The sequence below is a fragment of the Dysgonomonas sp. UBA7630 genome, assembly GCF_002483985.1.
Classification (GTDB): domain Bacteria; phylum Bacteroidota; class Bacteroidia; order Bacteroidales; family Dysgonomonadaceae; genus Dysgonomonas.
In genome coordinates, this window is the sequence record NZ_DLIY01000029.1 from 1 (window position 1) to 49,190 (window position 49,190).

The following is a 49,190-nucleotide window of genomic DNA, read 5'->3' on the forward strand; positions in this document are numbered from 1 at the left end:
ATTAACACTGGATTTTCCAAGAATTTTCGGAGTCCATAAAAAAGAAGCAGGAAATAATTATTCTGAGTTTTTGGACTCCATAAAAAAAAGGGGATAAAACAACGGTCAAACAACAGACTAAAGATTTTTTCACTATCATTACGCATATGTGTGCTAGTCCTCTTAAAATCTAAGAAAACCTCAAATTCAGAATAAATATAATATAATTGACTTCAATGGTAACAACCCAAAGGTTACCGCAAGGGTGAGTGTAAACAACACCAAGATTGCACTAAGGAGGGGGAGTTTTTTGAGTCCATAAAAAAAGGAAGAACGATGTTGAGGGTGTAGATTGGGAACACCCTTTTTGATTTCCATAATTTCGGGTATTTGGTCGAGATTTTTTTTTCGATAATATCATATGCTTCTGAAAATTATTAGATTTGCATTCTTTAATAATCTATACATTATGGGAAAAACATTTAATATTTACTGTGATGAAAGCTGTCATGTTGAATCCGATCACAAAGACTATATGTTTCTCGCTTCAATAAAGTCGGCATACAACGAACTAAGTATCCACACTGAGAATATAAAAGAAATCAAGAAAAAACATAATTTCTATGGAGAGATAAAGTGGACCTCAGTGTCAAAGTCTAAATTACATTTCTATAATGAACTTATTGATTACTTCTTTACTACAGATCTTTCGTTTCGGTGTGTTGGTGTAAGGAAATCGAAAATAAGGAATGATGATTTTGGCCAAAGTTATGATGAATTTTATTATAAAATGTACTACATATTACTTAACCATGATATAAATAGTGCCTTTAAATATAATGTATATTTGGATATAAAAGACACGCTTAGTGCAAACAAGGTCAAAAAATTAAGAGAAATCTTAAATACAAAATATGGTGTATTTAGAAATGTACAAAATATACGATCGAATGAGAGTCTGTTGCTTCAAATAACTGATCTTTTAATGGGTGCAGTTTCATATGAAAATAATAACTCAGAGAAAGAGAATCTAGCTAAAGTTGAATTAATAAAAAAAATTGAGCGAAACATTAATACTGATATAAAACATACCAACTATTCTACAAAATTTAACATTTTCTTCATAAACCTTCAATAAATATGACATTAAATCTAACAAAATCTTATAACGATATATTAGATCTTATTGGAATGAGTGAAAAGCAAGCAGAAAACTCATTAAGAAGAATTTTTATTAGGGACATATTATTAAATAAGAATTTCTGCTTTAAGGGTAAACCGATATATCCTACTCCAGATAAAGACGGGGATATCAAAATGGAAGAACTATTTTTTCACTTAAGGACAGTCATAGTTGACAAAACTTTAAGAAAAAGATCTTATGACATAATCAGATCTGAACGATTACATTGGTTAAAATTTCATATAGATGAGAAAAAGAGCAACAATATGCTTATATTTTCTGTAGATGAACTCGAAGGCATTAGAACTTATATTTACGATGAAACGGAGAAATATGTCATAGTATTGGAGCCTCTAAGAAATCAATCCTCATATTATCTCCTTTCTGCTTATAAAGTCTTAGGGAAAGACGCACAAAGAGATAAATTTAGAAAAAAATACAAAAGAAGATTACCAGATTTATATTAAAAGCAAAAAACGCATAACTTCTGGGCTATGCGTTTTCCGATTTCCTTCCTTCGAATGAAGGATGAACTTCATTACAAAGTTACAAATAAATATTTATAAGCAATATAACCTATAATTAATTAATTATAAAATATATTATTTGTCACTTTTCATATAATAACAATTGCAATTGCTAACTGTTCATTTATAGATAAATTCAAAAATTTAAAATGCAGATTTACAGCTTAGGTATCCTATAAATTGCACACTGGTGATTATTTTCTTTTACGTTTATTTTCTTTCAAAAAATCGTCCTGATCGAAAAGTATAATTCTACCTATTTCCTTATACTTAAGTAGACCTTTCTTTTTCCAATTGTAAACTGTTTGCCGATGAACTCCGAGATATTCAGCTAACCCGCCTAGTCCCTTAATTGGTTTTTTTGTTGCTTGTGATTCCATGATTAAAAGTTTTGAAGTCTTTATCTGTTAATTCGAAATATAAATATACAGTAGAAGTAAGTGTAACAGGTGTTACACATATTTACGCTGTTACAGGTGTTACACTTTGTAAATTGCTTATAATATATCGATTAGGCAATATATTACCGTAACAGGGTGTTACACTTCTATATTAATAGAGATAGCTTAGATAAATGAATCCTGTCTCAATGGATCACTTTCTTTTGCGTTTGTCTTCTATGAATAGATTTTCAGGATCATAGAAAATAACAGCTCCTATCTGAATAAAGTTCAGCTTACCTAGTCGCTTCCATTTACCGATTGTTACATCAGAAACGCCCAAATAAGCAGCTAAGGCTTTATTCCCTTTTATTAGATTCGATTTTCTAGCTTCCATAGTATCTTATTAAACATCCTTTCTACCTTCTATCGTTATTACTCACTTTAGTGATAGAGACGATCGCTATTGTTTCTTGCGTTTCATATTCTCCCACATCTCTATACCTGTAATAATATCGGATAGTAGGTATTGGGCTTTATAGTCACTCTTACTTGTGTCTTTCAAAAGACCGTTAGCAATAAGTAAATCTATTTTCGGTTGCCCAAACTGAGCGTACGCCTCTCTTTTTGAAAGGGCGTATCTTCCAGTTTCGATAAATCCCTTTAATGTTGAGTTCACTATCTTTTGTATTAGCTTAACGTCTGCTGTTATGTCTATTGTAAAGTTCATATTAAAATAATCTTAATTGGATATTCCCACGAAGTAGTTACCTCTACTCCTTTTCAACTTTTATTCTGCCATTACAATGAGGACACGTGATAACATTCTGTTTAGGTTGCTCGAATAGGTCCGTAAAGGGAACACCCAGAGCAACGGCGATGCGTTCATATGTATCTATTGATGGCTTAGTCTTTTCATTAATCAACTTGCTCAAATTTTGAGGTGTTATTTCTATCAATACCGCAAGCTCTGCAACCTGCATACTTTTCTCTTTTAAAATCTCTTTAATTCTTAATCCCATATTTAGACTAATTAATGTTTAACGCTATGCAAATATAAACCATGTTTTAATGATATTCGTTATCTAAAATGTTAAAAGTAACGTTTTAGATTAAAAATATTTGATATAAGTATTGTCTACTTAATCTTTATCGTTATCTTTGAAGTGTAATTAAACGGTAAACATTAAATATTGCGATTATGACTACTTACAACCTATCATCGATAATGAAAGAAGCCCACAAAATAAAAAGAGGCTATAAAGTATCAATGTCGGATGCTTTAAAACAAGCTTGGAAGATTGCTAAAGTTGAGGTTCGCAATAATGCTATACTAGCAGCTAGAAAGGCAGCTTACGAGGCTAAATTAGCTAAAGAGGTTGCTGAATATAATGCTAACTATATCGCATCTCCTGCACGCTATTACGGCAACGGTGCATACAACGGAGATTAATAGAAAAAATACTTCTTTTTCTTGGATATGTACAAATATTCGGTGAGCTTGCGATCAACAAGAAAAATCCAATAATAATAACTATTTAAAAGGCAAAGTTACGCATCTAACCATCTTTAAATATAGTGTAGAAGCCATTTTTGAGAGAGCGTAACCGTAACAGCGTAACCATGTAACTAAATAAGAATAACTTAGATATAATACACATTTAAAAACTTATAATTATGGAAACAATACTAATCGATGAAAAAGAATTAAGAGACAAACTTGTAAAGAAAGCACGGGAAATGAACGCAAGTATACTAGAGTACCAGCGAAAAAAAGAAAGTGAATTTGGCATAAAACCTATCTCTTATGTGGGTGGGCTGACTGGTATCTTATGTAGTGAAAAATGGACATTAGAGAATAATATAAATAATCTACTCGCCATATTTCATAACAACTTTCTGGAAAGCATATTCTTTCAACTTAACACTATAAAGCAAGACAAAACGCTTGCTATCGTGCTAAGATATTTACAAAGTAGGGGGCTTGAAGAAGATTTTGCTCAATTCAAGAATCAAATAAAACATGCATCTACTGATCGGAAAAACTTTATAGCCATTCAAGAGGGAACAGAGCTATCCGACAAATAGAGTATTACTAACTTTGTATTGAAGCCGTCTTGCTTTGGAAAGTAGGGCGGTTTTGTTGTATAAAAATTTATTTCGTGACCTTATTCGTGACCACACCAAAACAAAGGCTGCATATCTATTTGACATACAGCCTATATTCCACTTTATTTTGTTGTCTCACTAGGATTCGAACCTAGACAGGCAGATCCAGAAACTGCAGTGCTACCATTACACCATGAGACAATATTACTTTTGCGAGTACAAAAGTAATAATTATTTTATTTTGCGATCAACAGGAAGTAATTTTTCTTCCCTTTTTGTGCTATTATATATTTTCCGGCTATAAGAGACGAAGCGTCAATAGCATCGTCAAAGTTTTCCAGCTTCTCTTTATTGATCATTACACCTCCCGCTTGCACAGTCTTACGCATTTCTCCCTTCGAAGGAAAAACAGCAGCTTGCTCTGTCAACAGATCAACAGCCTTGATTCCTCCTGCAAGCTCATCTTTCGAAATATCGAATGTGGGAACGCCTTCAAACACCTGAAGGAAAGTTTCCTCGTCCAGCTTCTTCAAAGCATCCGCAGTAGCATTGCCAAATAGAATATTTGATGCTTCCACTGCTTGATTGTAATCCTCCTCAGAGTGAACCATTATGGTTATTTCTTTAGCAAGACGCTTTTGCAATGCTCTGAGATGAGGCGCTGCTTTTTGCTCAACAACCAAGCCTTCTATCTCTTCTTTATCGAGTGCTGTAAATATCTTGATATATTTCTCTGCGTCTTCATCACTTACGTTCAACCAGAACTGGTAAAATTTATAAGGAGAAGTATATCTTCTGTCGAGCCATACATTGCCCGATTCTGTCTTACCGAATTTAGTACCATCGGCTTTAGTTATCAGAGGACACACAAGAGCAAAAGCCTCTCCTCCCGCTTTACGGCGAATAAGCTCTGTCCCTGTGGTGATATTTCCCCACTGATCGGAACCTCCCATCTGAATACGACAACCCAGTGTCTGATATAAGTGAAGAAAGTCGTAACCCTGCATCAACTGGTATGAGAACTCAGTAAAAGACATTCCTTCCGAAGACTCTCCGTTAAGACGTTTCTTAACAGAATCTTTAGACATCATATAGTTCACTGTGATATGCTTTCCTATGTCGCGGATAAAGTTCAGGAAAGAGAAATCTTTCATCCAGTCATAGTTGTTTACCAATAAGGCTGCATTGGGTTTGTCAGACTCGAAATCGAGAAACTTAGCAAGTTGCTTTTTCAACGATTCCTGATTATGGCGGAGAGTTGCTTCGTCCAATAGGTTACGTTCGGCTGACTTCATAGAAGGGTCACCGATCATACCTGTAGCTCCTCCGATGAGAGCTATCGGGCGATGTCCTGCACGTTGAAAATGCTTCAAAATCATTACGCCCACCAAGTGTCCGATGTGCAATGAGTCGGCTGTAGGGTCGATACCCACATAGCCCGAAGTTAATTCTTTTTGCAGTTGCTCTTCCGTACCCGGCATGATTTCATGGATCATACCTCTCCATCTTAATTCTTCAACAAAATTCATCGAATCAGTTTTATTAATGTACTATGTAACTAAATTTTAGTTAGTGTGCAAAAATACGACCTTATTCCGAATAGAAAAAAAGTTATTACAAATAATTTAGTATCCATACTTTACTTCTTTTTATTTAATAATCATATTTCTAAGATCAGTGAGGAACAAAAGGTGACAATTCCCAAAAACAACATTACCCTATACAACAACACCTTAACCCTAAAAAGGTGACAAAAGTGACACTTTTTATCTCATTTATTTCTGTCACCTTTTTATTGAACCTCTGTTCTTATATAGATAATTTTTTAGGGCTCTTGATAATAATGAACTCCAATAAAAAAGAAGGCTCACAAATAATTTGTGAACCCCCTTCCATGAAATAGTTGCCTAAAACCTATTTACTTCCTTTTAGCTTTTCTTCCAGCATTTTGATATAATAGCCTCCGACTACCGAACGGGCTTTAAATCCTCTGTAGTTTGGCTTATCTGTAAATACCCAGTCCGACATTGGTATTCTGTCTACTGTTTCGTTCATAAACAAATGCAGCGGGTCGATAAACTTCTCGAATGTCGCTTTATCATCAGCAAGCGTAGCAGTCCATATTATCCAGTCTGTCTTGGTATATGTTTCACGATTGTCGAGAGGCAGTCCGTATTTGTTTTGTTTGCCTAAATAGTAAGCGATTTCTTTCTGAGCCACTTCGTCAGGGAATATATTCATCTTTAGAAGCTTATTCCATACCAAATTATACTTCTGGCTCCATGTTCCCGGTTTGTCGAATGTAAGGCGATAATGATCTCCATCATCAGCCATCTTCATCCACTCTTGCGCCATTTCCTTAGCCTTAGCAGTGTACTTTTCGGCAACATCTTTTTTCCCGAGCATATCGGCAAGCTTGCCATACGAAGCAACACCCATAATAGCCTTCACCGACAAATTCACATTGTGAGCAAAGTGACCGGCAAAGTCGTCTGTACACAACTGGTTCTCAGGATCGAGACCATATTCCACTAGATAATCCGTCCATGTAGTCAGTACATCCCAATGTTTTTCCGCATATTTGGCGTTGCCTTCCATGGCTGCAATAGCAGCTGTAAGAGCGAGCATATTACCTCCTTCTTCTATTGGCATGTCACCCCCGTAGGTTTGTCCGTTAGCCAATGGATAAGTACCTACATCATGAGCAGGGAATGGTTTTGTCCATTTACCACTTTCGCTATAATAGAATATATGGTTCAATAGACCTTTAGCTAGTTCAGGATTGTAATACAAGAATAACGGTGCTGACGGATATGTTACATCCACTGTACCAATAGAGCCATTACTGTTGTTTTCTTTCGACAAGAATAGTAAATCACCATTCGGTGCTTTCACCAATTTATGAGCTGTAATAGCTTGACGATATGCCAAAGCACAAAGCTCCGCATATTTCTTTCCTCCCGCCAGAGATGCTTTATCCATTAGCTCCTTGTCAAACGCATAGCATTTCTCTATCAGCTTGTTGTATTCTTTATTTGCCGCATGAAATTGTCCTGCGATAGTCTGATTGCCGTCCTGATTCCAATATGGGCGAAGGTTATCTCCAAAATATTGTATCGAATAAATATCATCATAACCAATCATTACTTTTCCTGAAAAGCTTTCGACAGAGCCCAGATTATGAGTCAAAGACATTTTCGACTTTTCATTTTCTCCTGTGGTTGCTTGCCCGTCCTGAACGTTGTTGACGAAATTAGTTCTCAAAGTATTACTCTCTCCAATATTAACCGATACATTTTTTTTCTCGGCTACGAGGTAGAAATATCCCCAGTCGATGCGCAGATCGTCGCCTTTTTTAGCGAGTATATTCTGTTCCTTGCTTCCCGATTTAAGGAATAACAGGCCGTTGTCTTCAAAGCTCTGGCTTACCGACTCCTGATAAGGTTGATCTAGTGCCCAACGTGGAGAAGCCTCGAAGTATACTTGTACATCATGAGCCTTTCCATCATTAGCCACAACCTGATAGGTAATGTAATTTACAGGGCGAGTCAGTAGGTTCAAATCATCCATAAACAGAGGAGCAGAGAAAGTCAATTTCAGATCAACCTCGCCACAAGCAAATGTGTAATGCGTTTGCGTGGCTTGCACATCTACAGACTTTTGCACAGCAGTTTTTTCGAGAGCTGTATGCATCTCTTTCTGTACCAGCAAACCAAAATCCAACAGTCCATTACCCACAGGGTTCTTACAATGAGCGGCTATCAGGTTATCCCCTTTCTTTAGTGCATTCACAACATCTGCCGACAATTTAATCATTGCATTTTTGTTGCATGTCGAACCTGTATTATGGACTTCAATACCATTGATGTAGAAAACGGCATCGTCATCGTTCGAAAACTCCAAATAGATTTGTTTTCCTTGTACATCCTCATCTAAAACGATGTGTCTTCTGACCCAGATATTTTCGGTTGTCCAATCTGTTTTAGCTGTAGGCTCATTTATCTTTGTACCGAATGCACCTTTATCTTTTTTCCAAGACGAATCGTTGAAATTATTATCCTTCCAGTTTGCTGCCGGCTGCGTAGTCGTATAGCTGCCATACCATTCGCCTTGCTCCGATGTTGGCACAAGGGGATCCAACTCTACATCTTCAGTACCCATAAAACGATAGGCAACGCCATCCACCTTTATGGCTCCTATAAGCGGAAAGTCTTTCCCTGTCCAGTGCTTTACAGCACCATCGTACAGATTGTCTGTCATAGACCACGCACTGGTGTATGGGTCTATTGTGACCAAAGGGTACGCAGGGGCTCTTAATTCATTTTTAACCACTTCATAATCTTTCACACCACTGCTTTTACAGGCGAGTAAGCCAAACAGCGGAAGAAGATATAACACAATGCTCTTCATGCGATTTTCTTTTTGTTTTGTATATAATTTACCATTTAATATTAACAGATACTCCCTCAGGATTATTCTCAAATTCTAATAAATAAGTCTTCGTCTGCTGATCCCATGCGTTAGCCAAGAATTCTTCTTTGCCGTTTACCGATACGCTCACAGGTTTTCGGGGTAGTAAAACACGAGATGCGTTCGTGGTATTTATAGGACTTTTTGCAACAAACGAATAAGAACCCTTCCCTACCTTTTCTTCGTATACCCGACATGCAGCGGCAAGCACCTGCGGACGTTGTTTATTTGCCACTCTGTCTATATTCAGCAAGAACGCTTGTTCTCCCGGATTTACAGTCTTAGATTGGTATACAGGTAGCTTGGGGTCAAATAAGTCAATGAAATTCCCTTTTATTATATAAGGCTCATTACTCACGCTTTCGTCAAGCACAGCAACCAGATCATACGCTCCTCTTTGGAGATAAAAATTATTTTTAAAGAGCAGCTTCCCTGCATTTGCCTTTTGTTCGTACATTCTTTTCACTACATCGAGCAATTGCTTATCGTTATCGGCTTTTAGAACAAAGTCTTTTGGATCAGTTCTGATAATATAAACAGTTCCTTTGCCATAGCTGTATTCTCCTTCTTTGGGAGATGAAGATATATTCATCTGCTCGAACAGATGGTTAGACGGAGCAGTGTATTTATTGCTTCCTGTATTCCACCACTCTTGCACAGTCTGAAACGGATCACTATCGAGCCCGCTATAAACCAACACACCTCCGGCTTTCACCCACTGAGCTATATATGTATGAGCTTCGGGAGACAAAGGTTTCATATTTGAATAAGACATAAGCAATACTTTCGTATCGGCTAGTGCTTCTTTATAACCTAAGTTTTCTATATGGGCTGTTTTTACAGGTACTCCTCGTTTAAGGAAAGGCAGCGCCTGTCCGTAGAAATTTGCCAACTGAGGGTCTTCATATCCTGCGTGTGTTGGAAATCGCTGAAACATCAGTGAGTTTGCCATCAGCACGCTTATACCTCGAGAGCCTGTCACCTTATTATCAGACAGAGGCATACTGTTCAGCGAGTTTACCATTATTTGCATTTGTGTAGAATAGTGTCTTGGTATTTTTTCCTTTTTGTCACTATTCGCACTTGTTCTGTAAAGCCCTTCATAGATACGTTCGGGCCAAGGCATTATTTCATAATCTGCTATATTGGGGTATAGCAATTGAGCCGTAAAGGTTGCCTGATAGTTCTTTTTGTAATCTGCCCAGTCTCTCGGCCAGTCTTCGATCGGATCGGTGAGGAAGAACATTTTTCTGCCTGTGGGAGCAGTCATCGACTCCATCGAGCCATACTCGAGAAACGCTGTTTCGAAGACTCTCTCTTTTACTTTTCCATCAAAGTAGTTTGGTTCTCTTGACGTACCCGTCCATACTTGGGCTATATATCCGTCTACACAATCAAGAGACGCCAAACTTGCTTCAGGGCTAACTATCATCCATTGCGAATAATTAACCAGTGAGTGTGTGGGCACATAACACTTCACATCTATCCCGCGACTCTTACCATATTCTTTAGCGTATGTAAACACTTCTTTGAGTGCATTGTAATACAATTGATATTTTAGTTTATTGGCTAAATATGTGTTTTCGGGAGACTCGTGTTGTGGTCTCCAGTCAAAACCATAATAGCTTTTCCATTCTCTCTTGAAGGCTTCACTATAGCCTGCACGAGCCCAAAATTCGGGTTCTTCCATAAATATGGCGTCGATGCCTGCATCGATCACCCGCTTTACATGTCTTTCTTTTATATATTTCAGGTAGTTCTGTGTAGGAACGATATAAGGAACCATATGTCCATGCCATATCGTGTCTCCATTTTGTTGCACCTGACCTTCGTCCAGATGCATTTTGCCATCCCATTGTCCTGTAAAGTAGTCTTGGTATTCGCCCCAAGCTATGCCTGTCATGAAGTGAGCAATATAACCTCTGTCGCGCCACGATTGCACACGTTCTTCAAACGGTATTCTTTTCGATTTATCAGAAGGGTTTCCACCTACTCCATATACCATCACCGCATCGGCTCGGGTATCTATTGTTGGTCTCCACTCTCGTGAAGTCTGGAATGTGGTTTTAACATTGTCTTTGGTTTGAGCCCCCAGCTGAAGACCAAGCCCCAAAAGGCATAAGATTAATACATTCTTTTTCATAATAAGGTAATAGCCAAGTTAATTTAATTTGTTTAAGATCAGTATCAAGTTACATAGAAGATAACTTTTTGCATAGAGAGCAAAGGCTTGTCAAAGGGCATTTTCTTTATATATTACAAACCTCATTAGTATACATCTGCAAATATAACCTGATTTAGGATAATAAATAAAAATTTAAGGTTTAAAGCCTAACCGGCAGGTCAATTACTTTAAACCTTAAATCTGATTTACTTCTCTACATTATGGAATCATCACCTCCATTGGCTCATTGTAATTCCATCTGCGGGTTCCACTACCTAGCGGAGTATCGTAATTGATACGTGCTGCTGCACGAATAAACACTGTACGTCCGGCAGGTATAGTGCCTTTAGATTCGATCGTAATCGTTTGACCAAACAAAGAGTTAAAAGCTGAACCTGTATATTCTATCTGGTTCGACCATCTCTCGTCACGGGCACGGTATCCTACCGTTGACGAATAGCTGACGAACAATTGAATATCAGTCATATTCAAAAAGCTATTGTTATAACTTCCCATCGGTTCTATCTTTGCACGGAAGTCTTCTTCCGACACGCCACGAGTTACACGTACCTTTGCTTTTATCTTCCCGTTGGTAACAGTAGGCTCTTCTACCCATTCTACTTTTAAGAAAGGCTGTACTTCAAACTTCACCTTGGTTGTTCCTTTTATATCAATCGTTTTTGTTTCGTCAGCCAAAAGTATGCCACTGGCTTCGCGAATGAGAGGAATAAAAGGACCGTCGATACGGATATTATAGTTTCCTTTAAACAACTTTGTATTTCTAAACGATCCGTCAGGCATACAATAGAAATCAGGATTGTGTGTAACATTATCACCCCAGCTAAGCTCGGTGAGACGTACACGAATACCTTCGCTACCTTGGTCGGTAAGCACACGCTCGCCGGTAGCCACGTCTACTACTTCACCTTCCAGTGTTTCGGCCGGCTCTTCGTAATTGTCCATCTTGAACAAATCGCAGGAACTGAAAGATAGCAGTGCACACATTAAAGAATAAAATACTATTTTTTTCATATTCTGTGTTTTATTATTGTTCATTATCTATTTGGTTGTTGATCAATTACAGGGCTCTTAGAAACCTCTCCGCCAGGGATTGCAAAATAATAATCGATCGGATTATACTCGAATGTTCTCAAACCTACCATTTGGAAATGGGCATCGAAGAAATATTTACCTGTTTGAGTAGAAAGGAACGGATACAATCCACGGAAACGATAACGAGAGTTATTGCTGTAAGCATCCTTATTCCGTGTTTCACCCCAGAAGCCATCACGTCCATCGTAATGTTGTACACGCCAGCGTCTCAAGTCCCATTTGGTCTTATGCTCAAAAGCAAGTTCTTTACGTCTCTCTTTGCGCACAGTATTGCGTCCTTCTACCGATGAAGTAAGATTAGAAGTAAGCTTGGTTGCTCCTGCACGTTCGCGAATCTCGTTTACTGCATCTGTTGCTACTTTCAACAAGTCTGATCCATCAGGAGACGGTTCGCCTGCCAATGACAATTCTACAGCAGCCTCAGCAGCATTGAGCAATACATCAGCATAGCGCATCAGGATAAAAGGTTGCTCCGATTTTCCTTCTGCTGCCACAAATGCAGGGTCAGGATTTAGCCATTTACGTCCATAAAGCCCTGCCATTGCAGATTCTCCCTGATCGTAGAACGGACCATTTGCTCCGGAAGCTGTTATTGTTTGTCCATTAAACTCCACTTTTTCAGGGTTCTCAAATTTTGGGCTCAAATATAATGTCTTAGGCTTCTGTGTATAAACATCCAAATGCTGGTAATAGGTTTCGGCATTAGCATACGAATAATCCTTGAACAAAGGCTTAACCGGTGTTGAGCCTGTGTATACTCCCGCACGAATTTCAATTTCCTTGCCCTTAAACATATCTCCCGGGAATATTACATAAGCACGTAATCTTGGCTCTGCATTTTTGAAAAAGTCCATTGGCTTATCATACAATATATAATCACCGTTTGTATTCGATGTTCCTGTTGTTACCTTAACTGTTCCATCAGCATAGCGAGCAAATCCGTCAAACAACTCAAGGAAGTCAAGAGTAGGACATGTTCCCGACGACAACGGCGCACGGAATATGAATGGTGCACTATAAGCATCATACCCGTGAGTTAGAGTTGGATACATATATTTTCTCACATAAATATTTTCTGGGCTTGAAAGGTCACTAAACATATCCACCATATTCTGGTATTGCGCTTCACGATCTGTAGCCGACCATTTTTTCTTATAGAGAGAATAGCCTCCGGTCTGCATTACTTCACGTGCGGCTTTATATGCTTCTTTGAAATATCTCTTGGATGCACTTTGCCATGTGTCTTCACCGAAACCGATTACACGAACACCGGTCTTCTGACCAAAGCCGGTAAGGCGTCCTGTTACAGTTTCGTTGTATTTAGCAACGCTCCCTGCATACAACATTGCTTCCGATTTGAAAGACAGAGCTACATATTTGTTAGCATATCCGGACTTTGGACTGGTTGGGCTCAACAATGAAGCTGCCTGGTCGAAGTCTGCTAGAATCTGATCCCATGTTTCCTCTTCGCTGGCACGTGGTACTTCTAGTGCCTCTTTATCATTCGGATACTGAATCACCTTTGTTACCAGTGGAATTCCTCCAAAACGACGAGCCATAGCATAAAATACAAAGGCACGTACAAAGTACCCTTCACCTAAATAATGATTGTATGTCTGTTCCTGAAATGAATCCTTATATTTAGGTAGTGTCTCGAGCAAATAATTGGCTTTGCGCAACAACGAGAATGCATTTCCCCAATAGGCAGTGCGTTCACCTGTGAAAGTCTTACATATACCGTCACGATTAAGGGCCTCTCCTGTTCCTTCTATACCCATAGATCCCAGCCATGAGTTGAATTCTACACCCCATTCGCCCATATATTTGAAATCCTCGAAAGGCATGTTGCTGTACATAGTCGCCATGTAAATATCCATACCCGACTCATTGGTAAGAAGGTCTTCGTCGGTTATCAGATTTTTTGGCGGAATATCTAGATCGTTGCAAGCAGCAAAGAATAACATGCTTAGCAAAGACAGTATTAATATTTTTTTCATATCTATCAAATTTATTATTTCGTTACTAATACAAGTTTTTAGAACGTAAGAGACATACCGACGGTGTACGTTTTATTAAGTGGATACAAACGTCCCAATTCATCATCCGGGTGCTCAGGGTCAACAAATTTCACTCCTGTTATAGTAAATAGGTTGTAAGCATTGGCAAACATGCGCAATCTCATAGACGACAATGCTTTTATCTTAGGCAATGTATACCCCAATTCGATACTCTTAAGACGCAGGTAAGCTGTGCTTACACGGTTGAATTCAGAGTCTGCATCAGGATAATGTCCTGTATAGCCATAGTAACCCGATACCCATTGTGTTGCCGGATCGTAAGGATCTGCAAACGGATCTACCGGATGCCAACGATCTAGGAACTGAGTAAGTGTACCACCACCATTGCTACCCCATATAGCGTACAATGGCTCTTGGTATTTCATAGAACCAAGTGCTGATCCTTGCAACAATATATTCAGGTCGAAATTCTTGTATTCGAAATCAAAGTTGAAACTATAATTCAACCACGGTGTTTGGTCATACGCATAAGGGTGTTTATCCAAATCGCTAATTTCGCCATCACCATTCCAATCTACATATTTATAGTCGCCCGGTAAAAGTCCACGATCTTTATAAATCGGATAAGACCAGATATCTTTCCAGTTCTGATAACGTCCGGCAGAAGTATAACCGAACTGTACTCCCTGATAACGATTAGTCAGGTTGTCGTTACGCCATCTGTCGTACGAGTTTCCCCAAGGTCCTTTTTCGGAAGCGATCATGTGTTTTTGACGGGTAATTGTACTAATCGCTTTTACACGATACGAAAAATCATTTATCTTGTTACGGTGCGATAGTTCAAGGTCTATACCGAAATGACGGTCACTGTCCAGGTTTTCATTTGGAGCCTCAGCACCTACTACGGTAGGCAAATCTCCTTTGCGACGGGCAAACATACCTTCGCGACGACGATCAAAATAATCGGCGGCAAAACCAAACAATCCGTTCCATCCTTCGAAGTCTACCCCAACATCGAATGTGCGAGACTCGTACCAAGAGATGCCTACATTAGGAAGCGGCTTGGTAGATGCGGCAGAAATATATTTATCTCCGATGATGAATCCCGGTGCATACTGATTGTAATATCCCGAAGCTGAGTTAGAGTTTGTAGCAGGATAGTTATATCCATTTGCCCACTCATAATTCCAATCGCCGGACAAGTCATCCCCTAATACCCCATAGCTGGCACGAAGTTTCAACTGATTTACAAATGACAAGGCAGAAACCGATTTGAAGAAAGGCTCTTCAGAGATACGCCATCCTGCCGATACAGAAGGGAAGAATCCCCATTGGTGTCCTTTTGCAAATTTAGAAGAACCATCGTAACGGAATTGGGCTTCGAGAATGTAGCGACTGCCATAAGCATAATTTATCCTACCGATCATTGCAGCATTAGCTTCTTCATAAAGGTCATTGTTGCCAATATTCATACCGCCCAACTGATTTTCGTCAACACCCGCAAAAAGGTAATCTGTAGAAAATGCAAGCTCACGCTGTGCATAGAAGTTATCTCCAGTACGCTTTTGTGTTTCCATACCAACTACTCCACCAAAAGTGTGCTCACCGAAAGTACGGTTGTAGTTCAATAATAGCTGGCTCAATATCTGTTGCTTATTATATGATTCGCGGCGAAGACGGCTTGGCGAACTGGCATTGAACAATGCCTGATCATAAGAACCGGTAACCTCATTGTATGCATACTGATAGTATTCTTTACGATATGCCTTATTGTTATCCATACGGTAATTGAAGCTCACTAACGCTTTTGCCGATAACCCTTTCAATACGGGAGCTACAACACCTAAATCGTAATTAAGCGATGCCGAAGATTGAAAATATTTTTGTTGATATTTTCTATATCCCGATATATCGGAAGTCATTTGTGCTACGGCATTCTCCTGCATTTCCAACCCTTGATAGTTTAGCATTGTATTTTCAGGGTCAGCATACGCCGGATTCAAAACACCTTGTCTCCAATAAGTACGAATGATATTTACAGCATCTGTATATGGATTGTTGCGCTCATCGGCAACACCGCTTAAATTAATATCAAAAGTTAACCCGTCAAGAATCTTAGTAGTAACGTTAGCACGAAGATTATATTTATTATAATTAAGGTCGCCCGATTTAAAGAATCCTTCCTGATAGAAGTAACCCATACCTACATAGAACTGAGTTTTGTCATTACCACCGGTGATGCTTAGGTCATGTTGCGTTTGCGGTGCATAATTAGAGAATAATAAGTCTGTCCAATTCGTTGTGCGGCGAGTGCCGTTGCGAAAAGCTTCAAAATCTTCCTCCTTATAGATGATACTTCCTCCATTGATATTGTTCATCGACCTTTCGTTGTACAATGTCATAGTTTGGTAAGGATCGGCAAGAACCGGCATACCCGATGGCTTTTGGAAAGTATATGTACCGTTATAAGAAACTGATGTTTTTCCGTCTTTCGATCCTTTTTTGGTAGTCACCAATACAACTCCATTTGCTGAACGAACCCCATATATAGCTGCCGAAGCATCTTTCAGAACAGAGATATCGTCAATATCATTTGCATTCAAACGTTGAAATTCTTCTGTAGTACTCGGAATACCATCGATAACGACCAATGGTGCACCTAGTCCGCGAATGTCAAAGTTGTTATTGAATGTACCCGGCTCAGCACTCTTTTGCCATACACGCACCCCGGCAATTTTACCGGTAAGCATATTCTGAGGGTTTTCGTTCTTAGTTTTCAACATCTCGTTCCCTTTGATGCCTGCCACAGCTCCGGTTAAAGTAACTTTCTTCTGTACGCCATAACCGACAACTACAACATCTTCGAGAGTGGTTTCGTCAACGGTCATTGCCACATTGATCAGGCTACGTCCGTTCACCTTCTCTTCTTTCGTTCCATATCCTAAGAACTTAAAGACCAAAGTCGCATTTGCAGGAGCATCGATAGTATATTTACCATCTATATCTGTGATTGTACCAACAGTCGTATTCTTAATTGCTACACTCGCTCCGGTTACAGGCTCATTGTTTTCATCTGTAACTATACCCGATATAGTCTTGTTTTGAGCCCATAGCGAAGGCGCAAAGACAAGAAAGAGCATCATTAAAATGCAGGAACACAAAAATTGCATCCTTCTGGCATGATGTGTTTTTATCATAACAATATAAATTTAAGTTAGTTAATTTTTCTCCAATTCGTATCGTGCTAAGGTTGCGTATTCGGCAGCAAAAGCGAATGTAAACATCCCTTCGAGTCTGTTATTTACATTTTCGCGACTCCAGCCAACCAGCAGATTTGCAGGAAGTAATCCTCTATAAAAGAAGTTATCGTACCCGTAATCCAAATTCTTCTGGAAAGTATCGATATATTGCGATGCGTTTTTGTAAGATGAGTATGCATCTACATATCCACGCATCAGTACGCCATTAAACCAGTTGTTGAACCCAATCAGGTCGTAGGTATAGTACCCCGGAACATTAAGACCAAGTTTTGCAAAATATTTGAAACTTGCATCCGATAATTTTTTTCCATCTTCCAGATATACATTTTCCCCTGTTGCACGATACAGATCGGCTGCACCTGAAATCATCGAACCGCAATTGTACGAATAAGGAGTCCCTGTACGATCGCGCAGATTGGTGTGCTTGCGATATTTTACCCCATTCACAGTTTCGTATGCCACATCACAGTTAGGGTCGCAACCACCCATCATATCATGGTATACACCATCTTCACGCAAGAGGTTTGTTTTTTGCCAGTCATAAACTGCTTTAGCAAATTTCAGATAGTATTCGCTCTTTTTCACAGTTGCCGATTTACGGCTATTATCTGCAGCAATATACTTATAGGTAATCTCATCATTCTTACCTTTATAGAGCTCTGACAGCCAAACTAACGGGCTAACTACAGGACCATTACTACACGAATGTTTTGTTACATAGCCCGGCCCCCAAGGAATACCTCCATACTCTTTACCGTTGCTGTCGAGAACACAGTCCCAACCATCGAGCACGTATTCTGTCAGATATTCGGCTTCTGTGAGATAAGTATTATTTCCGGTAAGCTTATATGCTTCCAGTAATTCACGTATCAGCCACTGCTGGTCGTCATATACGTTGTGTATACCCTCTACCAGTGCAGTTCCTTTGGCATTACCTCTATCTACGCCGTACACAGACCAGTCTTTAGTCTGCGTATATGAAGTAAGACTAAATGTTCCTTTATAATACGCGGCATTGGTATACAGCTTGTTCAACAATTCGCTATAGCGGTTGAAATTCTTATCATAAAGTTCGGCTTTGCCTTTCTCCTTGTGAGCTTTCAACCCGTGTAATATTGCGTTCACAGCCTCGATAGAGCTGGTGTACATCCATACACTTCCCTTTTCGTCAGAGCCGTCTCTATTCGCATTGGATTTAGTATAAGGATTATAAAATCTCGACATTGCCATTCCTTCGCCTTTGAAATGATAAAGCATGGCACTATCTACCATTTGCATAGCACGAAGGATGTTCTGCTCGGCAAGATTATCGGAAGTAATAGTTCCCGGTTTTTTGCCTCCTCCATTGTCTATTTCGGGATTATCGCTGCATGCAACGGTTATTACCAACAAAGAACAAAGAATAGTTGTTACTATTTTTTTCATTTTTTCTATTTTTCTTGTATCTCAGTGTACTCTCTGCATAGACAATACTTTTTATAGTACTGCCTTATGCAGAGGATTCACTAAGACCACAACATTTTTATTAATTTAGATTGATACTATAGAATACCAGTTTACTTTCATCACCGTTGCTTTCGCCTTTGTATACACCGAACACCAATACTACATTGTTGCCGTTAAACTGTGACAGAACGTATACAAATGAAGCATAAGCTTCAGGCTCACCGGCTCCACCCGCACCGTGTTTGAATTTCCAACAGCCATCTGCGGCAGCGGAAGCTTCTTGAGCGGTATTCGATTTTGGAGCAACATGCACAACTGTTCCGTCTTCTTTGATTGCAGTCAGCTTAAAGAATGTATAGTTACTTCCAAAGTTACGAGTCTTCAAAGTCAGCTGATTATTACCTGCTCCTATCGCAAACTTAGAATAGAAGTATGCTTCGGGCTCTTTGGTATTAACAGCAGTGCCTGAACCTCTGGTCTTAATCAAGTAACCTTCGGAAGGGAATACTTCAGGGTCTTTGTGAAGAGGGACAAAAGCCCATTCAAACGCTATATGAGAATTTTCGCGCCATGAACGATAAGCAGCTTTATAGTTATCTCTACCACCACTTACTTTACTTATTCCACTAAATGATTTCTTTGGATGTACCATCGTAGAGCGTACCATTTCCTGTGTAAGCTTCCATCCATCGACTACATCTGTTCCCGGTAACCAATCCCAGTTCTCTACTTTTTTATCAGCAAAACGGATAGCACGAAGAACTAATTGTTTCCAATAATCGCCTGTTTTTTGTCTATAGATACCAACAGCCACAATCACTTCTTTACCGACATATGCACTCAAATCGAAATCATAGTCAGCATAATTACCAGAGCCATGAGTCTTTGTGTCTCCTATCTTCACATTCGTAGGTTCTGCTGCCGAAAGATCGATAACCTGTACTCCAAAATAGGCCGGAGAAGCCTCATCAGCATCATGGGTACGTACTCTAAGGGAAAGTATTTTATTATCCTCTGTTATTTTTTTACTACCGTATACAAAAGAGTCAAAAACATCAAGATTAGCCGGATTGTTTCGTTCATCACCAGAATTACGGATTTGTAGTGTTGTCCCCTCATTCTGCTCATCCCAAGCACCTCTCAAGTCAAGGGCACACATGTAATCACCAGACCAATCCCAGTGAGGATATGCATCGCCATTACGTCCACCACGGTATTCATTGTAATACCACTTATCGGCAGTTGCCAAATCTTCAGCGGTTAAACCACGCAGTAATTCAACACCGCCCATTCTTAGATCTACAGTTGCAACACCATCAACGAAATCACTTTCGTTTACTGTTTTGGTTATTGTTACATAGTCGGTTTTGGTAAATGTTACTGTATAAGTTCCTTTTACCAAATCTTCGATAACAAACTTACCATCACTCCCCGATGTTGCAGAAACATCAGCACTTATGCTAACAACAACTCCGGCAAGAGGTGCACCACCATTTTTAGCATCGGTAAGCGTACCTACTATTTTAGAATCCGCATTTACCATTTTCACACTTGTAGATGCTACTTTGTTAGCATCGAATTTACCGGCAGTAATAGTTACACTAATTGTTTGAAATCCCTTCTTTGAGAATTTTACCGAATGGGAGTCAATAGATACGTTCTGGGCAGTATATTTGCCATCACTTCCTGTTGTCACTGTTTCGTCTACACCCGATATGGTAACAGTAACACCACTAATAGGAGCATCCATCTCATCTAATACAATCCCCGTAACAGTGCCGTAATCGACATGTTCCGATTCATCATCACTACATGAGGTTGCTATAGATACTATGCCGCCAAGCATAGCCACGAACAGAAATGTTCGCAAAATTTTCTTCATTAAAATCATGTTATAAAAGTTAAGAGTTAACATTAATTAGAAACATCAATGTACATAGGCTGATTTTTGGTTGGTTGATTAATAGATTTTGGTTATTAAATTATTTTTCTTTCATGATATGGCTCGACATACGTATTGCCCGTTATCATTTTTACCAAAGATTGGCGCTCGAAGGTTAATTATTGGGTTAAATTTGGGTTATTAAGTAAAAAAAAACATTAATCTTATGCTTATTACCTTATTATGTGCACATTATAAGAAACTATGAAAAACTAGTTAAAACGGTATTAAAAGCGAATCTCTTTCTATTAAAAAGATTTTAATATCTTTATATCTTGATAAGACACCTCTACCCCTTCTCCATTTATCACAAAACAGAGTATTATTATAGAGGTCACCCGGAAACAATCTTATTAACTTGAAAATTGTATTTTCTATCCCATGAAACTGTATCTATATATATTTTTAATACTTAGTTGTTTTTATTCACAAACAGCCTTATCTCAAGGTCTAAAATTTTGTGGAGGGGAACAATCTATAGATAAAAGAACTTCTTACGATGTTTTCAAAAATTCATCCGTTGCCTTTTCCAACTATTTCAATATTGACTTTAAGATAGCCCTTTATCCTGCAAAAGAAATTGGATACATTCTTCGTATAAAAAATGAGAAATCCGACAAAATCTATAATTTATTTTATGACGGACAAGGCAGTAGTTTTGTATTCAAATTCAATGAAGAAGGGCGCAGCAGCTTGATCACAGCCGAACTAAATAAAGAAGAACAGCTTGATAAGCATTGGCTCAGAATGATAATATCATTTGATCTAAAGAGTGATTCGATAAGATTAACCGTAAACGACAGGGTATTTAGAGCTGCAGCCTCAGGGCTTCCTGAAAAATACTATCCGGTTATTCTATTTGGTAAAAGCGACCACATTATCGACACTCCTTCTTTTGCAATAAAAGAGCTTTCGGTGGGGAATAATGAGAAATATACATTCCCATTAAGAGAGAATGAAGGAAATATAGTCCACGACTCGAAAGGGAAGGCATTGGGAGAAGTATTAAATCCACAATGGCTGATAAATGATGCTTATCACTGGAGCTTTAAGACTTCATTCAAATCTGAAACTGTAGCTGGAGCCAACTACAACGTAAAAAAGAAAGAAATATATTACTTCAACAGGGATGCTATATCTATATATAATGTAAGATCGGGTGAAACAAGGACAAAAGTATTTGATGAAAAATGTCCGGTAAACCTTGCTTTGGGTACAAACTTCATCGATACGAAAAACAATAGACTATATGCATATGAGGTGTATCACAATATAACGGATGAACAGCCCATGATTGCCAGTTTGAATCTGGATACCTATCAATGGACAACAGAAAGCACTGAGCGACTGCCTAAACAACTACATCATCATGGGGCTTACTACGATCCTTCAACGGATAAATACACCATCTTTGGAGGATTCGGCAATATGTACTATAGTAAAAACTTTTACTGTTTCGACCTAAACGAGAGAAAATGGTCAACACTGGACGGTTTTAGCGGAGATACAATACTTCCTCGTTACTTTTCGTCAGTAGGATATCTGAAGAAAACAAATTCCATATATGTATTCGGAGGGATGGGTAACGAATCCGGCGAACAGGTGGTAGGACGAAAATATTTCTATGATCTGCATAAAGTTGATTTAAATACAAAACATATAACAAAGCTCTGGGAAATTCCATGGGATAAAAACAATGTAGTACCTGTACGGGGAATGGTTATCCTTGATGATTCTTGTTTTTATACATTGTGCTATCCTGAGCATTTTTCGAAGTCATTTCTACAATTATACCGCTTCTCGCTGAAAGACGGAAGTTATGAAATACTAGGAGACTCGATTCCGATATATTCGGATAAGATTACAACAAACGCTAATTTATATTACGACCATCAGCTAAATAATCTGTATGCAATTGTACAGGAGTTTGCCGATGATGTATCTTCCGATCTTAAGGTTTATTCGTTAGCATTCCCGCCCATTACAGCAGACGATCTTACCAATTATCCGAAAGAAGAATCAGGTATTATTGTTTTAATAATTATCGGCCTAACTTGTATATGTATCTCTATTGTAGGGTATCTTCTATACAGGAGATTTGTCCAGAAAAATAAGAACAGCAGAAACACCAGTCAAACATTAAGAATGCTAAACAACGATAAAGAACGGATTGATAAACCTAATTCCATTTATCTATTCGGTGAGTTTACTGTGCGCGATAGAAACAATAAAGATATTACCTATATGTTTAGTACAAAGCTAAGGCAAATGTTTTTTCTTGTTCTGCAATATAGTATCGAAGACGGTATCACCTCCCAACGACTTAGCAACCTCATATGGCCCGACAAGCCTGAAGATAAAGTAAAAAACTCGAGAGGTGTTACGATCAATCATTTGAGGAAAGCTCTAGGTGAGCTGGACGGAATTGAATTTGTATATGACAAAGGCTATTTTAAAATAGTATTAACCGACGAATGTTATTGCGACTTTGTAAGATGCATTCAAATCATATCTACGGGTATAGAAGAAAACAGAGAAGAATTAATAGAGATACTGACACGTGGTAAATTCCTAAGATCTTCAGATCAGGCTCTTTTTGATACATTCAAGATAGACATGGAACATAAACTGGAACCTGTATTATTAATAGAAATCGAAAAAAGCTTTACCACAGAAGCTTATCAGACAACTATAAATCTAACAGAGGCATTGTTCAATATCGATCCGTTGAATGACGAGGCCTTAGTTTTCCAGACCAAAGCTTTACAAAGATTAAAGCTAAATGAAGAGGCTCGCATCCGCTATCAGGCATTTGTTGTAGAATATAAGAAAACAATGGGTAGTGACTATCCTCATCCTTATAAGGATTTGATTTAAGATATCTTACTTTCGGTTCTATCCCAAAAAATCAATCAAGTATATAAATAGAAAAAGATCCCCAAATGAGGATCTTTTTCTATTTTCGACTTATTATCTTTTTATAGCATGTCAATGCATTTCTCAAGTTGTACTCCCCTCGAGCCTTTAAGCAATATATAACTATCTTCAATCGGATCTTTTTTGAGATATTCTTTCAGGTCATCAAGATTTTTAAATCTTGGATACTTTGTTTTTACCCTGCTGAAATTATCTCCGATAAACATAACCCTTTCAAAATCATGATCGCTTATATAATCTGCAATCTTCTGATGTTCCATGTCTGTATCAGGCCCCAACTCCTTCATATCTCCAAGGATAAGAACTTTATGATTTACATCCATATGGTCAAAATTTTCGAGAGCGGCGTGCATACTTGTCGGATTGGCATTGTATGCATCTATTATAAGCATGTTTTTCTCTGTTTTCTTTAGTTGCGAACGGTTATTAGTCGGCACATACTCCTCTATGGCTTTACATATCAAAGAAGCTTTTACTCCGAGATACTTACCAATGGTTATTGCAGCCAATGCATTAGAGAGATTGTACTCCCCTATCATATTTGTTTGTACCTTATTACGTTTACTGCCAAATTTCCATTCCAATGCAAGGAAAGGACTGATAGATGTTACTTTTCCTGAAATAAATAAATCTTCCTCCAGTCCATAATATATAGACGTTATCCCTTCCGACATTTCGCGTAAGAGCAAATTGCTGTAGTCTATAAATATCTTCCCATCTTTGGTGCTGCGGATAAATTCATACAACTCCCCTTTCGCCTTCACCACATTTTCGAACGAACCAAACCCCTCGATATGTGCATGTCCCAGATTCGTAATCAGCCCATAGTTTGGTAAAGCCATCTCGGCAAGAAAGCGGATTTCACCTACATGGCTCGCTCCCATTTCCACGATCACAATCTCATGTTCTTTTTTTATCCTCAGTAAGGTTAGCGGAACTCCGATATGATTATTCAGGTTTCCCTGAGTTGCCAGCACATTATACTCCTGAGACAAAACAGAATAAATCAACTCTTTTGTAGTTGTTTTTCCGTTTGTTCCGGTGATAGCGATAATTGGCTTTTTTATAAATTGTTTCCGGTGATGGCGGGCTAATTCTTGTAGTGTTTCCAGACTGTCTTTTACTAATATTATATTCGGTCTGGTTGCGTATCTTTCTTCATCAACAACAGCATAGGCACAGCCCTGATCGATTGCTTTTTCAGCGTATTCATTTCCGTTAAAATTTGCACCTTTTAATGCAAAAAATATTGAATCTTTAGGACTATTACGTGTATCAGTTGAAATTTCTGGGTATTTCTTATATATATTATATAGATCTGATATCTCCATAGCGTTTATACAAATTTATTGTTTCCTTTCAAACGTTTATTAATGTATTACTTTTTAGATTTGTAAAGTTCCACAAGATTTGCTTAAAGCACTACGAATATACGTTAATAATTTCTATCAAACATTCTTCTTAACGTTTTTTACTTTATCAAATATCTCAGCAAAATATACCATAAACATGGTATCAAAATACCTTACTTTAGCGATTTTATATGTACCTCAAAGTATGTACCTTTGTATCAATAATTAAACAAACAAATCAACGGTTATGGGAAAAATTGCAAAAAAATTAACTGATCTTATCGGAAACACTCCGCTATTGGAGCTATCAAATTATAATAAGAAACATGGAGTAGATGCTCATGTAATTGCTAAATTGGAATACTTCAATCCGGCATCAAGCGTCAAAGACCGTATTGCCAATGCGATGATAGAAGAAGCAGAGGCATCGGGACTACTTCACCCCGACAGCGAACTGATAGAACCAACCAGTGGAAACACAGGGATAGGGCTTGCTTTCGTAGCTGCGGCAAAAGGCTATAAGCTTACATTAACAATGCCTGAAACCATGAGTATAGAGCGTAGAAATCTACTTAAAGCACTTGGTGCAAATATTGTTCTTACTCCGGGCCCCGATGGCATGAAAGGTGCGATAGCAAAAGCCGAAGAACTACAAAGACAAAACCCGAAGGGAGTTCTTCTTCAACAATTTGCGAATCCTGCAAACCCTGCAATACATAAAAAAACGACTGCTGAGGAAATCTGGCGTGACACCGATGGTAAAGTCGACATCTTTGTAGCAGGAGTTGGTACAGGCGGAACTGTAAGCGGTGTAGGCGAAGTTTTGAAAAAACACAACCCAAATGTGCAAATAGTGGCTGTAGAGCCAACAGACTCACCTGTATTATCAGGAGGCAAACCCGGCCCGCATAAAATACAAGGTATAGGAGCAGGCTTTGTGCCAAAAACATACAATAACTCTGTTGTAGATGAAATAATTCAGGTAAGCAATGACGATGCCATCCGCACAAGCCGTGAACTGGCTCGCGAAGAAGGTCTATTGGTAGGTATATCTTCGGGCGCAGCAGCGTATGCCGCTACATTGTTAGCAAAAAATCCTGAAAACAAAGGAAAGAATATCGTTGTAATCCTTCCCGATACAGGAGAGCGTTATCTGTCTACAGTATTGTATGCTTTCGAAGAATACCCACTTTAATCAACATAATACGATCTTAAAGGTTATCTTTATTTAGTTATGAGTAATTGATTTTAAAATCAATTACTCTCATTTTATAAAAACAAAAAAAATATGAGCAACTATAAATTTGAAACATTACAAGTACATGCCGGACAAGAGGTAGATCCGGTTACACGATCACGTGCTGTACCTATTTATCAAACAACGTCATACACTTTTGATGACGCACAACATGGAGCCGATTTGTTTGGACTTCGTAAATTTGGGAATATATACATTCGTCTGATGAATCCGACTACAGATGTATTTGAAAAACGTATAGCTGCTCTTGAAGGCGGAACATCTGCTCTGGCAACAGCATCAGGCCACTCCGCTCAATTTTTGGCACTTAACAATATACTGTCGCAGGGAGACAACTTTGTAACTACTTCGCATCTGTATGGTGGTACACACAATCAGTTCAAGTCACAGTTCAAACGTTTGGGAGTAGAAGCACGCTTTACACCGGATGACGAACCGGCTTCGTTCGAAAGGCTTATTGATGACAGGACAAAAGCCCTTTATCTGGAAACAATCGGAAATCCCGATCTGAATATCCCTGATTTTGAAGCTATCGCTGCTATAGCCGACAAATACGAAATACCTCTAATTGTAGATAATACGTTCGGTGCAGGAGGTGCACTCTTCCGCCCGATAGAACATGGGGCTACAATTGTAGTAGAAAGTGCTACCAAATGGATAGGCGGACATGGAACATCTCTTGGCGGGGTGATTGTAGATAGTGGTAAGTTTAACTGGGGCAATGGTAAGTTCCCTGAATTTACAGAGCCATCCGACAGCTATCACGGACTTGTATTCTGGGATGTATTTGGAGCAAATGGCCCATTCGGCAATATCGCATTTACGATACGTGCCCGCGTAGAAGGACTTAGAGACTGGGGTAGTACCATCAGCCCATTCAACTCATTCCTTCTCTTGCAAGGACTGGAAACACTTTCTCTTCGGGTAGAACGCCATGTGGAAAACACATTGGCTGTTGCTAAATGGTTGGAGAAACATCCTAAAGTAGAGTATGTAAACTATCCGGGACTAGAAAGCAGCCCATACCACGCATTGGCTAAAAAATACTTCAAAAAAGGAGCCGGTGGTGTACTTTCTTTCAAAGTAAAAGGATCGGGTGATAATGCCGACAAAGTGATAAATTCACTCCAACTAATAAGCCACTTAGCGAATGTAGGCGATGCCAAATCTCTCATAATCCATCCTGCAACTACAACTCACGAACAACTTTCGGACGAAGAAAGAGTTTTGGCAGGGGCTATACCAGGGTTGTTACGCTTATCTGTGGGTATCGAAAACATTGACGATATCATCGCTGATCTGGATCAGGCGCTGAACAACATATAAAATAAAGCCGTGATTATTTTTTTTATAAAAGAGGCTGTCTCACAAAATAGTTGAGACAGCCTCTTATCTTATAATAGAAGAATAATCATTTTTATTTCTTTGTTATTTTCACAACATAACCTCCACCCGGAGCCATTGATATTGGAAGCTTCCGATCGGCAGGAATATCTATTATTTCTTTTTTGTAGTCTTTAGCAACACGATCGGCATTTACACCGTCTTTAAAAACTTCTCCTTTGAAGTTGCCTTCGCCCAAGAATGACAAATTCAGTTCCATTGTACGGGCATCCCAGTTTGTCAATGCACCCACATACCATGCATCTCCCTTTTGACGGGCGATAGCTACATATTTTGCAATTTCGCCATTCAAAGCAACTGTATTGTCCCAAACGGTAGGCACAGCAGCGATAAACTCAGTACACTCCTGTTCTGCCATATAGTTTGACGGGCTGTCGCAAAGCATATTCAACGGTGATTCGAAAATAACATATTCAGCAAGCTGACGGCAACGTGTACCTTGGCTCATGGCTTCGTTATTCACGCTTCTGTAATTTCCCTTTGTAGCATTGCGCATCGCACCTTGCGTGTAATCCATAGGCCCTGCTACCTGACGAATAAACGGAATAGTAACATCATAGGTAACCTGATCGAGGTTTTCTGCCCATTTCATTTGCTCCAATCCATTTACGCCCTCGAAGTTAATCACATTAGGATATGTTCGTTGCAAACCAGTAGGCTTGTAAGTACCGTGATAGTCTAACATCATTTTATATTTAGCAGCCGTTTCTGCACCACGACGGTGAAAATCAACCACAACCTGATCGTCCCTATCCATAAAGTCTACTTTAAAACCTTTGATTCCCATCTCGCTATAATGTTTGCAAACGGCTTCCATATCACGATCGAAAGCATGAAACCCTGCCCAAAGGATAAGACCTACATTCTTCGATTTAGCATAAGCGACCAGTTCGGGCAAATTAATTTCGGGAACAACCTGAAACAGATCGGCTTTCAAATTCACAGCCCATCCCTCATCCAGAATTACATATTCTATACCATATTTAGATGCGAAGTCTATATAATATTTATACGTCTGATTGTTCACTCCTGTCTTGAAATCTACATTATAAAGGTTCCAATCGTTCCACCAGTCCCATGCTACCTTACCCGGTTTTACCCAAGAGTAGTCACCCTGAGACGGTGTTGCCAGCTTGTAGACCATATCGCTATCTGCCAAATCTGAATCTTTTTCGGAAACGATTACCACACGCCAAGGGAAATTGGTAGCACCATCAAATTTTGCGAGGAAATTCTCACGAGATTTTACAACCATTTGCAGATTGTTGTGTCCCCCTTGTTCTACATCTTTCGGATACGGTGCAAAAATCCCTTTCAGAATATTGGCTTTATCTCCCGGATATAAGAACATTCCCGGATAGTTAAGAAGGTCAGCTTCTACAATGCAAACCTTTTTGCCCTTTACTCCCTCTACTACCAAAGGGCTTATGGCAAGTCTTTTCTTATTCCACTCAGACAAAAGATTATGAACATACGGTTGTTCGAATGAATTGAAGAATTGTTCTTCAAAAGACGCCGATTCATATTTATTCGTATAGTTGATAAAAGCCTTACTGTCTGCAGGAAAATTAAACTCAACTTGTTCGCCTTGTACCGCAAAAGGCTTCTTAGACGCAGACACAAAACGGTAAGCAATACCATCGTCGTATGCTCTAAAGAGAATACTGTGATCTTTAAATTTGAGTGTAAGCTCATTATAATTATCCTTTATCTGCTTACGTTTATATACCTGAGCACTAATTGTCTGATTTACGGTCTTTGTAGATGACCCCGACAACTTTGCGTCTTTTCCATAGAAAGTTCCGTCACTGAGTGACATGGAAATCGTAGACTTGTCGAGCATAAGATCGCCGTTATGCAAAATAGAATAATCGATTGTTTTACCTACATTAATTACAGCTTGCAGCTTACCATTCGGAGATTTAAGATTAAATAACTTCTGGGCTGATACTGTCATTGAAAACAGAGCCGTGCAGAATACGGCTAAAATAATCAAGTAATTTTTTTTCATAAGTATATTTAAGTTTAGAATATAGAGAGATCACTCTCTTTTGCTAAAATAATTCTTTTTCAAGTTTATCCCTACCCTTTTCGACTAAAGTGAACACCGACAACTCCTTTTCCTTTATCCTTTTATAAAGGTCTACGAAGGGGATTACTGAGCAAATTTCAATCCTTTTATTTTATTCCACCCTCCACGAGTGAAGTCGGGAATCTCTACAGGAGCTGAATTATTGTCGAGCGAGATTTCCGTTAATGGTATCAGGCTGCACCATTCGGCAAGGTCATATACATCCATATCAAGCGGAAGTCCCCTTTGAAGACAGTATATCAGACGATAGTCCATTATGAAGTCCATTCCTCCGTGTCCTCCGACTTTCTTAGCCTGATCTTCTATATCTTTTGCTATAGGATGTTTATATTTCTCCATCAATGCCACTTGCACATCTTCGGGCACGAAGCTGTGAGCCGTCAGGTTTTCATGATTCTTGGTCAATGCGGGGTCAAGTTCTTCTCTGTCTAAAGCATATCCTTCTATCGGGTATTTATTCGCAAATCCCTTTGTCCCGGTAAGCTGATACATACGGTTGTATGGACGAGGTGATGTTACATTATGCTCTATCAATATCGATTTCCCATTCTCTGTTCCAATCATAGTGGTGGTATGATCTCCATTGCGAAAACCTTTTACTTCTTCTTTTCTTTTCTTTTTCAAAAACTCAGGATTACCTATCGCCTTCGTATCCATCGCAACCAAATAGTTCAGTTTGTCGCCACGGTGTATATTCATTGCCTGACATACAGGCCCAAGCCCGTGCGTCGGATACACATCGCCTCGGTGAGCTTTATTAAAGTCCATGCGCCAGTCGTTCCAGTATTCATCCCAATATGGTTGCAATCCATGAATATAAGCACCTTCGCCATGAATCACTTCACCCAGCAATCCTTGTTGCACCATATTCAGGGTTGTGAGTTCGAAGAAATCATATACGCAATTTTCTAACTGCATGCAATGCTTTCTGGTTTGCTCAGAGGTGTTGATCAATCCCCATATTTCATCCATTGTTACAGCAGCGGGAACTTCAATTGCCACATGCTTGCCGTCTTTCATCGCCTGGATACCTATTTTTGCGTGCGACAACCAGTCTGTTGCCACATAAACAAGATCTACATTGGGAAGGGCTGTGACCTTACGCCACACAGAGGTGTCTCCATAAAACTCCTGAGCCTTAGGAAGACCTTTTTCTTGTAGCATTTTATTTACTTTCTCTGTATTTTTTTGCTCTACATCGCATAGTGCTACAAGCTCCACCCCCGGAATATAAGTCATTCGGTTCACAGCTCCGGGGCCTCGCATGCCTAAACCGATAAATGCGATACGCACCACAGGTAAGGGTTCGGTTCTCAGCTCGAGTACATCTGTTTGTCCTGCCGGACGCTCTTGAACAGGAGTTTTCAATACGAGAGATTGTTCTTTACATTGCTGAGCTCCACAGTTAAACGATAACAAACATGAAGAAAATAAAATAATGAATTTTTTCATGGTGAATATTTTATTTCAAAGTCTATATTTAAAGATTAACCCTCTATTTTGTGAATATAAGGAAGGTATAAAGATAAGGGAAATCTTACATATTATTTTCTTAATTAACATTTAAGCCTAAAAATATATCATACATTTGCAGGATGTTTGTTATATATCAGTTTTCGAATGGAGAGGGAAAACACATATGATAGATTGTTTGATCTGATAAAAGAAGATGATCACAATGCCTTCGACAGGCTATATAATCTTTTTTATGCACCATTATGCGTATTTGCAAACAGATACATATCGGATCAAGACTCGGTTAGAGATTGCATACATGATGTGTTCTTAAAAATGTGGAGAGACCGAAAAAATATATTTATCAATACCTCTGTCCGTTCCTACCTACTTACTGCAACACGAAATCACTGCCTCAATTTGATAGAAAAGCAAAAAACACAAATGACTTACGAACAGCATATATTGAATACGTACGACCCCTACACTTCTGACGATTTATATTCTGTTGAGGAACTGGAAAATTTGATTGAAAAAGCAATAAATGAACTCCCCGAAAAGTATAGGGAAGTATTCAGAATGAGCCGATTTGAACATCTTACTTATAAAGAAATAGCCGAAAGAAAAAATATTTCGATAAAAACAGTAGAAGCATATATGCATAAATCGCTGATTATATTATCGGTATCATTAAAAGATTTCCTGCCATACGTTCTCCTTTTCCTTTTCTTCAACAAAAATTAATTTTTTTCATAGGGTGACCTATGAGTTATCTGTCTTATATATAGAAGCCACTAAATTCTATTATGGATAAAGAAAAATTTGAAAAGCTAATATTCAAGTTTCACAACAAAGAACTAAGCTCTGAAGAAAAAGTAGAGTTTGAGTCTTTTTTGTCGTCTTCTGACGAAGCACGTAAGATATTCCATCAATGGAATCTTGTGTATAAGGCTTCGGAAGCACTGTCTATAAACAAAGAGATTCCTGAAATACCGTTCTCTTTGAGAGAGAAGAAAACAATCAACTGGCGTCGCTGGCTAGCCAATTCGGCTGCAATCATCACAATTCCTTTGATATTAGGCTTCACATACCTGCTGATAGATAAATACAAGACAGGCCCTGTGGCCTATAACGAAGTCGCTGCAACGAATGCCAAAGTAGTAAACATCTCTCTACCCGACGGATCGAAAGTCTCTCTGTATGCAGGGTCAACACTCAAATATCCTGATCGGTTTTCAGATGAAGAGCGACTTGTTATTTTAGACGGTGAAGGAACTTTTGAGGTAAAATCAAACCCGAAGAATCCTTTCTATGTAGAAACGACAGACGGAACAAGGGTAAAAGCATATGGGACTAAGTTCTCGGTAAGAGATTATGATGCAGATAATACAATACAGGTATATCTGGAACGAGGTATTGTAGATTTTAATTCGCCAAGGCTAAATCATCCGATAACAATGAAGCCTGATACCCGATTGGTATTTAACAAAACAGATAGAAAATATACAATATCAAACAGTACACCGAACGAGTATGACGCTTACGAACAGGGGATTTTATTATTCAACAATAGGCCGCTCGAGGAAGTCGTACAAAAGCTGAATAGGGTTTATGGGGTAGATATTATGATACAAGATGAGAGCTTGAAAGAATATCGCTTTACGGCGACGATCAAAGATGAATCAATATATCAGATAATGAACATGCTATCATTGAGTACACCTCAACTGGAATGGAAAAGACAAGGACAAAAAATAATATTAACTCAGAAACTTAAATCTAAAATTTAAAACCTAAAATCGAACCAGTATGAACAAAATGTGTTATTCCTTTTAATTAAAACTTAATATCGTCGAAGTGATTCCTTAAGAATAAGGATATTCATTTGTATGATGTTTTTTAAAACAAGAAAATTTATGAAAAGACATTACCACTTACTTCTAAGGGGGCTGGATTTTTTTGCTCCATCTGAACCCGTATTTTTCAACATTAACCTTAAAAAAAATATACCATGACATTAATGAAATTTATTTTAGGAGGGAAAAGCAAATATCTCTTATTTTTAGGGCTATTTTTAATGTCCTTCACCGTCCAATCGAAACGGATAGACAGTATTTCCATCAATAGAACAGGAGCTATCCGCTCTGTACTAAAAGAAATAGAAAAAGCGTCTTCTTACCACTTTATGTACAACGACAAACTTATCAACACAGATAAGATTGTATCGATAAATGTAAAAGACAAACCGGTAAATGAAATACTAAATTCACTATTCGAAGATTCGAACATCACTTATACCATAGTAGATGATCAGATTATATTATCTGTTGCCGGAACAAACGAAGTAAAAGATAGTAAACAAACAGGCCGTGAAATTTCGGGAGTCATCAAAGATGAAAAAGGCTTCACGCTTCCGGGGGTTAGTATCGCCGTTAAAGGTACAACCACAGGAACGATTACCGACATTGACGGAAAATATTCTATAAATGTTCCCAGCGGAGCGGTTCTGGCATTTAACTATGTTGGCTTTGTTCCTCAAGAAGTAAAAATAGGAAATCAGAGCACTTTAGACATCGTCCTCAAAGAAGATACTCAGGCTTTGGACGAAGTTGTTGTTGTAGGATATACAACACAGAAAAAAGCCGATCTGACAGGAGCAGTATCATCCGTAAAAATGTCGAGCCTCAACGATATGTCAGTAAGCGGTATCAATAGTGCGCTACAAGGTCGTATGTCGGGTGTTACCGTACTGCAAAGTAGTGGAGCTCCGGGATCGGGAACTTCTATCCGTATCCGTGGGATGGGTACATTTGGTAACAACGAACCACTTTATGTAATCGACGGTATGCCGGCTGATAATATGAACGACATCAATCCGGGCGACATAGAGCGTATCGACGTATTGAAAGATGCTGCATCTGCGGCTATCTACGGTTCACGTGCAGCAAACGGTGTTGTTATTATTCAGACTAAAAAGGGAGGTAAATCCGACAAAGTGAATATTGCATTCAATACTCATCATGGAGTTTCGATGGCTCAACGAAAAATAGATGTTCTGAATGCAGCACAACGTAATACGATCCATTTGGAGGCATACGACAATGCTATAAAATATGACGGATACGACAAAACGGCTCCGGATTATTACACATCTGATTTTGCAAAAGTGAGCAGAACAAACTGGCAGGATGAGATTTTCTCAAGTGCTGCTTATCAGGCTAACTATGACCTATCGCTCTCTGGAGGTTCCGATAAATTCAAGTATAATATCATGGGAGCCCATCTTAAACAAGACGGACTTCTAAAAAACTCGAGCTTCAACCGTACAACACTGCGTATAAATACAGAACTGGAGGTTTTCAAAAACTTCAAGGTTGGAGAAAACTTGATGATCACACACTCTAAGCAAATGCTGGTTCCGGAAATGGGAGCAAATGGAGCCATTGCTTCTGCACTTCAATTCGATCCTTCTGTTTCTGTCTACGAAAACAAAGCCAAAGGCATCTATAGCGGAAGTGGAGAATTAGGCGCCGACCTCAGAAACCCGGTAGCTGTATTAGACAGATCGGATCGTGCACGTACTCGCGACCGTATATTTGGAAATGTATATGCAGAGTACAAATTTTTGAACGATTTCACAATCAAAACAGATTTAGGTTATGATTGGTCCGATTGGGGTGACAAATGGTTTGTCACCAGAGTACCTGAAGCCGGACGTGCGTCCAATACAAATGAACTTACCGAAAGAGGATGGAAAGATACAAAGTGGATCACAACCACTACATTGAAGTATGACAAAGTGATCGGACTTAACAAGCTTATGCTCTTGGGAGGTACTTCTTACGAAGCATTCAACTCTGAATATACAAATGCTCGCGGTACAGGTTTTATCTCCGAAGATAAATCGCAACGTTATCTTTCTGCTGCTACCAATATAGCATGGATGCAAGGTGGTCGCGAAGAATGGGCTATGAATTCTTATTTCGCCCGACTCGACTATTCATTTGGAGACAGATACCTATTATCAGCAAACTTCCGTACCGATGGTTCTTCTAAATTTGNNCGTTGGGGATACTTCCCTTCTGTTTCGGGAGGATGGCGTATTTCAGAAGAGTCTTTCTTTGAAACCCTGAAAGAAAAAGCAATTCAAAACTTAAAGCTGAGAGCATCGTGGGGTAAATTAGGAAATCAGGATATGGGAAGCAATTATCCTACCAAAGTGCTTATTGCCAACACAACAGATAATGATGGATACAACACTGTTTTTGGCAGTACAGAAACTGCAGGTTTTGGACGATATGAGTCTACATTAGCGAATCCCGACCTGAAATGGGAGGTAACGACTCAAACAGACTTAGGTTTAGATATCAGCTTCCTCAACAAGTTTGATTTCGGATTCGACTATTTCATCAAAAAATCGTCAGATGTATTGTTAGAGATCCCTGTACCTTCATTAGCCGGTGTAGACGGAGGAATGATGGTAAATGCTGCCGAAGTGCGCAACCGTGGTTTTGATATGAACCTATCATACAATACTAAAGTTAAGGACTTTAATATAAGCGCATACGGCAATTTCAGCAAGGTTAAAAATGAAGTTCTTTCTATGGGTACAGGAAACAGAAACATGTTTACAAGTTCTTACCGTGGTACCAACATCACAAGAACAAGAGTGGGCGAACCGATAGCACACTTCTATGGTTATAAAAATGGAGGTGTATTCAAATCTCAGGAAGAAATAGATACTTACGTAAATGAAAAAGGAGAAAAAATACAACCTGCCGCAAAAGTTGGAGACCTTAAGTTCCTCGATTTGGATGGTAATGGAAAAATAGACTCTAACGACCAAACAAATATTGGTAGCGGATTCCCTGATTTCACTTATGGACTTGGAGCCGATCTTGAGTATAAAGGTTTCGATCTTAGCTTCTTCTTCCAAGGTGTTGCCGGATACGATATATTCAACGCCATCAAATATGAAGGTATGTTCGTTGATCCTCGNNATCCTAGACCGTTATCACCCAACAAACAACCCCGGAGGGAATGGGCCACGAGTTACAATCAAGGATACCAACAACAACCGCAGGATGTCTGATTACTATGTTGACAAAGGTGACTACCTAAGACTAAAAACACTTACCTTAGGTTATACTTTCAACAGAAACACAATCAAAAAATTAGGATTGCAAAAACTAAGAGTTTACGCTACCGTACAGAACCTGCTTACATTCACCAGCTATAAAGGCTTCGACCCTGAACTAGGTGAAACTTATGCTAATGAATTGGATAGTTACGGAGTTACCGAAATAGGTGTGGACAGAGGACAATTCCCTCAGCCTAGAACTTTCATTATGGGTGTAAATATTAACTTTTAAATCGAATAAAACATGAAACTATATAAATTATTACTATTCATCCCATTCATTTTTATCACATCGTGTGATTTAGATAGGGAACCTTACGGGCTTTCAAACTTTTGGAATACAGAAGCCGATGCTCAATTAGGGTTAGATGCTGCCTATGCCCCTTTTTATGAAGAAGAAGGTTTCGGGCGCGGACACTGGTGGGTAGGTGCTGCCAGCGACGATATGGTAATCAATCGCAGCAAAGGCGACGATGAAGCCCTCACCGAATTCAGAACAACAACAAATGCATCAAGCGGACAGTTCTCTAACTGGAGAATAATGTATAAAGTAATCAGACGCTCGAATGACGTAATGAAATATGCGCCTAACATTGAAATGTCTGACAAAAACAAAGATATCATTCTTGGTGAAGCTAATTTCCTTTGTGCTTTTGCTTATTTCCATTTAGCAAAAAGATATGGAGGATTGCCATTCTATGATTATAACAAACCTCAGGAAATAAACAAGCCGCGCGAAACAAAAACCGAGACATATACACGCATCGAAGATTATTTGAAAACAGCCATTTCTCATTTCGAGAAACAAAGTCTTTGGACCAGAGAGAAAGGTGCTGAAGGTCGTCCACAACTAGGTGCTGCTTACGGGCTTCTTGCAAAAGTATATGCACATTGGGGTAAATATAACGAAGCTAAAGCTGCTGCAGAAAAAGTAATCAACTCGGGCAAGTATTCTTTAGACAAGACAAATAATAACGGTTATGCGCACTTGTTCTCTCCGGCAGGAGAAAAGCATGAAGAAGTACTTTTCAATCTTACTAACAAGCCGGTGAGAAACCAAGGAACAGTAACATCTGTTATCCTTCTTTCGGGAACTCTTTCGGGTGGTACAGGATGGTATTACTTTGCTCCTACCAAAAGTTTGTTCGATGCATTCGAAAAACCAAACCTAACCTCAAGCGGAGACCTTCGCCGTTTGGTAACGCTTAAAGGTGCGGGTGATGATGTTTTCTTCTTAGGTAAACAAACAACGCTTACCAGTGCCCTTATTAAGGACATGAGTACAGGATATATGGGAACAAAATATTCTGCTGCATATAATGATCTTACAGGTTGGAACTGGGAAACCGGAGCAGATGTGCCTCTTTTACGCTATGCTGATGTATTACTTATCCATGCCGAAGCCGAAATATTTTTAGCCGGAGGAGGTCCGAACGATCGCACTAAAGGCGTGGCAGCAGCTGCTGCTTCATTCAACGAAGTTAGAGTAAGAGCATTTGGCGGAGACAATTCAAAAGCAATATCGGCTCCTACATTCAATGATTTGGTTAAAGAACGCCGTTGTGAGTTAGCTTATGAAGACGAACGTCATTACGACCTTGTTCGTTGGGGATTAGCAAAAGAAGTATATGCTGCTGCAACAACCGCAAGCGATCCAAGAGGTCCTAGAACTTTCGATCCGGCTAAAGATGCACACTTCCCGATTCCGCAACGAGAGATAGAAAACACTGATTATTTATTGGTTAATAACCCGAATGATGGTTATTCGAACTTTAAATAAAACAGAAATTTGATATTGTCATAGAGAAGGAACTGTCGCAGAAGTAGAAAATACATTTTGGATAGTTCCTTCTTAATGATAAATTGAGGCAATTGTAATTAATATATAAAACTTAATGAAGAAAATATTCGTATCAACCTTTATTATTGGATTTTTAATTAGCTGTACAAATCTACCTAAAAACCCTATCGACTATGTAGACCCATTTATCGGAACAGGTTTTCATGGACACACATATCCCGGAGCTACCACTCCGTATGGAGCAATACAGTTGAGTCCCGACACCCGCACAGGAGACTGGGATGCATGTTCGGGCTATCATTATAGCGATTCTTCTATTTTAGGATTTTCGCACACACACCTTAGTGGAACAGGCTGTGCCGATCTGGGCGACGTGCTTTTCCATCCTACCACCAAAGACATAAAACCAGTATCGAAAGGTTATATTTTCGAGCCTCTTGCCTTTTCGCATCAAGACGAAAAAGCCACACCCGGATATTATTCGGTTGATTTCAAAGAAGAAGGAATTAAAGCTGAACTGACAGCTACAACATATACAGGTGTACACCGATACACCTTCGATAAAGATAAAAACCAAGCCATAATTATAGACATGGCACATGTGTTGGCCGAAGAAGTTATCGACTCACTCGTTATCAGGCAATCGGCAAACAATGAAGTGTCGGGAATGAGAAGAACTCAGGGATGGGTAACCAATCAGTATGTGTTCTTCGTTGCTCAATTTTCAAAAGATATTCAGTCTTTCGACTTAGTTAACGATGGTGTCATTCTGGACAAGGATGCCAAACCTAAAACGAATAATCAACAAGCCGTCCTCAAATTTGGCTCTTCGGATGGTACACCTATTATAGCCAAGGTTGCTTTCTCGGTTGTAAGTGAAGAGAATGCACGAAAAAACCTGAGCCACGATGTGGAAGATTTCGACTTTGATGTAGTACACAATCAAGCCCGCAACCTTTGGTCTGAAGCGTTATCAGAAATCGTTGTAGAAGGCGGAAGCGAACATGATTTGAAAAACTTCTATACCGCCATATATCACTCAAAAGTAGTACCCAATATAATGAGCGACGTAAACGGACAGTTTCGCCGCCATGATATGAAGGTTAGCATATTACCCGAAGGAGAGAAATATTACTCAACATTTTCCATTTGGGATACGTTCCGAGCATGGAATCCTCTCGTTACACTAACAGATACTACACTCGTAAATAATATTATCAACTCTTACCTCGATATGTATGATGCCTCGGGCGAACTTCCGATCTGGCCCCTGTCTGCCGGAGAAACAGGGACTATGATCGGCTATCACTCGGTATCGGTAATTGCTGATGCTTACATGAAAGGAATACGAGGTTTTGATATTGCTAAGGCTTATGAAGCCATGAAGGTTTCGTCCGATAAAAACAAAAAAGGTTCTGACTATTATATCAAATACGGATTTATACCTTCAAACATAAAACGAGAGTCAGTGTCATGCCTTCTCGAATATGCATACGACGATTGGTGTATTGCGCAAATGGCAAAAGAGTTAGGGAAAGATGATGATTACAAAGTATATACGGAAAGAGCACTATCATACATCAATGTATTTGACGGACATACCAAATTCTTTAGAGGCAAACGTATGGACGGAAATTGGGACAGCCCTTTCAATCCTTTTGAACCGGGACGTGCATATACAGAAGCTACTGCATGGCAATACCGATTCTTTGTACCGCATGATGTAAATGGTCTTATACAGCTCTTCGGGGGGAAAGACGAATTCACCTCGCAGCTGGATAGCCTCTTTGTTGTGGAGTCGAAAGTTGACGGACACATGTCTGATATCACAGGACTCATAGGGCAATATGCGCACGGCAACGAGCCGAGCCATCATATGGCATACCTATACAATTATGTTGGTCAGCCGTGGAAAACCCAGGCTATGACCCGCCGCATACTATCGGAGATGTATCAGCCGACTCCTGAGGGAATCAGTGGCAACGAAGATTGCGGACAGATGTCTGCTTGGTATATCCTCAGCAGTATGGGTATTTACCCTGTATGCCCGGGGTCGAACGAATTTTCGTTGACAACTCCGCTGTTTGAAAAAGCAACAATTAAATTAGCGAACGGAAAGGCATTGACTATCAAGGCTAATCACCCTGAAAAGAATATGTATATCAACAAAGTTTCTCTCAACGGAAAAGAGATAGCTGCTAATTATGTCACCTACCAAGAACTGATGCAAGGAGGGGTACTCGATTTCAACTTGTCATCCACACCGAACAAGTCCAGAGGCATAGCAGAATCTGACTATCCGCATTCGATGACTACAGGAAAGATTGTTTCGATACCATATACAACAAAAGATCTGGATCTCTTCATTGACAATACAACTGTTGATTTGCATTCGGCGACAAAAGATGTGAAAATTTATTACACCCTCGACGGGAAAGAGCCAACCGAAGAGTCTGCTCTCTATTCCGAGCCAATAGAAATAGCAGCAACTACAACGATCAAAGCTCGTGCATATAAAGATGGATTTATCCCGAGCCGTATATTTACGATTCAAGCCACAAAAGCTGTGTTTAAGAACCCTGTATCAGCCTTGGCCAAAGAGAATGGTACAAACTTTCATTATTACGAAGGATACTTTAGTGCTGTAGACCAGATACAAAAAGCAACTCTCGTAGAGAAAGGAATAATAGCCGAACCGTCAATAAACGGAGCAAAACAAGCAGATCATTTTGCATTTATATTCACAGGTATTATCTTTGTACCAGAAGATGGCGTCTATGAATTCATGACTACCTCCGACGACGGCAGTGTCTTGTATGTTGATAATATAAAGATAGTTGACAACGATGGTTCGCATGCAGCCATATCTGCCACCGGCCGAATTGCCCTGAAAAAAGGCCACCACACATACAAGCTCCAATACTTTGAGGATTACGAAGGAGAGCACCTGAGTTGGGGTTGGAAAAAACCAACATCCGAGAAGTTTGAGAATATACCAGCATCTAATTTATTCATAAAATAAAAAACCTTGATAAGATGAAAAAGTTATTTTATTTTCTTGCTGTAATCGTATTATTGGCTTCATGTAATAGCAAGCCGGTAGACTTCAATGTAATGAGCTTCAACATTCGTTACGATAATCCTGACGACAGCCTGAACAACTGGCAGTACAGGAAAGATGTTGCGGCAAAGACAATAAAGAATCAGAATGCAGACATCGTAGGAACACAAGAGGTGCTTGTAAACCAGCTGAACGACTTAAAATCTCGCCTACCCGAATATAATGCGATAGGAGTAGGTCGTGAAGACGGTATCGAAAAGGGAGAATACAGTGCTATATTATATAAGAAGGATAGATTCAAAGAAATAAAATCCGGTTACTTCTGGCTGAGCGAAACCCCCGAAGTGGCGGGGTCTAAAGGTTGGGATGGCGCTTGCGAGCGCATCGCTACGTGGGCTATACTGGAGGATATAAGCAGCAAAAAACAACTTTTCTTTATCAATACACACCTCGATCATGTGGGTAAAATAGCGCGTCAGAAAGGTGTGACATTATTGCTAAGCAGAGCAAACGCTCTTGCTAACGGTTTGCCTATCATTATGACGGGAGACTTTAATGCGACACCCGAATCGGATGTAATCAAACACGTTACAGATGTGAATAGCCCTGAACATCTTATCCATTCGAAAGATATTGCAGTAGAGAAAAGCGGTACAGACTGGACATTCCACGGATTTGGAAAAGTACCAATGGAAAGACGTGAGTTTATCGATTATGTTTTTGTAAGCAAAGGCATCAAGGTAGCTAAACACAGTGTACTCCCTGAAAAATTGGACGATATATTCATTTCAGACCATTCTGTAGTAGTTGCTCAAATAGAAATAAAATAATTATAGAATTTGTGCTATCCTGCGTGTAACGAAGTATAGTCAACAACAATCAAAAAAGGTTTTTAATCATGAGACATATTTTAAACAAAATATATTTATTAGTCTTATTGACAGGGTTGATAAATATATCTATCAATGCACAACAACGGATACTCATTCACTCTCATAACGATTACGAGCAAAGAGTTCCGTTTTATCAGGCTTATGCGCAGCAAGTAGCATCTATAGAAGCTGATATTTACACAACAGGGAAAGCCAATGAGTTGAAGGTGGCACACGACCTAAAGGACGTAGCCAATGCCCCGACTATAGACGAAGCATACATCACCCCATTGGTCAATCTATTTGAACAAAACGGAGGAAGACCTTGGAAAAACTCAGATAAAACACTTATTCTTTTGGTAGATCTGAAAACTCCGGCAAATCCGACTTTGGATATATTAGTATCCAAACTGAAAGCCTATCCTCAGGTTTTCGACGCTACGGTTAACCCTTATGCCGTAAAGGTTGTTATATCAGGTAATCGTCCTGCCGAGAAAGATTATTCTAAATATCCGTCATTCATTTCATTCGATGGATATAAAACAGACTATACCCCCGAACAGCTGAAAAGAATAGCAATGATAAGCCTTTCTTTTGCCGACTATTCGGTATGGAACGGTAAAGGATCTATTAAAAAAGCCGAGTTGGAGAAAGTCGTAAAAGTGATCAATGAAGTACACGCATTGGGCAAGCCTATCCGTTTTTGGGGAACTCCCGATGGCGTTACCGCATGGAATACGTTCCACAATCTAGGCATAGATTACATTAATACCGACCGCCCTGAAGCCTGTGCCGATTATTTCTCGCATTTCGACAATAAGAATTACCAAATAGGGAAGAATGAAGATATAACCGATGATGTAGCACGTGCCAAAAGGCTGGATAGAACAACTGTTGGATTTCAAGGTTTTAACAACAAGCTTCTGCAACTATCGAAAGGTATCAACGTATATACCCCTACTTACAAAAATGATGGAAGCAACAAGCCTGTCAAGAACATCATATTCCTTATTGGTGACGGTACAGGACTTGCTCAACTACAGGCAGGAGCTACAGTAAATAATGCCAATTACAAAAACGGAAACGGGCTTACAATATTCAACATGAAATATGTGGGATTGCAAAACACCAGTGCAAAAGATGCCTATACGACCGATTCTGCCGCAGGAGGCAGCGCATTAGCGACAGGCGAACTACACAACAACCGTCATATCAGTATGAGTGAAGATGGAGTAGCATACCCATCGATGGCAGATGTAATGTATGCTGCGGGATATGCCTGCGGAGTTGTAACACTGGGTAATGTTGCCGATGCTACCCCTGCCGCTTTTTACGGACACTCGGTAGAAAGAGATAACTCTGACGAGATAACTTCGTATTTGCTCGATGGAAAACTAACCCTTCTGAACGGTGCGGGAATGTCTGTTTTCACACGTCGGAACGATGGTAAGGATATTTTGGGCGAATTAAAAAAACAGTATAGAATCAGTACATCTATTGACGATATCAATGCCGACAACAAGAAGGTTATCTGTATTGACGAACGAATGGATCTGGCTGCATCTGAAGAAACGCTGACAATGCTTGCCGACGCCACAAATCAGGCAATAAAAAAACTATCGACAACAAATGACAAAGGGTTTTTCCTGATGGTAGAAGGTGCAAAAATAGATTATGCCGGACATGCCAATTCTTTTCCGGGTTCTGTAATGGAAACATTAAGTTTCGACTTGGCGGTGAAAGCAGCCCTTGAGTTTGCAGACAGTAATGGAGAGACATTGGTTGTAGTAACAGGCGACCACGAAACAGGGGGGCTTACATTGGTGGACGGAAATGTTGCCAACGGACATCTCACTGCCCGCTATATGACCGACGACCACACTCCGCTTATGCTACCTGTATTTTCTTACGGGCCGGGTTCATCCGAATTCATAGGAGTGTATAAGAATACTCAGATTTTTCATAAAATGAAAAAATTATTAGGATTGTAAAAAATAATTATACCATCTCTGCCATGCTGAGGCACGAAGCATCCCAAAGCTGAACATTTCTATAAAAAGGAAGCGAGATACTTCGTTACACTCGGTATGACAGAGAGAATACAGATAAAGACCATGAGAAAATATACACTAATACTCGTAACTCTCTTTTGCGCAATGACATCATTCGCACAAAAGAATAACATACAACTGAAATTCAATAAGGACGGTTATTTCAAGATCGCCCAATTTACAGATCTGCATTGGAGCAACAACTCACCTAATTGCAGCAAGACTGTAGATGTGATCAAGCATGTTTTGGCAACCGAAAAGCCGGATATTGCGATTCTTACAGGTGACGTAGTAACCGATATGCCTGCCAAAGATGGCTGGAAATCTATTGGTAAAATATTTGAAGATGCTAAAACTCCATGGGCTGTCACCTTGGGTAATCACGATGAAGAAGCAGGGCTTACTCGTGATGAGGTTTTTGATCTTATCGCAAACTACCCTTACTTTATCGGAGAAAAAGGACCGGAGCTATCGGGATCGGGAAACTATCCGTTAGAAGTTAAGGCATCAAAAGGAGCTAAGACTGCGGCTGTATTATATTGCATCGACTCTCACAACAAACCCTCTGCACACAAGTACGGTCATTACGACTGGATACACTTCGATCAGATAGACTGGTACAGAAAAACAAGTGATAAATATACCGCACAAAACGGCGGAACACCGCTTCCTGCTCTTGCATTCTTCCATATTCCTGTATTGGAGTATAACAACGTTGTTGGAAAAGAAAAGACCATCGGCAATAAAGAAGAAGGCGTTGCCTCTCCCGAAATAAATTCAGGAATGTTTTGCTCGATGGTAGAGAAGAAGGACGTAATGGGAGTGTTTGTAGGGCACGACCACGATAACGACTATATAGGAATCGATCAGGGAATAGCCCTCGCATTCGGACGGACAACAGGGGTCGACGCCTACGGTAAACTAGAAAGAGGCGGACGCATTATCAAAATGTATGAAGGCAAAAATCAGTTCGACACATGGATACGTACACCGAAGGGTATCGAGTTTGAATATTATTATCCTTCAGGCTTGTCTTCTGCCGACGAACAAGCAACAAAATATTTGCCTGCTAAAAACATTCAGGTAAAACAACAAGGAGTAGAATACAAATATTACGAAGCCGATTTTAAACTTACGCATACAGATATGATCGCTTCTGCTAGGCTTGTAAAAGAAGGTACGTTGAACAATTTTTCGATTGCCTCTGCTACAGCTAAAGATTCTATGGCATTTGTATTCAAAACATATATCAAAATACCCGAAAAGGGCGTTTATCAATTTTATACTTTCTCCGACGATGGTTCGAAGTTATTCATTGACGGACAAATCGTTGTTGACAACGATGGTTCTCACAGCCTGAAACGTGCCGAAGGAAAGATTGCTCTCGAAGCAGGATATCACGAATTGAAATTATTGTATTTCGAAAACTATATGGGAGAATTCCTCGAGGTAGGTGTTTCGAGCCGCAGTATCAGAGAAGATATTATTCCTGATAATATGTTGTATATTGCAAAATAGTTTATCTATATAAGGACGCTGTCTTATGTTTCTTACTCTATCCTACCGGAGATGATACTTCTCTTCGTTGAGCTTGATAAAAAATAGAAAAAGGTGACAGATAAAAAACAGAATAAAAAGTGTCACTTTTGTCACCTTTTATTTATATCACACAGGTTATAAAGCATATATAAAAACAGTATATTTGTAGAAAAGTAACAATAAAAATCGATTATAATACCCTAAGATGAAAAGACTTGTTAGTTTAATTATTCTAAGCTGTATCGTAACATTCAATCTCTTCTCTCAAGAAAATGAAGAGGTACCTCCAAAATACAACCTGCCATACAAAAATACGTATGTGAAGGAAGCTTTGGTTACGGAGAATGAATACCGTATAGCAAAACCCGAGGAAGTAATTCCTAAAAGCTTCGAAGAGGCTAAGAATATATTGCCCAGTCCTATTTGGGAAGGTCATGCGAAAGAAATAGAGATGTATTGGAAAGCATGGCAAATAGCTATCAGCAATATCCGTCAACCACAAAAAGGTTCGGGCTTTGTTTCCAGTTATCTGGATACAGCTTATAACGGAAATATCTTTATGTGGGATTCATCTTTTATGATGATGTTTGCCCGCTACGGATACCGCTTTTTCCCATTCCAACATACATTGGATAACTTCTACGCTAAACAGCATCCCGATGGATTCATTTGCCGCGAGATCAAAGCCGATGGAGCAGATTGCTTCGAGCGTTACGACCCGACAAGCACCGGGCCTAACCTTCTGCCGTGGAGTGAGATGTTATACTACAAGCAGTATGGCGATAACGAACGCTTAGAAAAGATATTCCCGGCACTATGTGCATATTACAAATGGCTGAAACTAAACCGTACATGGCCAAATGGGACATACTGGTCGAGCGGCTGGGGTACAGGTATGGACAACATGCCACGTGTGCAGCCTCAGTATAATATGATATATAGTAATGGACACATGGTATGGCTGGATGCATGCCTGCAACAAATATTGATGGCAAATGTATTGCTCGAAATAGGTTTCTATCTCGAACGCTGGCAAGAGATCGAAGAATTTGAGGACGAGATAAAAATGCTTACCAAATATGTACACGACAATCTTTGGGACGAAAAGACAGGATTCCTGTACGATCAGTATGCTGATGGTAGTCTGAGTACAACAATGGGAATACCTGCATTCTGGGCATTACATACCGATGTATTGGATGCTAAGCAACTGGATAGAATGGTGAAGCATTTGGACGATCCTAAAACATTCAACCGTCCGCACAGAGTTCCATCTCTTTCGGCGGACAACCCGAAATATAACCCGAGAGGACGCTACTGGCAAGGTGGTGTTTGGCCGGGAACAAACTATATGGTCATCACGGGACTTGATAAGAAAGGATACACAAAACAAGCGAAGGAGATAGCCAAGAATCATTACAATAATGTTTTTGAAGTATACAAGAACACAGGAACATTCTGGGAATATTATGCACCCGAAGCCGCCGAACCGGGATTTATGGCTCGCAAAGACTTTGTAGGTTGGACAGGTCTTCCTCCTATTGCGGTATTTATAGAGTATATCTTAGGTATCCGTTCCGACTATGCCAATCATTCTGTGATATGGGATATTACTCAGACCGAAGCACATGGGATAGAGCGTTATCCATACGGCCCCGACGGCTTGGTTTCGTTTAAGGTTAATAAGCGTAATTCGGCGGATGAAACTCCATCGGTTACGATTGATTCGAACGTTGCTTTCGAGCTAACATTGCTTTGGGGAAAAGACAAGAGTAAGAAAGTAAGCATTCAGGTAGGCAAGCAAACTATTTGATAAGAAGATAAAAGAAACTGCCTTAGAAATTCACTTCCTAAGGCAGTTTTTTTATTGTTTTATATTCGTCATCTTAAAGTAAGAGAATTCAGCAGGCTGAGAAGTGTCTCCTATTTGTATTATTCCGGGACGAGCTACTCTATCCCATCGGGTTAAATAATCGGCTTGGATAGGAGTCTCATTTATCTTCGTCCAGTTTTCCCCATCCTTACTCCAATAGAAAGTCATATAACAACCGTTCTCTACCAAAGCCTTGAGATAGACAAGCTTCTGCGATATTGTTGAATTATAGATCAACGATTGCTGACCATCTTTTATCGATTTCAACTCTAACTTCCCATCCGATACACCCCATACTATGAGATTCTTATCATCTCCATACATGGTAAGCCCTTTTATACTCTTATTGTTATTATTCACCAATGTTTCATAAGTATAATAAGGCGTTTGCGGACGTAAGCATAATGCTGTTCCCCAATCATTCCCTTGTTTTGGAGTGCCGCTAAGCAGAAGTTTTCCATTCCGAACTTCAGTCTTTATATCTGAATAAGGGAAGTTCCAAGTCCAATCTATTTTCAACGTACTACCTTCGAATCTATCTTCAAAATCAGCAACTCCCATCTGCACAGTTCCGGGATATGGCATAGCTTGCTCTGCTTTACCGACTGTTCCTGTGCGAAAATGTGGCCAACTATCGTCTTCCATATACATCTCTTGCAATACAGGTTGTCGGCCGGCAAAAAAGCCTTCACCTTTGAAGTAGGCATGAAACAGATAAAACAAACGACCATCGGGAGTATCTACTGCTGTTCCATGTCCGCAGGATAGATAATCTCCACCTCCTCCATGCAGAATCGGATTGCCAGAATACTTCTCATAAGGACCTTTGAAGCTCTTTGAACGGGCAACATATACATCATAATCACTTTGCGGACCACAACAACTATGAGGTGAATAAACGATATAATAATAATCTCCTCTCTTGAAATGGTACTGACCTTCCATCCCGATCCGCTCATCATCTTTCAACAACGAGAAAGGCTCTCCAATCAATTTTAAGCCATCATCAGACAATTTACTAGCGAGTATCTCTATCGGTCTATTATCGAGCCCGTACGCCTTCCATGATATATACAGCTGCCCATTGTCGTCATAGATAAATGCATCGATCGCTTCTTTCCCGAATTCGACCAGAAGACCATGATCTGTAAATTCATCGGTAGGACTATTTGCTGTAGCAACACCTATGTATGATATCCCATCAGACTTCCGTCGTGCCGTATAATAGCAATAGACCTTATCGTTATGATAAAACAATTCGGGAGCCCAAAAAGAGTTGGAAGTCCATTCGGGTCGCTTCTTAAATATATGTCCGATCTGCGTCCAGTTTACCAAGTCTTTTGAAGTAAATAGCGGATAGTGCGGAGCCCATTCGGAAGAGGTAGCAGTTGCATAATAGGTATCACCTATTCTTATTACAGAGGGATCTGCCATATCTCCATGAATAACGGGATTCCGGAAGTAATTCTGCTGACTCTTTAGACTAGAAATAAGGGCAAGGCTAAACAAAAGGATAAAACAAACTTTATTCATGATAAAATATTATTAGATCTTTACTTTTCTCGGAATTGTTCTCCGTTAGAAAGATATGTTTCAAATGTTATTTACGTTAGATTTTTTATTGGGCTTAAGGAATCTGGTTTTTCCTTTATTCTAAATATATGACGAATATACAAAGAAACATTGGCATTGTAAAAAATAAAGGATCTCATTGGTTTATGAGATCCTTCTTCTTTGTATGTATTTGTATCTTTCTATTATCCT

Annotated in this window: 33 protein-coding genes and 1 tRNA gene; 17 read left to right on the plus strand and 17 right to left on the minus strand. The window is 39.4% G+C overall.

Annotation, left to right across the window (positions count from 1 at the left end; genetic code table 11):
• Nucleotides 1-448: 448 nt before the first annotated feature.
• The gene (locus B3P17_RS12710; protein WP_291105736.1) at nucleotides 449-1,117 is read left to right on the plus strand and encodes a DUF3800 domain-containing protein; all 669 of its coding nucleotides are present in this window, start codon (nucleotides 449-451) and stop codon (nucleotides 1,115-1,117) included.
• Between the two features lie 2 nt (nucleotides 1,118-1,119).
• Entirely contained in the window at nucleotides 1,120-1,629 is a 510-nt protein-coding gene (locus B3P17_RS12715; RefSeq protein ID WP_291105738.1) for a hypothetical protein, read from the plus strand.
• A 254-nt stretch (nucleotides 1,630-1,883) separates the two neighbouring features.
• On the opposite strand, the gene B3P17_RS12720 is transcribed toward B3P17_RS12715, so the two are convergent.
• The 4 genes from B3P17_RS12720 to B3P17_RS12735 all read right to left on the minus strand — a co-directional run bounded on the left by B3P17_RS12720 (nucleotide 1,884) and on the right by B3P17_RS12735 (nucleotide 3,091).
• Nucleotides 1,884-2,069 carry a helix-turn-helix domain-containing protein gene (locus B3P17_RS12720; RefSeq protein ID WP_291105739.1) on the minus strand — a complete coding sequence of 62 codons (186 nt, stop codon included), beginning with the start codon at nucleotides 2,067-2,069 and terminating at the stop codon, nucleotides 1,884-1,886.
• Nucleotides 2,070-2,283: 214 nt separating this feature from the next.
• Nucleotides 2,284-2,466 (minus strand): hypothetical protein, encoded by a 183-nt coding sequence (locus B3P17_RS12725; protein ID WP_291105741.1) that lies wholly within the window; start codon nucleotides 2,464-2,466, stop codon nucleotides 2,284-2,286.
• Nucleotides 2,467-2,532: 66 nt separating this feature from the next.
• Nucleotides 2,533-2,799, minus strand: a complete 267-nt coding sequence (locus B3P17_RS12730) for a hypothetical protein (RefSeq protein WP_291105742.1) — start codon at nucleotides 2,797-2,799, stop codon at nucleotides 2,533-2,535.
• Nucleotides 2,800-2,842: 43 nt separating this feature from the next.
• Nucleotides 2,843-3,091: a helix-turn-helix domain-containing protein gene (locus B3P17_RS12735; protein WP_252637605.1), complete on the minus strand. Its 249-nt coding sequence runs from the start codon at nucleotides 3,089-3,091 to the stop codon at nucleotides 2,843-2,845.
• A 179-nt stretch (nucleotides 3,092-3,270) separates the two neighbouring features.
• Between B3P17_RS12735 and B3P17_RS12740 the strand changes: the two genes are divergently transcribed.
• Together B3P17_RS12740 and B3P17_RS12745 are read left to right on the plus strand one after the other, a co-directional pair.
• Complete coding sequence (locus tag B3P17_RS12740; protein ID WP_291105744.1) at nucleotides 3,271-3,522, plus strand: hypothetical protein; 252 nt, start codon at nucleotides 3,271-3,273, stop codon at nucleotides 3,520-3,522.
• 224 nt (nucleotides 3,523-3,746) lie between these two features.
• Nucleotides 3,747-4,157 carry a hypothetical protein gene (locus B3P17_RS12745; RefSeq protein WP_291105745.1) on the plus strand — a complete coding sequence of 137 codons (411 nt, stop codon included), beginning with the start codon at nucleotides 3,747-3,749 and terminating at the stop codon, nucleotides 4,155-4,157.
• Between the two features lie 151 nt (nucleotides 4,158-4,308).
• Here the strand turns inward: B3P17_RS12745 and B3P17_RS12750 are convergent.
• The 9 genes from B3P17_RS12750 to B3P17_RS12790 form a co-directional block, all read right to left on the minus strand.
• A tRNA-Gln gene (locus tag B3P17_RS12750) sits at nucleotides 4,309-4,379 on the minus strand.
• Between the two features lie 35 nt (nucleotides 4,380-4,414).
• Nucleotides 4,415-5,707, minus strand: coding sequence for a tyrosine--tRNA ligase (tyrS, locus tag B3P17_RS12755; RefSeq protein ID WP_252639464.1), 1,293 nt, complete (start codon nucleotides 5,705-5,707; stop codon nucleotides 4,415-4,417).
• A gap of 385 nt (nucleotides 5,708-6,092) precedes the next feature.
• Nucleotides 6,093-8,588 carry a glutaminase domain-containing protein gene (locus tag B3P17_RS12760; protein ID WP_252639465.1) on the minus strand — a complete coding sequence of 832 codons (2,496 nt, stop codon included), beginning with the start codon at nucleotides 8,586-8,588 and terminating at the stop codon, nucleotides 6,093-6,095.
• A 28-nt stretch (nucleotides 8,589-8,616) separates the two neighbouring features.
• A complete protein-coding gene (locus B3P17_RS12765; protein WP_252639466.1) occupies nucleotides 8,617-10,791 on the minus strand; it encodes a hypothetical protein in 2,175 nt (724 codons plus the stop codon).
• Between the two features lie 240 nt (nucleotides 10,792-11,031).
• Nucleotides 11,032-11,844 carry a DUF3823 domain-containing protein gene (locus B3P17_RS12770; RefSeq protein ID WP_135104499.1) on the minus strand — a complete coding sequence of 271 codons (813 nt, stop codon included), beginning with the start codon at nucleotides 11,842-11,844 and terminating at the stop codon, nucleotides 11,032-11,034.
• A 23-nt stretch (nucleotides 11,845-11,867) separates the two neighbouring features.
• A complete protein-coding gene (locus B3P17_RS12775) occupies nucleotides 11,868-13,922 on the minus strand; it encodes a RagB/SusD family nutrient uptake outer membrane protein (RefSeq protein ID WP_252639467.1) in 2,055 nt (684 codons plus the stop codon).
• A gap of 38 nt (nucleotides 13,923-13,960) precedes the next feature.
• On the minus strand, nucleotides 13,961-17,140 hold the full coding sequence (locus B3P17_RS12780; RefSeq protein WP_291105751.1) for a SusC/RagA family TonB-linked outer membrane protein: 3,180 nt from the start codon (nucleotides 17,138-17,140) through the stop codon (nucleotides 13,961-13,963).
• 21 nt (nucleotides 17,141-17,161) lie between these two features.
• Nucleotides 17,162-18,628, minus strand: a complete 1,467-nt coding sequence (locus tag B3P17_RS12785; RefSeq protein ID WP_252639469.1) for a glycoside hydrolase family 76 protein — start codon at nucleotides 18,626-18,628, stop codon at nucleotides 17,162-17,164.
• Nucleotides 18,629-18,728: 100 nt separating this feature from the next.
• Entirely contained in the window at nucleotides 18,729-20,531 is a 1,803-nt protein-coding gene (locus tag B3P17_RS12790; RefSeq protein WP_291105753.1) for a carboxypeptidase-like regulatory domain-containing protein, read from the minus strand.
• 441 nt (nucleotides 20,532-20,972) lie between these two features.
• On the opposite strand from B3P17_RS12790, the gene B3P17_RS12795 reads away from it, so the two are divergent.
• The gene (locus B3P17_RS12795; protein WP_252639471.1) at nucleotides 20,973-23,468 is read left to right on the plus strand and encodes a Kelch repeat-containing protein; all 2,496 of its coding nucleotides are present in this window, start codon (nucleotides 20,973-20,975) and stop codon (nucleotides 23,466-23,468) included.
• A 101-nt stretch (nucleotides 23,469-23,569) separates the two neighbouring features.
• Here B3P17_RS12795 and B3P17_RS12800 read toward each other — a convergent pair whose 3' ends face one another.
• Entirely contained in the window at nucleotides 23,570-24,859 is a 1,290-nt protein-coding gene (locus tag B3P17_RS12800) for a UDP-N-acetylmuramoyl-tripeptide--D-alanyl-D-alanine ligase (RefSeq protein ID WP_252639472.1), read from the minus strand.
• A 268-nt stretch (nucleotides 24,860-25,127) separates the two neighbouring features.
• On the opposite strand from B3P17_RS12800, the gene cysK reads away from it, so the two are divergent.
• Together cysK and B3P17_RS12810 are read left to right on the plus strand one after the other, a co-directional pair.
• Nucleotides 25,128-26,075, plus strand: a complete 948-nt coding sequence (gene cysK / locus B3P17_RS12805) for a cysteine synthase A (RefSeq protein WP_006843938.1) — start codon at nucleotides 25,128-25,130, stop codon at nucleotides 26,073-26,075.
• Nucleotides 26,076-26,168: 93 nt separating this feature from the next.
• The gene (locus B3P17_RS12810) at nucleotides 26,169-27,464 is read left to right on the plus strand and encodes an O-acetylhomoserine aminocarboxypropyltransferase/cysteine synthase family protein (RefSeq protein WP_252639473.1); all 1,296 of its coding nucleotides are present in this window, start codon (nucleotides 26,169-26,171) and stop codon (nucleotides 27,462-27,464) included.
• Nucleotides 27,465-27,555: 91 nt separating this feature from the next.
• Here the strand turns inward: B3P17_RS12810 and B3P17_RS12815 are convergent, their stop codons facing one another.
• Both B3P17_RS12815 and B3P17_RS12820 read right to left on the minus strand, forming a co-directional pair.
• The gene (locus B3P17_RS12815) at nucleotides 27,556-29,553 is read right to left on the minus strand and encodes a glycoside hydrolase family 97 protein (protein ID WP_252639474.1); all 1,998 of its coding nucleotides are present in this window, start codon (nucleotides 29,551-29,553) and stop codon (nucleotides 27,556-27,558) included.
• Between the two features lie 144 nt (nucleotides 29,554-29,697).
• A complete protein-coding gene (locus tag B3P17_RS12820; RefSeq protein WP_252639475.1) occupies nucleotides 29,698-31,086 on the minus strand; it encodes a Gfo/Idh/MocA family protein in 1,389 nt (462 codons plus the stop codon).
• Nucleotides 31,087-31,254: 168 nt separating this feature from the next.
• Between B3P17_RS12820 and B3P17_RS12825 the strand changes: the two genes are divergently transcribed.
• From B3P17_RS12825 to B3P17_RS12870, 10 genes are all read left to right on the plus strand, one after another.
• Nucleotides 31,255-31,833, plus strand: a complete 579-nt coding sequence (locus tag B3P17_RS12825; protein WP_252639476.1) for an RNA polymerase sigma-70 factor — start codon at nucleotides 31,255-31,257, stop codon at nucleotides 31,831-31,833.
• Nucleotides 31,834-31,895: 62 nt separating this feature from the next.
• Nucleotides 31,896-32,879 carry a FecR family protein gene (locus tag B3P17_RS12830; RefSeq protein WP_252639477.1) on the plus strand — a complete coding sequence of 328 codons (984 nt, stop codon included), beginning with the start codon at nucleotides 31,896-31,898 and terminating at the stop codon, nucleotides 32,877-32,879.
• A 395-nt stretch (nucleotides 32,880-33,274) separates the two neighbouring features.
• Nucleotides 33,275-36,181 carry a TonB-dependent receptor gene (locus tag B3P17_RS12835; protein WP_422653398.1) on the plus strand — a complete coding sequence of 969 codons (2,907 nt, stop codon included), beginning with the start codon at nucleotides 33,275-33,277 and terminating at the stop codon, nucleotides 36,179-36,181.
• Nucleotides 36,174-36,461, plus strand: a complete 288-nt coding sequence (locus tag B3P17_RS12840) for a TonB-dependent receptor (RefSeq protein ID WP_291105760.1) — start codon at nucleotides 36,174-36,176, stop codon at nucleotides 36,459-36,461. The genes B3P17_RS12835 and B3P17_RS12840 overlap by 8 nt, the downstream gene beginning before the upstream one ends.
• 12 nt (nucleotides 36,462-36,473) lie before the next feature.
• On the plus strand, nucleotides 36,474-38,009 hold the full coding sequence (locus B3P17_RS12845; protein WP_252639479.1) for a RagB/SusD family nutrient uptake outer membrane protein: 1,536 nt from the start codon (nucleotides 36,474-36,476) through the stop codon (nucleotides 38,007-38,009).
• A 115-nt stretch (nucleotides 38,010-38,124) separates the two neighbouring features.
• Entirely contained in the window at nucleotides 38,125-41,052 is a 2,928-nt protein-coding gene (locus tag B3P17_RS12850) for a GH92 family glycosyl hydrolase (RefSeq protein WP_252639480.1), read from the plus strand.
• Between the two features lie 14 nt (nucleotides 41,053-41,066).
• Nucleotides 41,067-41,921 carry an endonuclease/exonuclease/phosphatase family protein gene (locus B3P17_RS12855; protein WP_252639481.1) on the plus strand — a complete coding sequence of 285 codons (855 nt, stop codon included), beginning with the start codon at nucleotides 41,067-41,069 and terminating at the stop codon, nucleotides 41,919-41,921.
• Nucleotides 41,922-41,989: 68 nt separating this feature from the next.
• Nucleotides 41,990-43,954, plus strand: coding sequence for an alkaline phosphatase (locus B3P17_RS12860; RefSeq protein WP_252639482.1), 1,965 nt, complete (start codon nucleotides 41,990-41,992; stop codon nucleotides 43,952-43,954).
• A gap of 123 nt (nucleotides 43,955-44,077) precedes the next feature.
• A complete protein-coding gene (locus B3P17_RS12865) occupies nucleotides 44,078-45,532 on the plus strand; it encodes a PA14 domain-containing protein (RefSeq protein WP_252639485.1) in 1,455 nt (484 codons plus the stop codon).
• Between the two features lie 226 nt (nucleotides 45,533-45,758).
• Nucleotides 45,759-47,366, plus strand: coding sequence for an MGH1-like glycoside hydrolase domain-containing protein (locus tag B3P17_RS12870; RefSeq protein WP_252639483.1), 1,608 nt, complete (start codon nucleotides 45,759-45,761; stop codon nucleotides 47,364-47,366).
• Between the two features lie 51 nt (nucleotides 47,367-47,417).
• Here the strand turns inward: B3P17_RS12870 and B3P17_RS12875 are convergent, their stop codons facing one another.
• Nucleotides 47,418-48,959, minus strand: a complete 1,542-nt coding sequence (locus B3P17_RS12875; RefSeq protein ID WP_252639484.1) for a family 43 glycosylhydrolase — start codon at nucleotides 48,957-48,959, stop codon at nucleotides 47,418-47,420.
• Nucleotides 48,960-49,190: the final 231 nt, after the last annotated feature.

Bases quoted from the DNA above. Each gene is read 5' to 3' on its own strand.
- B3P17_RS12710 (WP_291105736.1), top strand. From the start codon at position 449: ATGGGAAAAACATTTAATATTTACTGTGATGAAAGCTGTCATGTTGAA.
- B3P17_RS12715 (WP_291105738.1), top strand. From the start codon at position 1,120: ATGACATTAAATCTAACAAAATCTTATAACGATATATTAGATCTTATT.
- B3P17_RS12720 (WP_291105739.1), bottom strand. From the start codon at position 2,069: ATGGAATCACAAGCAACAAAAAAACCAATTAAGGGACTAGGCGGGTTA.
- B3P17_RS12725 (WP_291105741.1), bottom strand. From the start codon at position 2,466: ATGGAAGCTAGAAAATCGAATCTAATAAAAGGGAATAAAGCCTTAGCT.
- B3P17_RS12730 (WP_291105742.1), bottom strand. From the start codon at position 2,799: ATGAACTTTACAATAGACATAACAGCAGACGTTAAGCTAATACAAAAG.
- B3P17_RS12735 (WP_252637605.1), bottom strand. From the start codon at position 3,091: ATGGGATTAAGAATTAAAGAGATTTTAAAAGAGAAAAGTATGCAGGTT.
- B3P17_RS12740 (WP_291105744.1), top strand. From the start codon at position 3,271: ATGACTACTTACAACCTATCATCGATAATGAAAGAAGCCCACAAAATA.
- B3P17_RS12745 (WP_291105745.1), top strand. From the start codon at position 3,747: ATGGAAACAATACTAATCGATGAAAAAGAATTAAGAGACAAACTTGTA.
- tyrS (WP_252639464.1), bottom strand. From the start codon at position 5,707: ATGAATTTTGTTGAAGAATTAAGATGGAGAGGTATGATCCATGAAATC.
- B3P17_RS12760 (WP_252639465.1), bottom strand. From the start codon at position 8,588: ATGAAGAGCATTGTGTTATATCTTCTTCCGCTGTTTGGCTTACTCGCC.
- B3P17_RS12765 (WP_252639466.1), bottom strand. From the start codon at position 10,791: ATGAAAAAGAATGTATTAATCTTATGCCTTTTGGGGCTTGGTCTTCAG.
- B3P17_RS12770 (WP_135104499.1), bottom strand. From the start codon at position 11,844: ATGAAAAAAATAGTATTTTATTCTTTAATGTGTGCACTGCTATCTTTC.
- B3P17_RS12775 (WP_252639467.1), bottom strand. From the start codon at position 13,922: ATGAAAAAAATATTAATACTGTCTTTGCTAAGCATGTTATTCTTTGCT.
- B3P17_RS12780 (WP_291105751.1), bottom strand. From the start codon at position 17,140: ATGATAAAAACACATCATGCCAGAAGGATGCAATTTTTGTGTTCCTGC.
- B3P17_RS12785 (WP_252639469.1), bottom strand. From the start codon at position 18,628: ATGAAAAAAATAGTAACAACTATTCTTTGTTCTTTGTTGGTAATAACC.
- B3P17_RS12790 (WP_291105753.1), bottom strand. From the start codon at position 20,531: ATGAAGAAAATTTTGCGAACATTTCTGTTCGTGGCTATGCTTGGCGGC.
- B3P17_RS12795 (WP_252639471.1), top strand. From the start codon at position 20,973: ATGAAACTGTATCTATATATATTTTTAATACTTAGTTGTTTTTATTCA.
- B3P17_RS12800 (WP_252639472.1), bottom strand. From the start codon at position 24,859: ATGGAGATATCAGATCTATATAATATATATAAGAAATACCCAGAAATT.
- cysK (WP_006843938.1), top strand. From the start codon at position 25,128: ATGGGAAAAATTGCAAAAAAATTAACTGATCTTATCGGAAACACTCCG.
- B3P17_RS12810 (WP_252639473.1), top strand. From the start codon at position 26,169: ATGAGCAACTATAAATTTGAAACATTACAAGTACATGCCGGACAAGAG.
- B3P17_RS12815 (WP_252639474.1), bottom strand. From the start codon at position 29,553: ATGAAAAAAAATTACTTGATTATTTTAGCCGTATTCTGCACGGCTCTG.
- B3P17_RS12820 (WP_252639475.1), bottom strand. From the start codon at position 31,086: ATGAAAAAATTCATTATTTTATTTTCTTCATGTTTGTTATCGTTTAAC.
- B3P17_RS12825 (WP_252639476.1), top strand. From the start codon at position 31,255: ATGGAGAGGGAAAACACATATGATAGATTGTTTGATCTGATAAAAGAA.
- B3P17_RS12830 (WP_252639477.1), top strand. From the start codon at position 31,896: ATGGATAAAGAAAAATTTGAAAAGCTAATATTCAAGTTTCACAACAAA.
- B3P17_RS12840 (WP_291105760.1), top strand. From the start codon at position 36,174: ATGTCTGATTACTATGTTGACAAAGGTGACTACCTAAGACTAAAAACA.
- B3P17_RS12845 (WP_252639479.1), top strand. From the start codon at position 36,474: ATGAAACTATATAAATTATTACTATTCATCCCATTCATTTTTATCACA.
- B3P17_RS12850 (WP_252639480.1), top strand. From the start codon at position 38,125: ATGAAGAAAATATTCGTATCAACCTTTATTATTGGATTTTTAATTAGC.
- B3P17_RS12855 (WP_252639481.1), top strand. From the start codon at position 41,067: ATGAAAAAGTTATTTTATTTTCTTGCTGTAATCGTATTATTGGCTTCA.
- B3P17_RS12860 (WP_252639482.1), top strand. From the start codon at position 41,990: ATGAGACATATTTTAAACAAAATATATTTATTAGTCTTATTGACAGGG.
- B3P17_RS12865 (WP_252639485.1), top strand. From the start codon at position 44,078: ATGAGAAAATATACACTAATACTCGTAACTCTCTTTTGCGCAATGACA.
- B3P17_RS12870 (WP_252639483.1), top strand. From the start codon at position 45,759: ATGAAAAGACTTGTTAGTTTAATTATTCTAAGCTGTATCGTAACATTC.
- B3P17_RS12875 (WP_252639484.1), bottom strand. From the start codon at position 48,959: ATGAATAAAGTTTGTTTTATCCTTTTGTTTAGCCTTGCCCTTATTTCT.